This is a genomic window from Amycolatopsis thermalba (assembly GCF_003385215.1).
In the GTDB taxonomy this organism is placed as follows: domain Bacteria; phylum Actinomycetota; class Actinomycetes; order Mycobacteriales; family Pseudonocardiaceae; genus Amycolatopsis_E; species Amycolatopsis_E thermalba.
The window spans coordinates 1-57,671 of record NZ_PQHW01000031.1; the positions used below are offsets into that span (position 1 = coordinate 1).

Annotated in this window: 49 protein-coding genes and 1 pseudogene (1 of these 50 running past the window's edge); 25 read left to right on the plus strand and 25 right to left on the minus strand. The window is 71.7% G+C overall.

Annotation, left to right across the window (positions count from 1 at the left end; translation table 11 throughout):
* Positions 1-83: 83 nt before the first annotated feature.
* Positions 84-578: pseudogene (locus tag D0D15_RS14880) on the plus strand (zinc-binding dehydrogenase); the annotation flags it as partial.
* Positions 579-721: 143 nt separating this feature from the next.
* Here the strand turns inward: D0D15_RS14880 and D0D15_RS14885 are convergent.
* The 3 genes from D0D15_RS14885 to rdmE all read right to left on the minus strand — a co-directional run bounded on the left by D0D15_RS14885 (position 722) and on the right by rdmE (position 4,603).
* Positions 722-1,447: an MOSC domain-containing protein gene (locus D0D15_RS14885; protein ID WP_094008594.1), complete on the minus strand. Its 726-nt coding sequence runs from the start codon at positions 1,445-1,447 to the stop codon at positions 722-724.
* A 9-nt stretch (positions 1,448-1,456) separates the two neighbouring features.
* Positions 1,457-2,974, minus strand: coding sequence for a PucR family transcriptional regulator (locus D0D15_RS14890; protein ID WP_094008595.1), 1,518 nt, complete (start codon positions 2,972-2,974; stop codon positions 1,457-1,459).
* Between the two features lie 99 nt (positions 2,975-3,073).
* Entirely contained in the window at positions 3,074-4,603 is a 1,530-nt protein-coding gene (gene rdmE / locus D0D15_RS14895) for an aklavinone 12-hydroxylase RdmE (RefSeq protein ID WP_094008596.1), read from the minus strand.
* Positions 4,604-4,770: 167 nt separating this feature from the next.
* Between rdmE and D0D15_RS14900 the strand changes: the two genes are divergently transcribed.
* Both D0D15_RS14900 and metX read left to right on the plus strand, forming a co-directional pair.
* The gene (locus D0D15_RS14900) at positions 4,771-6,075 is read left to right on the plus strand and encodes a bifunctional o-acetylhomoserine/o-acetylserine sulfhydrylase (protein ID WP_094008597.1); all 1,305 of its coding nucleotides are present in this window, start codon (positions 4,771-4,773) and stop codon (positions 6,073-6,075) included.
* A gap of 14 nt (positions 6,076-6,089) precedes the next feature.
* Entirely contained in the window at positions 6,090-7,211 is a 1,122-nt protein-coding gene (gene metX / locus D0D15_RS14905) for a homoserine O-acetyltransferase MetX (protein ID WP_094008598.1), read from the plus strand.
* On the opposite strand, the gene D0D15_RS14910 is transcribed toward metX, so the two are convergent.
* The gene (locus D0D15_RS14910; protein ID WP_094008599.1) at positions 7,132-8,136 is read right to left on the minus strand and encodes an AraC family transcriptional regulator; all 1,005 of its coding nucleotides are present in this window, start codon (positions 8,134-8,136) and stop codon (positions 7,132-7,134) included. The genes metX and D0D15_RS14910 overlap by 80 nt on opposite strands.
* Positions 8,137-8,218: 82 nt before the next feature.
* Here D0D15_RS14910 and D0D15_RS14915 point away from each other — a divergent pair, with 82 nt between their 5' ends.
* Positions 8,219-8,641, plus strand: a complete 423-nt coding sequence (locus D0D15_RS14915) for a pyridoxamine 5'-phosphate oxidase family protein (RefSeq protein ID WP_115944508.1) — start codon at positions 8,219-8,221, stop codon at positions 8,639-8,641.
* Between the two features lie 4 nt (positions 8,642-8,645).
* Here D0D15_RS14915 and D0D15_RS14920 read toward each other — a convergent pair whose 3' ends face one another.
* Positions 8,646-9,056, minus strand: a complete 411-nt coding sequence (locus D0D15_RS14920) for a hypothetical protein (protein WP_369806848.1) — start codon at positions 9,054-9,056, stop codon at positions 8,646-8,648.
* A 116-nt stretch (positions 9,057-9,172) separates the two neighbouring features.
* Complete coding sequence (locus D0D15_RS14925; protein WP_094008602.1) at positions 9,173-9,763, minus strand: SACE_7040 family transcriptional regulator; 591 nt, start codon at positions 9,761-9,763, stop codon at positions 9,173-9,175.
* A 153-nt stretch (positions 9,764-9,916) separates the two neighbouring features.
* Between D0D15_RS14925 and D0D15_RS14930 the strand changes: the two genes are divergently transcribed.
* Complete coding sequence (locus D0D15_RS14930; RefSeq protein WP_094008603.1) at positions 9,917-10,696, plus strand: SGNH/GDSL hydrolase family protein; 780 nt, start codon at positions 9,917-9,919, stop codon at positions 10,694-10,696.
* Positions 10,697-10,733: 37 nt separating this feature from the next.
* On the opposite strand, the gene D0D15_RS14935 is transcribed toward D0D15_RS14930, so the two are convergent.
* The gene (locus tag D0D15_RS14935) at positions 10,734-11,312 is read right to left on the minus strand and encodes a dihydrofolate reductase family protein (RefSeq protein ID WP_094008604.1); all 579 of its coding nucleotides are present in this window, start codon (positions 11,310-11,312) and stop codon (positions 10,734-10,736) included.
* Between the two features lie 155 nt (positions 11,313-11,467).
* Here D0D15_RS14935 and D0D15_RS14940 point away from each other — a divergent pair, with 155 nt between their 5' ends.
* The 8 genes from D0D15_RS14940 to D0D15_RS14975 all read left to right on the plus strand — a co-directional run bounded on the left by D0D15_RS14940 (position 11,468) and on the right by D0D15_RS14975 (position 20,333).
* Positions 11,468-13,081 (plus strand): carboxyl transferase domain-containing protein, encoded by a 1,614-nt coding sequence (locus D0D15_RS14940; RefSeq protein ID WP_094008605.1) that lies wholly within the window; start codon positions 11,468-11,470, stop codon positions 13,079-13,081.
* Positions 13,082-13,086: 5 nt separating this feature from the next.
* Positions 13,087-15,048, plus strand: a complete 1,962-nt coding sequence (locus tag D0D15_RS14945; protein ID WP_094008606.1) for an acetyl-CoA carboxylase biotin carboxylase subunit — start codon at positions 13,087-13,089, stop codon at positions 15,046-15,048.
* Positions 15,045-16,199: an acyl-CoA dehydrogenase family protein gene (locus D0D15_RS14950; protein ID WP_094008607.1), complete on the plus strand. Its 1,155-nt coding sequence runs from the start codon at positions 15,045-15,047 to the stop codon at positions 16,197-16,199. The genes D0D15_RS14945 and D0D15_RS14950 overlap by 4 nt, the downstream gene beginning before the upstream one ends.
* An 85-nt stretch (positions 16,200-16,284) precedes the next feature.
* Positions 16,285-16,776: a SigE family RNA polymerase sigma factor gene (locus D0D15_RS14955; RefSeq protein WP_094008608.1), complete on the plus strand. Its 492-nt coding sequence runs from the start codon at positions 16,285-16,287 to the stop codon at positions 16,774-16,776.
* Positions 16,773-17,594 (plus strand): hypothetical protein, encoded by an 822-nt coding sequence (locus tag D0D15_RS14960; protein ID WP_233157515.1) that lies wholly within the window; start codon positions 16,773-16,775, stop codon positions 17,592-17,594. Before D0D15_RS14955 ends, D0D15_RS14960 begins: the two co-directional genes overlap by 4 nt.
* Positions 17,595-17,877: 283 nt before the next feature.
* Positions 17,878-18,372 (plus strand): GNAT family N-acetyltransferase, encoded by a 495-nt coding sequence (locus D0D15_RS14965; protein WP_094008625.1) that lies wholly within the window; start codon positions 17,878-17,880, stop codon positions 18,370-18,372.
* A gap of 33 nt (positions 18,373-18,405) precedes the next feature.
* Positions 18,406-19,239, plus strand: coding sequence for an SDR family oxidoreductase (locus D0D15_RS14970; RefSeq protein ID WP_094008610.1), 834 nt, complete (start codon positions 18,406-18,408; stop codon positions 19,237-19,239).
* A 53-nt stretch (positions 19,240-19,292) separates the two neighbouring features.
* Positions 19,293-20,333, plus strand: coding sequence for an alpha/beta fold hydrolase (locus D0D15_RS14975; protein ID WP_167481511.1), 1,041 nt, complete (start codon positions 19,293-19,295; stop codon positions 20,331-20,333).
* 630 nt (positions 20,334-20,963) lie between these two features.
* Here D0D15_RS14975 and D0D15_RS14980 read toward each other — a convergent pair.
* Both D0D15_RS14980 and D0D15_RS14985 read right to left on the minus strand, forming a co-directional pair.
* Positions 20,964-21,353 carry a VOC family protein gene (locus D0D15_RS14980; RefSeq protein ID WP_094008612.1) on the minus strand — a complete coding sequence of 130 codons (390 nt, stop codon included), beginning with the start codon at positions 21,351-21,353 and terminating at the stop codon, positions 20,964-20,966.
* On the minus strand, positions 21,350-21,631 hold the full coding sequence (locus D0D15_RS14985) for an ArsR/SmtB family transcription factor (protein ID WP_094008613.1): 282 nt from the start codon (positions 21,629-21,631) through the stop codon (positions 21,350-21,352). The genes D0D15_RS14980 and D0D15_RS14985 overlap by 4 nt, the downstream gene beginning before the upstream one ends.
* 88 nt (positions 21,632-21,719) lie before the next feature.
* Here D0D15_RS14985 and D0D15_RS14990 point away from each other — a divergent pair, with 88 nt between their 5' ends.
* The 3 genes from D0D15_RS14990 to D0D15_RS36590 are packed head-to-tail and all read left to right on the plus strand — an operon-like array spanning position 21,720 to position 23,166.
* Positions 21,720-22,292: a TetR/AcrR family transcriptional regulator gene (locus tag D0D15_RS14990; protein ID WP_094008614.1), complete on the plus strand. Its 573-nt coding sequence runs from the start codon at positions 21,720-21,722 to the stop codon at positions 22,290-22,292.
* A 17-nt stretch (positions 22,293-22,309) separates the two neighbouring features.
* Positions 22,310-22,609, plus strand: a complete 300-nt coding sequence (locus D0D15_RS36585) for an alpha/beta fold hydrolase (protein WP_208646177.1) — start codon at positions 22,310-22,312, stop codon at positions 22,607-22,609.
* Positions 22,610-22,656: 47 nt separating this feature from the next.
* A complete protein-coding gene (locus tag D0D15_RS36590; RefSeq protein WP_198958381.1) occupies positions 22,657-23,166 on the plus strand; it encodes a hypothetical protein in 510 nt (169 codons plus the stop codon).
* Here the strand turns inward: D0D15_RS36590 and D0D15_RS15000 are convergent.
* From D0D15_RS15000 to D0D15_RS15025, 6 genes are all read right to left on the minus strand, one after another.
* Positions 23,153-24,532, minus strand: a complete 1,380-nt coding sequence (locus D0D15_RS15000; RefSeq protein ID WP_094008615.1) for an FAD-binding oxidoreductase — start codon at positions 24,530-24,532, stop codon at positions 23,153-23,155. The genes D0D15_RS36590 and D0D15_RS15000 overlap by 14 nt on opposite strands.
* Before the next feature lie 63 nt (positions 24,533-24,595).
* Entirely contained in the window at positions 24,596-25,366 is a 771-nt protein-coding gene (locus D0D15_RS15005) for a sulfite exporter TauE/SafE family protein (protein ID WP_094008616.1), read from the minus strand.
* 98 nt (positions 25,367-25,464) lie between these two features.
* Entirely contained in the window at positions 25,465-26,673 is a 1,209-nt protein-coding gene (locus D0D15_RS15010; RefSeq protein ID WP_115944510.1) for an acyl-CoA dehydrogenase family protein, read from the minus strand.
* Positions 26,674-26,692: 19 nt separating this feature from the next.
* Positions 26,693-27,991 carry an acyl-CoA dehydrogenase family protein gene (locus D0D15_RS15015; protein ID WP_094008626.1) on the minus strand — a complete coding sequence of 433 codons (1,299 nt, stop codon included), beginning with the start codon at positions 27,989-27,991 and terminating at the stop codon, positions 26,693-26,695.
* A gap of 115 nt (positions 27,992-28,106) precedes the next feature.
* Positions 28,107-30,227 carry an MMPL family transporter gene (locus D0D15_RS15020; RefSeq protein ID WP_094008618.1) on the minus strand — a complete coding sequence of 707 codons (2,121 nt, stop codon included), beginning with the start codon at positions 30,225-30,227 and terminating at the stop codon, positions 28,107-28,109.
* The gene (locus D0D15_RS15025; protein ID WP_094008619.1) at positions 30,224-31,603 is read right to left on the minus strand and encodes an MFS transporter; all 1,380 of its coding nucleotides are present in this window, start codon (positions 31,601-31,603) and stop codon (positions 30,224-30,226) included. The genes D0D15_RS15020 and D0D15_RS15025 overlap by 4 nt, the downstream gene beginning before the upstream one ends.
* Positions 31,604-31,684: 81 nt before the next feature.
* Here D0D15_RS15025 and D0D15_RS15030 point away from each other — a divergent pair, with 81 nt between their 5' ends.
* Positions 31,685-32,323, plus strand: coding sequence for a TetR/AcrR family transcriptional regulator (locus D0D15_RS15030; protein ID WP_233157516.1), 639 nt, complete (start codon positions 31,685-31,687; stop codon positions 32,321-32,323).
* Between the two features lie 6 nt (positions 32,324-32,329).
* Here the strand turns inward: D0D15_RS15030 and D0D15_RS15035 are convergent, their stop codons facing one another.
* Complete coding sequence (locus D0D15_RS15035; protein WP_094008620.1) at positions 32,330-33,505, minus strand: TetR/AcrR family transcriptional regulator; 1,176 nt, start codon at positions 33,503-33,505, stop codon at positions 32,330-32,332.
* A 127-nt stretch (positions 33,506-33,632) separates the two neighbouring features.
* Here D0D15_RS15035 and D0D15_RS15040 point away from each other — a divergent pair, with 127 nt between their 5' ends.
* Complete coding sequence (locus D0D15_RS15040; RefSeq protein WP_115944511.1) at positions 33,633-34,844, plus strand: acetyl-CoA C-acetyltransferase; 1,212 nt, start codon at positions 33,633-33,635, stop codon at positions 34,842-34,844.
* On the plus strand, positions 34,841-37,009 hold the full coding sequence (locus D0D15_RS15045; protein ID WP_094008622.1) for a 3-hydroxyacyl-CoA dehydrogenase NAD-binding domain-containing protein: 2,169 nt from the start codon (positions 34,841-34,843) through the stop codon (positions 37,007-37,009). The genes D0D15_RS15040 and D0D15_RS15045 overlap by 4 nt, the downstream gene beginning before the upstream one ends.
* 627 nt (positions 37,010-37,636) lie before the next feature.
* Here D0D15_RS15045 and D0D15_RS15050 read toward each other — a convergent pair.
* The 4 genes from D0D15_RS15050 to D0D15_RS15065 form a co-directional block, all read right to left on the minus strand.
* Positions 37,637-39,190, minus strand: coding sequence for an acetolactate synthase large subunit (locus tag D0D15_RS15050; protein ID WP_115944512.1), 1,554 nt, complete (start codon positions 39,188-39,190; stop codon positions 37,637-37,639).
* Positions 39,191-39,198: 8 nt separating this feature from the next.
* Complete coding sequence (locus D0D15_RS15055) at positions 39,199-40,572, minus strand: FAD-binding oxidoreductase (protein WP_115944513.1); 1,374 nt, start codon at positions 40,570-40,572, stop codon at positions 39,199-39,201.
* A 717-nt stretch (positions 40,573-41,289) separates the two neighbouring features.
* The gene (locus D0D15_RS15060) at positions 41,290-41,790 is read right to left on the minus strand and encodes a DUF3830 family protein (RefSeq protein ID WP_094008630.1); all 501 of its coding nucleotides are present in this window, start codon (positions 41,788-41,790) and stop codon (positions 41,290-41,292) included.
* Positions 41,791-41,802: 12 nt separating this feature from the next.
* Positions 41,803-43,062, minus strand: coding sequence for an aspartate aminotransferase family protein (locus tag D0D15_RS15065; RefSeq protein ID WP_094008631.1), 1,260 nt, complete (start codon positions 43,060-43,062; stop codon positions 41,803-41,805).
* Between the two features lie 95 nt (positions 43,063-43,157).
* Here D0D15_RS15065 and D0D15_RS15070 point away from each other — a divergent pair, with 95 nt between their 5' ends.
* The 3 genes from D0D15_RS15070 (at position 43,158) to D0D15_RS15085 (ending at position 50,737) form a co-directional block, all read left to right on the plus strand.
* Positions 43,158-44,621 carry an NAD-dependent succinate-semialdehyde dehydrogenase gene (locus tag D0D15_RS15070; protein ID WP_094008632.1) on the plus strand — a complete coding sequence of 488 codons (1,464 nt, stop codon included), beginning with the start codon at positions 43,158-43,160 and terminating at the stop codon, positions 44,619-44,621.
* The gene (locus D0D15_RS15075) at positions 44,618-45,676 is read left to right on the plus strand and encodes a tartrate dehydrogenase (RefSeq protein WP_094008633.1); all 1,059 of its coding nucleotides are present in this window, start codon (positions 44,618-44,620) and stop codon (positions 45,674-45,676) included. The genes D0D15_RS15070 and D0D15_RS15075 overlap by 4 nt, the downstream gene beginning before the upstream one ends.
* Positions 45,677-46,435: 759 nt before the next feature.
* Positions 46,436-50,737, plus strand: coding sequence for a cation-translocating P-type ATPase (locus D0D15_RS15085; RefSeq protein ID WP_167481512.1), 4,302 nt, complete (start codon positions 46,436-46,438; stop codon positions 50,735-50,737).
* A gap of 28 nt (positions 50,738-50,765) precedes the next feature.
* On the opposite strand, the gene D0D15_RS15090 is transcribed toward D0D15_RS15085, so the two are convergent.
* From D0D15_RS15090 to D0D15_RS15105, 4 genes are all read right to left on the minus strand, one after another.
* A complete protein-coding gene (locus tag D0D15_RS15090) occupies positions 50,766-51,428 on the minus strand; it encodes a hypothetical protein (protein WP_094008635.1) in 663 nt (220 codons plus the stop codon).
* An 81-nt stretch (positions 51,429-51,509) separates the two neighbouring features.
* Complete coding sequence (locus D0D15_RS15095) at positions 51,510-52,175, minus strand: GntR family transcriptional regulator (protein ID WP_094008636.1); 666 nt, start codon at positions 52,173-52,175, stop codon at positions 51,510-51,512.
* Between the two features lie 3 nt (positions 52,176-52,178).
* Positions 52,179-52,895 (minus strand): maleate cis-trans isomerase family protein, encoded by a 717-nt coding sequence (locus D0D15_RS15100; protein WP_094008637.1) that lies wholly within the window; start codon positions 52,893-52,895, stop codon positions 52,179-52,181.
* Positions 52,896-52,937: 42 nt separating this feature from the next.
* Positions 52,938-53,678 (minus strand): maleate cis-trans isomerase family protein, encoded by a 741-nt coding sequence (locus D0D15_RS15105; protein WP_094008638.1) that lies wholly within the window; start codon positions 53,676-53,678, stop codon positions 52,938-52,940.
* A 99-nt stretch (positions 53,679-53,777) separates the two neighbouring features.
* Here D0D15_RS15105 and D0D15_RS15110 point away from each other — a divergent pair, with 99 nt between their 5' ends.
* From D0D15_RS15110 to D0D15_RS15120, 3 genes are all read left to right on the plus strand, one after another.
* Positions 53,778-54,764, plus strand: a complete 987-nt coding sequence (locus tag D0D15_RS15110; protein ID WP_094008644.1) for a D-2-hydroxyacid dehydrogenase — start codon at positions 53,778-53,780, stop codon at positions 54,762-54,764.
* Between the two features lie 9 nt (positions 54,765-54,773).
* Positions 54,774-56,165 (plus strand): amidase, encoded by a 1,392-nt coding sequence (locus D0D15_RS15115; protein WP_094008639.1) that lies wholly within the window; start codon positions 54,774-54,776, stop codon positions 56,163-56,165.
* A 481-nt stretch (positions 56,166-56,646) separates the two neighbouring features.
* Complete coding sequence (locus D0D15_RS15120) at positions 56,647-57,621, plus strand: aldo/keto reductase (protein WP_094008640.1); 975 nt, start codon at positions 56,647-56,649, stop codon at positions 57,619-57,621.
* A gap of 38 nt (positions 57,622-57,659) precedes the next feature.
* Here the strand turns inward: D0D15_RS15120 and D0D15_RS15125 are convergent, their stop codons facing one another.
* A protein-coding gene (locus tag D0D15_RS15125; RefSeq protein ID WP_094008641.1) for a WS/DGAT/MGAT family O-acyltransferase crosses the window boundary here: on the minus strand, positions 57,660-57,671 show its 3' portion. The gene runs 1,353 nt beyond the window's last position; 12 of the gene's 1,365 nt are visible here — the last part of the coding sequence; the start codon falls outside the window, past its right edge; its stop codon occupies positions 57,660-57,662.

Sequence of the window (57,671 nt, forward strand, 5' to 3'; positions counted from 1 at the left end):
ATGAAGGGTCTGTTACTGTATAATGATGCTGCGACCACGGAGGTATCGACCTCTCTGTTCGTCGGCAGGGTCAGATGTGTATAGGCGACAGGGGCAGCCTGCTGGTGCAGCTGGCGCGCAACGCGGGCGCGACGGTGATCGCGGCGGCCGGGGGCTCGCGCAAAACGGCGGTGGCGCGCGATCTGGGGGCGGACCAGGTGGTCGACTACACGCGGCCGGAGTGGGCCACGCAGGTCGGCCCCGTGGACGTGGTGTTCGACGGCGTCGGCGGTGCTCTGGGCGCGGCCGCGTTCGGGTTGGTGCGTCGCGGTGGGCGGCACTTCAGCTACGGCCTCGCGAGCGGTGCGTGGACGGCGGTGTCCGAGGAGGAGGCTTCGTCCCGGGGCGTCGTGCTGCACCGCGGCCCACTGGGCAGCCCGGCCGACCTGCGGGCCGCGACGGAGTGGGTCTTGGCGGAGGCCGCCGCGGGCCGGGTGAAACCGCTTGTGGGACAACGCTTCCCGCTGCACCGAGCCGCCGACGCGCACCGAGCGATCGAATCCCGCGCGACGATCGGCAAGACGCTGCTGGAGGTCTGACGCGAGTCCCACGCTCCGCCGCGCGAGTCCCACGTTCGGGCGCGCGAGTCCCACGTTCGGGCGCGCGAGTTCCGCGTTTGGGGGCGCGAGTCCTGCGTTCGGGCGCGCGAGTTCCGCGTTCCGGGGCGTGGGTTCCGCAGTCGTCAGGTGGGGCGGGCCCAGGCGGTGTCCCCCACAGTGACCACCCCGGCGCGGGTCACGCGCATGATCACGCCGAACTTGTTCGCGTGCCGGTCGATCAGGTGGGTCTGCAGCTCCGGCCACCGCCGTTGCCCCGACGGGTCCCAGCTCGGCACCGCGCAGCGGATGCACGGGCCCGCGTGCTCGCCGGTCACCTCCAGCGACACGCCGCCGACGTCGAGCGTGCTGCCGGCGGCCCAGTCCTCCTCGGCGAAGGCCGGGGCGTCCGCGATGAGGTGGATGTTCGGGCGGAAGCGGTGGAGTTCGACCGGCCGGCCGAGCTCCGCCGCGAGCGCCGTCAGCGACGCCTCGAACGTGACCAGCACCGTGGGGCCGCGGTCCTGCTGCCCGTCGGCCGCGCGCAGGTCCACCGGCATGCCGAACGACGCGGCGAGCGCCTCCACCAGCCCCGGCTCCTCCCAGGACCACGACCGGCCCTCCGGCGCGCGCAGCACCGGCGGCTTCGGCGGGTCGATCACGTCGGCGCCGTACTCCGCACCCCAGGTGAGCATCGCCGGGTTCTGGCGCACCGTCAGCACCTTCCCCCGGCGCTTCTCCCGCCCGTCGACCAGCGCGTGCGCCCGGTCGCCCGCCATGCCCCGCTCGTCGAAGCGCGCGGCGCGAACCTCCTCGCCCCGCAACGACTTCACCGGCCAGCGGTGCAGCGCGGCAACCGATCCCTCGAACACGAACCCCTCCTACGACCAGCGCACGGCGACCAGCTGGACCAGCAATGCCAACCGGACATCCGGGTCGTCCAGGTCCAGCGGGACGAGTTCGAGCACGCGCCGCATCCGGTACCGGAACGTGTTGGGGTGGATCCGCAACGCCTGGGCGGCCGACCGCGGGTCGCCGGGATGCCGCAGCCACTCGTAGAGCGTCTCGACGTAGTCCGTGCGGTTGATCCGGTCGTACTCGCGCAGCTGCTCCAGCGGTCCGAGCCCGGCGACGCCGGCCGCCGACGCCGCGGTGGCCGTGCGGTGCAACGCGAGCGCCGTCCACAGGCCGTCGAAGCTGCCGGACGGCCCCTCGATCACACCGGCGCGCAGCAGGCTCAGCGTCTCCTCCGCCTCGGCGCGCGACCGCGGCAGCTCGCCGATCTTCACCGCGCTCCCGGCCGCCACGCGTGGTGCGCCGCGGGACGCATCGGCCAGCGACGGCCAGTCCGCGCCGTCGGGCACGACGGTGTACAGCAGCCCGCCGAGCTCTGTCGCGATTGGACGGCGGCCGATGCCCAGCGACATCCGCTCCATCAGCGCCAGCCGCAGGCCTTCGTCGTCGCCCGGGGTGTCGACGACGACCACGCGGTGCGGTTCGTCGGTCAGCTCCAGCTCGGCGATCGCGGCGCGCGGCCCGGCTTTTCCTTCCAGCACGGCACGCAGCAGTTCGGCCGACGCGCGCCGCTGGGCGTCCGCGTGGGCCCGGCGGCGCAGGAGGTGGAGCGCGACGACCGGTGCGGTGTCGGCGAACGCGGCGGCGCGCTCGTCGGACACCGGGCCACGCACGACCGCCCACATCGAGCCGAGCAGTTCGCCGCCCATCCGGATCGGCACGATGAGCCGGGGCAGCGTGCCATCCCGTTGCGCGGGAACGAAAATCGTCTGGCGACCGCGGGACAGTTCGCGGAAGACACCGCGGGAGCGGAACTTCGCGAGCACGTCGTCGGGGATCCGGCGGCCCATGATGGTGGACACGCGGGCCGGGTCGGTGATGTCCTGGCGCGCCGAGTAGGCGAGCACGCGCGAGTTGGTGTCCTCGATGGTCACCGGGGCGTCGACGACCGCGGCGACGGCGTCCGCGAGCCGGAACAGGTCACCGGAGCCGGGATCGCCTTCGAGGGACTCGGGTTCCTCGGCCGCCGCGTCCAGCACGGTGCGCAGCAGCCACACCAGCTGCGCCCAGGCGGTGGCCGCGCGAACTTCGATGAGGGCGATGCCGGCCGCCTTCGCCGCCCGCCGCACCTGCGGTTTGCGGGCGACCGGAGGTTTCAGCAGCACCGCGGCGGCCCCGGCGGCGGCACTGTGGTCGATCAGCTCGACCGCCGCGTCCGGATCGCCGGTGGCGACGCCGAGGACCAGATCGCCCGCCGCGAGCTGGGCGGATGCTCCCGGCTCGGCGATGACCACGTCCGCGACGGCCGGGCAGGGGTCGGGTAGCTGGACCGCGTGCAGCAACGTCGGCCCCACCCGGTCGACCACGCTGCGGACGGACACCACCTCCGCAGGATACGGCTCGGTGGTGGGCCGAGCCATCGCCAAGCCGCGGCGGCCACGGCTGGTCCCGGCGGGGGACGAGCCGTGGCCGCACGCGAACCCCTACCGGCTCAGCACCCGGGCCAGGACGTCCCACAGGGTGCCGGCCGGGTCGGCGGCGCCGTCGGGGCACCGCCACGCCACGATCCCGTCCGGGCGGACCAGGGTGGCGCCACCGTCGCCCAAGCCGAACCGGCCGCGGAACAGCGGGTCGTCGATTTCCTGGTACTCCAGGGCGATCCCGGTCTCCGCCCGCACCTGCGAGACCGCGTCGCGCCAGCCGCCAGGGCTGAACAGGACCCAGCTGTGCCCGAGGAAGTCCCACGTGGACCCCGTTCCGACGGGCACGTGCGGGGCGCGGAACCCGGGTCGCCCGGACGGCTCCACCGGGTTCTCCACGACGTCGTCGTCCTCGGCCAGCACCGCGCCGGAGCGGTAGCGGAAACCGAGCGTCAGCGCGACCTGGTCGACCGGCTCGGCCAGTCCGGTCAGATCGAGGTCCGGCACCAACCGCTCCTTGGCGTTGTGCAGTGACGTGTTCACCACCATCTCCGCGATCGGCTTGCGTTCGGCCTCGTAGCTGTCCAGCAGGCCGGGCCCGGCGTCGCCGCGGAGCACGGCTGCCAGCTTCCACGCGATGTCGTGCCCGTCGCCCACGGCGGTGTTCCCGCCCATCCCGCCGGTCGGCGGGGTGACCTTCGCGGCGTCACCCACCAGGAACACGCGTCCGGCGGCGAACCGGTCGGCGATCCGCGCCGCCATCTCCCACATGCCCGTCCACTGGATCTTCGGCTCCAGATCCGGCAGATCGGTCGCCGCCCGGATCAACTGGACCAGCCGCTCCTCCGGGAGGGCGTCCACGCCCTCCGGCACGTCCACCGAGCACACGTACCGCCCCGGGATGTCGGTGTTGACCAGCGCCCCGGTGAACTCCGGCCCCTGCAGGTAGAACAGGTCCGTCACCCCGGGCAGCAGCCGGTCACCCAGATCGGCGTCGAACACGATCCCGATCGACCGCGAGATCGTGCCGACGCCGGAAGCCCCGATCCCGAGCACCTCCCGGATCCGCCCCCGCCCGCCGTCCGCGGCCACCAGGTACGACGCCCGCACGCTGGTCTCCTCGCCGCTGTCCCGCGAGCGCAGCACCGCGGTCACCCCGTCGTCGTCCTGCGAGAACGACACCAGCTCGGTGGAGAACCGCACCTGCGCGCCCGCCTCGCGCGCCCGCTCCAGCAGGATCGGCTCGACCACGTCCTGTCCCGCCATGCCCCACGGCGCCGCGGTCGCCGCGCTCAGGTCGAACTCGTCGAGATCATCGACGATCCGGTGGAACACCGTCCCGTTCAGGCTGGACGCCACCGTGATCCGCAACCCCCGCGAAGCCCGCTCGCTGACGCCGAGCACCTTCTGGTCGATCCCGGCGAACCGGTACAGCTCCATCGTCCGCGGCGTCTGCCCGGACGCCCGCGGGTGCAGCGACGTGCCCGGGTGCCGCTCCACCGTCAGCACGTTCGCGCCTTCGAGCGCCAGGAACATGCTCGCGGACAGGCCACCCAGCCCGGCCCCCACGACCAGGACGTCGACTCGTTCCATGGTTCCTCCTTCACTGTGGATATCCCCGTGCAAAAAGCATCTCAGTAACTAAGAGGCTTGTCAAACGAGAGGAATCCACACCGTGGAACCCGTTGGGCGCCCTGGCCGGGTCTGGCTAGCTTCGATCGCGGCGCCCCTGATCAGCCCACGCACCAAGGAGAACGACGATGACCGAGTCGCAGGCCTGGTCCTTCGAGACCAAGCAGATCCACGCCGGCGCGAGCCCCGATCCGGCCACCGGCGCGCGAGCGACCCCGATCTACCAGACCACGTCGTACGTCTTCCGCGACAGCCAGCACGGCGCCGACCTGTTCAGCCTCGCCGAGCCCGGCAACATCTACACGCGCATCATGAACCCGACCCAGGACGTGCTGGAGCAGCGCGTCGCGGCGCTCGAGGGCGGCGTGGCGGCGCTGGCGTTCGCGTCGGGTTCCGCGGCCACCACGGCGGCGATCCTGAACGTCGCCAACGCGGGCGACCACATCGTGTCCGGAGCGAAGCTCTACGGCGGCACCTACAACCTCTTCCGCTACACGCTGCCGAAGCTGGGCGTCGAGGTTTCGTTCGTCGAGCAGCAGGACGACCCGGAGCAGTGGCGGGCCGCCGTCCGCCCGAACACCAAGGCCTTCTTCGGCGAGACGCTCGCCAACCCGGGCAGCGACGTCCTGGACATCCGGACGATCGCGGACCTGGCGCACGAGGTGGGCGTGCCGCTGATCGTCGACAACACCATCCCGACGCCGTACCTGCTGCGCCCCATCGAGCACGGCGCCGACGTCGTCGTGCACTCCGCGACCAAGTACCTCGGCGGCCACGGCACCACCGTCGCCGGCGTGCTCGTCGACGGCGGCACCTTCGACTTCGGCGCGCACCCCGAGCGCTTCCCCGGCTTCACCGAGCCGGACCCCAGCTACCACGGCCTCAAGTACTGGGAGGCCCTCGGGCCCGGCGCGTACGCGGCGAAGGCCCGCGTCCAGCTCCTGCGCGACACCGGCGCGGCCATCGCGCCGCTCAACAGCTTCCTGATCCTGCAGGGCATCGAAACGCTGTCGCTGCGCGTGGAGCGGCACGTCGGCAACGCCAAGGCCCTGGCCGAGTGGCTGGAGCAGCGCGACGAGGTCGAGCGCGTCTACTACGCGAGCCTGCCGTCCAGCCCGCACTACCGCCTGGCGCAGAAGTACCTGCCGCGGGGCGCCGGTGCGGTGCTGTCGTTCGAGCTGCGCGGCGGTGTCGAGGCGGGCCGGAAGTTCGTCGACGGCACCGAGCTGCACAGCCAGCTGGTTAACATCGGTGACGTGCGCAGCCTCATCGTCCACCCCGCCAGCACCACCCACAGCCAGCTCACCCCCGAGGAGCAGCTCGCCAGCGGCGTCACGCCGGGCCTGGTGCGGCTGGCCGTCGGGCTGGAGGGCGTGGAGGACCTCAAGGCCGACCTGGAGGCCGGGTTCCGGGCGGCCAAGGCGGCCCTGTGACGGATCCGTCCACTGTGGATCTCCCGCCGGCGACCGGTGCGTGGCGGGAGGGGGATCCACCGGGACGGCGGCAGTGGGCCGCCGGTCGACAGCTGCGGCTGGACGCCGGCGGCACGCTGCCGGAGTACCGGATCGCGTACGAGACGTGGGGACGGTTGAACTCCGACGGCTCCAACGCGGTCCTGATCGCGCACGCCCTCACCGGGGACAGTCACGCCGCCGGTGCGGCGGAGCCGGGCCACCCCACGCCCGGCTGGTGGGACGGCCTGATCGGGCCGGGCCGCGCGCTGGACACCGACGAGCTGTTCGTCGTCGTGCCCAACGTGCTCGGCGGCTGCCAGGGCTCGACCGGACCGTCGTCGCCCGATCCGGACGGGCGGACGTGGGGCAGCCGGTTCCCGCGGATCACGATCCGCGACCAGGTCCGGGCCGAGGCCGTGGTGGCCGATCAGCTCGGCGTGGAGCGGTGGGCCGCGGTGCTCGGCGGGTCGATGGGCGGGATGCGGGCGCTGGAGTGGGCGGCGACGTTCCCGGCGCGGGTCGCGGCGCTGCTGGTGCTGGCGGCGCCGGCCGCGTCCTCGGCCGAGCAGATCGCCTGGGCCTCGCCGCAGCTGCACGCGATCACGGCGGACCCGGGCTGGCGCGGCGGCGACTACCACGACGCGCCACCGGGCGAGGGGCCGCACCGCGGGCTGGGCGTGGCGCGGCGGATCGCGCACGTGACCTACCGCAGCTCGCTCGAACTGGACCAGCGGTTCGGCCGGCTGCCGCAGGGCGCCGAGGACCCGCTGGGCGACGGCCGGTACGCGGTCGAGTCCTACCTGGACCACCACGCCGACAAGCTGGTGCGCCGCTTCGACGCCGCGTCCTACGTGCTGCTCACCCGGTCGATGAACACGCACGACGTGGGCCGCGACCGCGGTGGGATCGGCGCCGCGCTGTCCCGGGTGACCGCGCGCAGCGTGATCGCGGGCGTCGATTCCGACCGCCTCTACCCGATGCGGCAGGCGCACGAGCTGGCGGCGGGCATCCCGGGCGCGGGGGAAGCGGCCGAGATCACCTCGCCGTACGGGCACGACTCGTTCCTGATCGAGACGGCCCAGGTGGCGGCGCTGGTGAAGGCGCTGCTGCACTGACTGCGGTCCGGCTGCGCCGGAACTCGCTCGGATTGACGCCCCGGACCCGTTTGAACGCCGCGCTGAACCCGAAGGGGTCGGCGTAGCCGACGGAGCGGGCGATCTCGCCGATGGTCGCCGCCTCCCGCGCCACCAGCCGGTCCGCCGCGAGTGTCATGCGCCAGCGGGTCAGGTAGGTCAGCGGCGGTTCGCCCACCAGGCCGGCGAACCGCTTGGCCAGGGTCGACCGCGACACGCCGGTGCGCTCCGCCAGCGCGGCGACCGTCCACGGCGCCGCGGGCTGGGCGTGCAGCAGGCGCAGCGCGCGGCCGACCACCGGATCGCGCTGGGCGGCCCACCACGCCGGGGGCTCGCCGCCGGGCCGGTCGAACCACTCGCGCAGCGTGCAGACCAGCAGCCAGTCCAGCAGCCGGTCGAGCACGGCCTGCTGGCCCGGCGCGTCGACGGCGACCTCGGCGGCGAGGTGGTCCAGCACGGGGTCGGCGGTGTCCCCGGCATCGCCCACGCGCAGCACGACGGGCAGCGCGTCCAGCAACCGGCGGCTGATCTCGCCGCGGACCGGGTAGGCGCCGACGATCAGCGTCGTCGCGCCGTCGCCGTGGTCGTGCCAGCCGCGCCGGTACCGGGTCCCGCCCTGCTCGGGCGTCGCGCAGAACTCGCCGCACGCGACCGGTTCGGCCCGGGTGCCCGGCTCGTCGACGAAGGTGAAGGTCCCGGGCCCGCGCACGATGATCGTCTCGCGGGCGCGCAGGCGCTCGGGCCGGTGGTGTTCCGGCACGATCCAGCCCTCCCCGGTGAGCACGGTGCACAGGGTGAGCGGCGCGCCGTCCACGAAGTGCAGGTTCCAGGGCGGGGACAGGGTCGTGCTGCCGAACAGCGAGCCGTGGGCGCGCACCCCGCGGATCAGATCGCTGAACACGTCCACGCCGACGAGGTTAGACGATCACACAGGTGATCCGGCCTCTCAGCCATGTGCTCGTCCGGTCCCGCGGTGTTCACTCGAGATCATGAGCGACGCTTCGCTGACCCCCGACGACCTCGAGTTCCTCCGCCGTCCCCTGCACGGGTTCCTGACCGTGGCCGCGGGCCCGGTCCCGCCGCAGCCGCGGCCCGTGTGGTTCGAGGCCACCGAGGACGGCACGATCCAGCTGTTCACCACCCCGGACTCACCCAAGATGCGGCAGCTGCGCCGCGATCCGCGCGCCTCGATCGTGGTCGCCGCGCCGGTCGGTGAACGCGAGCGCTGGGTGTCGGTCGCCGGCCGGGTCACGGTGGAACCGGACGGCGCGGGGGAGCTGAGCGCCCGCCTGGCCGCCCGCTACTGGGACCTCGGCGACCCGGCCCGCGGCGCGGACCTCGCCGGGATCACGGCCGAGGACATGGTCCGCCTCGTCATCCACCCGGAGACCGTGCGCCGCTACCACTACTGACGGATCAGGTCAGCGCCTCGGAGATCCACTCGGTGACCGGGAGGTCCCGGTCCAGGCATTCCGCCGACAGCCGCACCGTCCAGCGCAGCGCCTGCAGCGTCAGGCTGTCCACCTCCGCGCGGTTGGCGCTGGCCAGCGCGATCTCCACCTGTTCCGCGGCCGCTTCGGCGTTGCCGTGCACCTCCGCCAGCAGCGTGCGGACCGCGGTGCGCACCGGCGGGTCGGCCTGGTCGATCGAGACCTCTTCGCCGGACTCGTCGAACACCTGGACCTTCACCGGGGCGCTGCCGCCGTCACCGAGCGTGCTCACCATCGTGCTGCACTCCTCGAACAGGAGCAGCATCAGCTCGCGCGTCTCGTCCCGGCTCGACGGGGCCACCTCGTCGAGCGCGTCGTCGTCGCGGCCGAGCTGCATCGCGACGAGGGCGCGCTGCGCCCGCGAGATCAGCTGCTGCCGGTCGGAGGTCACGGGATCTATCAAAGCCGGGGAAAGGCGTTCAACGGTAGTGGGAAAAACGAGTGACGTGGTGATCACGCCGCGGCCTGCAGCGCGCCGAGGGCGAGGCGCCGCAGCAGGACGGCCAGTTCGTCGTCGTCCAGATGGCGGTTGTACGGCGTCGAGTTGATCAACCCGAACACGGCGTGTGCCGCCGAGCGCGCCTGGCGTTCCCCCACTCCGGGGACGGCGTCGCGAATGACCTTCACCCATATCTCTACGTAACGACGCTGCAGGGCCCGCACCTGTTTGCGGTCGGCGTCGGTGAGGTTGGCGAGGTTGCGTTCCTGGACCGTGATCAGCGACGGGTGCGTGAGCGCGAAGTCGACGTGGAACTCGACCAGCTCCGCCAGCGCCTGCTCCGGATCGGCGGTCGCGTCCACGCGCGCGGTGCCGCCGTCCAGCAGGTAGTGGCTGATCGAGTTCAGCATCTCCCCGAGCATCGCGTCCTTGCTGCGGAAGTGCCGGTACAGGGCGGGGCCGGAGATGCCGACGGCCGCGCCGATGTCGTCGATGCCGACGCCGTGGAAACCGTGCCGGGCGAACAGCTCCGCGGCCGCGCTCAGGATCTCCTCGCGGCGGGTGGCCTTCTCGCCGGTGACCAGCGGCGTGGGACTCGTCGACACGTGAACATCTTATCGAGTCAGGTTAGCGAGCGCTAACGTCCGCCCGTCGTCACCTGTTGGTAGCCGAAATGCCTACTAAAAGGGGCTCCCTTGTGAGCAATGCACCTGGTAATCGTTCATTGAGTTGATTGCTCACGGAAGGTGGTCCCCGCTGTGCTGAGATCGCTTGCAACCACCGTCGTCGCGGCCCTCGCCGCGATCGGCCTGACCTCAGGGGTGGCCGGCGCGGCCACTCTCGACTACGTCGCGCTCGGCGACTCCTACTCCTCCGGGGTGGGCGCCGGGAACTACCTGGACTCGTCCAGCTGCAAGCGCAGCTCGAACGCCTACCCCGCGCTGTACGCCGGGCAGACCTCGGCGTCGCTGGACTTCCGGGCCTGTTCCGGCGCGAAGACCTCGGACGTGCTGAACAACCAGGTCAGCGCGCTGTCGGAGTCGACCGACCTGGTGACGATCAGCGTCGGCGGCAACGACGCCGGCTTCGCGGGTGTCATGCAGGACTGCATCCTCGGCGGGGACTCGGGCTGCAAGACGGCGATCGACAACGCGAAGGCGTTCGTCAACGGGACCCTGCCCGGGCTGCTGGAGAAGACCTACGGGGAGATCCGGTCGCGCGCCCCCGAGGCGACGGTGGTCGTGCTCGGGTACCCGCACTTCTACCAGATCGGCGGGTCCTGCTCGGTCGGGCTGTCCGACACTTCCCGCGGGTACATCAACAGTGGGGCCGACGCGCTGGATTCGGTGATCCAGAAGGAGGCGTCGGAGGCCGGTTTCACCTTCGCGGACGTGCGCCCGGCGTTCACCGGGCACGAGATCTGCTCCGGAGCCGCCTGGCTGCACAGCCTGACCTACCCGATCGACGAGTCCTACCACCCGACGGCGACCGGGCAGGCGCAGGGCTACTACCCCTCGCTGGTGGCGGCGCTGGGCTGAGCTGGGCAGGGGTGGCGCGGCCGCCCCTGCCGCGCGCTCAGGCGTGCAGCGCGGGCCGGTAGATCAGCTCCTGGATGTGGCCGTCGAGCGTCCGGCTCTCGAGCAGCTCCAGGTCGAAGTCGGCCCCGCCCGCGAAGATCGGGTCCAGCCCGGTCTTCGCGGTGATCACCGGGAAGAGCGTCACGTGGACGCGGTCGACCAGGCCGGCGGCCATCAGCGCGCGGTTCAGCGAGAGGCTGCCGTGCGAGCGCAACGGCACCTCCGACTCCTCCTTGAGCCGCCTGATGACGTCGACGGCGTCGCCGCTCACCACGCTCGCGTCCGGCCAATCGAGCGGTTCCCGCAGCGTGGACGACACGATGGTCGCCGGCAGGTTCCGCATCCGGGTCACCCACGGGTCGCGGACGTCGGAATCCTCGGTGCTCTCGGCCAGCATCTGCGTGAACACCCGGTACGTGTTCGCGCCGAAGACGATCCGCGGTTCCTCCTCGTACAGGGCGAGACGGCGTTCCAGCAGCTCGGGACCCTGTTTGCCCCAGTAGCCGGTCCAGTCGCCACCGGCCGCGCCGAAGCCGTCGAGGCTGGTGAAGACGTCGAATGTGTAGGTCGCGGTCATGGTGTCCTCCTCGTCTCTCACTGCCACGTCGGACGAGCTCACCACGATTCGACACCCTCGTGTTCCCGAACCTGGACATCGCACGTTAGTAGTGGTTAACATCGACCCGAACGTTAACGACTACTAACCAGGTTCGGCGTCGGATGAGGAGGGTCATGGACTTCCCGGTGCTCGGCACCTCGGCGGACCCGCGAAGTGAGCAGTACGCCCGTAACGCGACCGCCCACGCGGAGCTCGTCGAGGATCTGCGCAAGCGCTTGGCGACCGCTCGGACGGGTGGCCCCGAGAAGGCGCGTGCCCGGCATGTGGAACGCGGCAAGCTCCTGCCGCGGGACCGCGTGGACGCCCTCCTCGACCCGGGCTCGCCGTTCCTCGAGCTGTCGCCGCTGGCCGCGAACGGGCTCTACGACGACGAGGCCCCCGCCGCCGGCATCATCACCGGCATCGGGCGGGTCTCCGGCCGCGAGTGCGTCATCGTCGCCAACGACGCGACCGTCAAGGGCGGCACGTACTACCCGATGACGGTCAAGAAGCACCTCCGCGCGCAGGAGGTCGCCCTGCACAACAACCTGCCGTGCATCTACCTGGTCGACTCCGGCGGCGCCTTCCTGCCCAAGCAGGACGACGTGTTCCCGGACCGCGAGCACTTCGGCCGCATCTTCTACAACCAGGCGACCATGTCCGCGCGCGGCATCCCGCAGATCGCGGCCGTCCTCGGTTCCTGCACCGCCGGTGGCGCGTACGTCCCGGCGATGAGCGACGAGGCCGTCATCGTCCGCAACCAGGGCACGATCTTCCTCGGCGGCCCGCCGCTGGTGAAGGCCGCGACCGGCGAGGTCGTCACGGCCGAGGAACTGGGCGGCGGCGACGTGCACGCCCGCCAGTCCGGCGTCACCGACCACCTCGCCAACGACGACGCGCACGCCCTGTCGATCGTCCGGAACATCGTGGCCACGCTCGGCCCGCGCAGCCCGCGCCCGTGGGAGACCCGCCAGGTCGAGGCCCCCGCGGTCGACCCGCTGCAGCTCTACGGCGTGGTGCCCACCGACTCGCGCACCCCCTACGACGTGCGTGAGGTCATCGGGCGCGTCGTCGACGGCAGCCGCTTCGCCGAGTTCAAGAAGGAGTACGGCGCCACCCTGGTCACCGGCTTCGCGCACATCCACGGCCACCCGGTCGGCATCATCGCCAACAACGGCGTGCTGTTCGCCGAGTCGGCCATGAAGGGCGCGCACTTCATCGAGCTGTGCGACAAGCGCTCGATCCCGCTGGTCTTCCTGCAGAACATCAGCGGTTTCATGGTCGGCCGCGACTACGAGGCGGGCGGCATCGCCAAGCACGGCGCCAAGATGGTCACCGCCGTGGCGTGCGCCCGCGTGCCCAAGTTCACCGTGATCATCGGCGGCTCGTTCGGGGCGGGCAACTACTCGATGTGCGGGCGGGCGTACTCGCCCCGCTTCCTGTGGATGTGGCCGAACGCGCGGATCTCCGTGATGGGCGGCGAGCAGGCCGCGTCGGTGCTGGCGACCGTCCGCCGCGACTCGATCGAGGGCCGCGGCGGCGAGTGGCCCGCCGAGGAGGAAGAGGCGTTCAAGGAACCCATCCGCCGCCAGTACGAGGAGCAGGGCAGCCCCTACTACTCGACCGCGCGGCTGTGGGACGACGGCGTGATCGACCCGGCGGACACCCGCATGGTGCTCGGGCTCGCGTTGTCGGTCGCGGCGAACGCGCCGCTGGAACCGGTCAGCTACGGCGTCTTCCGGATGTGAGGGGCATGTTCGACACAGTCCTCATCGCCAACCGCGGCGAGATCGCGGTTCGCGTCATCAGCACCCTGCGGCGCCTGGGCATCCGCTCGGTCGCGGTCTACAGCGACGCCGACGCGGACGCGCGGCACGTGCACGAGGCCGACACCGCGATCCGCATCGGCCCGGCCGAGGCGGCCCGCAGCTACCTGTCCATTCCGGACATCGTCCGGGCCGCGGTGGATTCCGGCGCGCAGGCCGTCCACCCGGGTTACGGCTTCCTGTCGGAGAACGCCGAGTTCGCCGCCGCGTGCGAGAAGGCCGGGCTGGTCTTCATCGGACCGCCGGCGGGCGCGATCGACGCGATGGGCGACAAGATCCGGGCCAAGGCCACGGTGTCCGCCGCCGGCGTCCCGGTCGTCCCCGGCCTGTCCGATGTGGACGACTTCGCGAAGGCCGCCGACGAGGTCGGCTACCCGTTGCTGCTCAAGCCGTCCGCGGGCGGTGGCGGCAAGGGCATGCGGCTGGTCACCGAGCCCGGTGAGCTGGAAGCGGCGGTCGAGTCCGCTCAGCGCGAGGCCCGCGCCGCGTTCGGGGACGACCGGCTGCTGCTGGAACGGTTCGTCACCACGCCGCGGCACATCGAGATCCAGGTGCTGGCCGACACCCACGGCACGGTCCTGCACCTCGGCGAGCGCGAGTGCAGCCTGCAGCGGCGGCACCAGAAGATCGTCGAGGAGGCACCGTCGGTGCTGCTCGACGAGGAGACCCGGGCCCGCATGGGCGCCGCGGCCGTCGAAGCTGCCCGCTCGGTCGGCTACGTGGGCGCGGGCACCGTCGAGTTCATCGTCTCCGCCCGCAAGCCGGACGAGTTCTTCTTCATGGAGATGAACACCCGCCTGCAGGTCGAGCACCCGGTGACGGAGATGGTGACCGGCCTCGACCTGGTCGAATGGCAGGTGCGCGTCGCCGCGGGCGAGCCGCTGTCCCTGACCCAGGACGACATCCGGCTGAACGGGCACGCCGTCGAGGCCCGCGTCTACGCCGAGGACCCGGCACGCGGGTTCGTGCCGACCGGCGGGACGGTGCTGGCGCTGGACGAGCCGCGTGGGCAGGGTGTCCGCGTCGACTCCTCGCTCACCGAGGGCTCCGTGGTCGGCTCGAACTACGACCCGATGCTCGCCAAGGTGATCGCGTGGGGCCCGGACCGGGCGTCGGCGCTGCACCGGCTGGACCGGGCGCTGGCCGGGACGTCCGTGCTGGGGGTGCCGACCAACGTGACGTTCCTGCGGGCCCTGCTCGCCGACCCCGACGTGCAGGCGGGGCGGCTGGACACCGGTCTCGTCGAGCGGCGGCTGGACGAGCTGGTCGAGTCCGTGGTGCCGGAGGAGTTCTTCGTCGCCGCGGCGATGGACCGGCTGCTCGGGCTGGTGCCCGCGGACAGCTCCGACCCGTGGTCGGTGCCCAGCGGCTGGCGGCTGGGCGGCCCGGGCGGCGTCACGTTCCGGCTGCGCGCCGGGGACGCCGAAGCGCTCGTCACGATCGAGGGCGCACCGGACGCCGCACGGGTCACTGTGGACGGCGGCGAGCCGGTCGCGGTTTCCGCGCGGCGCACCGGAAACCGGCTCGAAGTGCACTACGACGGCGAGTTCCGCCGGTACCTGCGTGCCGACGCGCCGCGGGACCGCGTGTGGCTCGGCCGCGACGGGCACGGTGTGGTCGTCGGTGAGCGGCCCAACCTGCTCGCCACGCACGGCGACGCGAGCGAGGCCGGCCCGGTGGTCAGCCCGATGCCCGGCACGGTGCTGGTGGTCAAGGTCGCGCAGGGCGACGTGGTGAGCGCGGGCGCGCCGCTGCTGGTCGTCGAGGCGATGAAGATGGAACACACGCTGGTCGCCCCGGTCGACGGCGTGGTCGAGGAACTCCGCGTCCAGGTGGGCCAGCAAGTGGCCCTCGACGAGACGCTCGCGGTCGTCAAGGAGCAGAAATGATCGACTTCCGGCTCGGTGAAGAGTACGAGGCGCTGCGCAAGAGCGTGCACGACTTCGCGCAGAAGGAGGTCGCGCCCGTCATCGGCGGCTTCTACGAGCGCGAGGAGTTCCCGTACGAGATCGTGCGGGGCATGGCGCGGATGGGCCTGTTCGGGCTGCCGTTCCCGGAGGAGTACGGCGGCATGGGCGGCGACTACTTCGCGCTGTGCCTGGCGCTGGAGGAACTGGCGCGGGTGGACTCGTCGGTGGCGATCACGCTCGAAGCGGGCGTGTCGCTGGGCGCGATGCCGCTGTTCCGGTTCGGCTCGGCGGAGCAGAAGGAGAAGTGGCTGCCGTCGCTGTGTTCCGGCGAGGCGCTGGGCGCGTTCGGCCTGACCGAGCCCGGTGGTGGTTCGGACGCCGGCGCGACCCGCACCACCGCGAAGCTGGACGGCGACGAGTGGGTGATCAACGGCAGCAAGTCGTTCATCACCAACTCCGGCACCGACATCACCCGGCTCGTCACCGTCACCGCGGTGACCGGCGAAAAGCCGGGTGGTGGCAAGGAGATCTCGACGATCATCGTCCCGTCCGGCACGCCCGGGTTCACGGTGGCGCCGAAGTACTCGAAGGTCGGCTGGAACGCCTCGGACACCCACGAGCTGTCCTTCGCCGACTGCCGGGTGCCCGCCGAGAACCTGCTCGGCGAGCGCGGCCGCGGGTACGCCCAGTTCCTGTCCATCCTGGACGAGGGCCGGGTGGCGATCGCCGCGCTGAGCGTCGGGCTCGCGCAGGGCTGCGTCGACGAGTGCCTGCGTTACGCCGGGGAGCGGGAGGCGTTCGGCCACCGCATCGGCGAGTACCAGGCGATCCAGTTCAAGATCGCCGACATGGAGGTCCGCGCGCACACCGCCCGGCTGGCCTACTACGCGGCCGCCTCGAAGATGCTGCGTGGCGAGCCGTTCAAGAAGGAGGCCTCGATCGCGAAGCTGGTCGCTTCGAACGCGGCGATGGACAACGCCCGCGACGCGACGCAGATCTTCGGCGGCTACGGGTTCATGAACGAGTTCCCGGTCGGCCGGTTCTACCGGGACGCGAAGATCCTCGAGGTGGGGGAGGGCACCAGCGAGGTGCAGCGCATGCTCATCGCCCGTGAGCTGGGACTTCGCTGAATCCGGTGAACTGAGGCAACCTGCCGCGCCCCCCGCGCGTGTACCCCCCGGACGAGCCGGGACGGCTGGGGTTCAGGGGGGCGCGGTGGACGAGGATTTCGCGGAGTTCGTGCGGGTGGCGTTGCCCGGGCTGCTCCGCTACGGGCACCTGCTCACCGGCAACCCCCACGACGCCGCCGACCTGGTGCAGATCGTCCTGGAGAAGATCGGCGTCCGCTGGGGGACGTTGCGCGGTGCGGAGAGCCCGCTGCCCTACGTGAAGCGCGCCATGGCGAACACGCACGTCAGCCGGTGGCGCAGCAGGCGGCGGGAGAGCCTGGTGGCCGACATCCCGGAACCGCCCCCCTGCACCCCGCCCGACCGGCTCGAGAACGAGCCGTTGTGGCAGGCGCTCGCGGCCTTGCCGCCGCGGCAGCGGACCGTCGTCGTGCTCCGGTACTACGAGGGGTTGTCCGAAGCCGAGATCGCGGCCGCGATGCGGATCAGCCCCGGGACGGTGAAGAGCCAGGCCAGCAAGGCGCTGGCCAGCCTGCGGGGAAAGTTGGGGACCCTGGTGGGGGCGGGTGACGAGTGGTGAACCTCGAGGACGAACTGAGCCGGCTGTTCTCCGACGAGCGCCTCGACGTGCCCGTCCGGCCCGGCGCGGAGCTGCTGGTGGTGGCCGGCGCCCGGCGGCGGCGGTACCGGCGCAACGCGGCGGTGGCGACCGGCGGCGCGCTGACGATGGTCGCGGTCATCGCGGTGGGCATCACGCTGTCCGGCATCGGCGGGGGCCGGACGGACACGCTGCCCGCGACGAACCTGCCGGTGACCACGATCGCGTCGACGCCCGGTCCGGAGTCCGGCGCGCCGCTGCCGCCGACCAGTTCCAGCGCGCCGCCGCAATCGTCGTCGGCGGGGGTGACGAGCGTGCCGAGCGTGCCGGGTTCGCACAGCGCCTCTCGCAGCACGCCCCGGAGTTCGAGCGTGCCGGCGGGCTCGGCGCAACGCCCGGGCTCCACCGACCCGACGATCGGCCCCAGTGGCTGGGGCCGCCTGGCGCTGGGGATGAGCGAGGCGGACGCGGTGGCGTCGGACGAGTTCGACATGACGGAGGGCTACTCGGGCAGTCCGTGCCACCGGTACTGGCTGAAGGGCGGCGGCTCCCCGGTCGACATATCGCCCACCTACGGGGTGGCCCGCATCTCGGCGAAGCCCGGGGTGACCACCCCGGAGGGAATCGGAGTCGGCTCGACGGACGCCGAGGTGATGGCGGCGTACCCCAACGCCACGACGGCCAACTACCTCATCACGGCACCGGTGCCGGGCAACCCGGACGCGGTGTACCTGTTCAACACGGACCCGTCGCAGAAGGTCTTCAGCCTGCGGCTGGAACTGGCGAGCCACCACTGCTGAACCGCAACCCGGCCACGGAAGCGGGCCGACTACGCCCCAGACCTCCCCCGCCCCCGATCCACAGCCGATCTTTGGTCGCCGACCAGGCGTGTCAAGGTACTCTTTCCCGCCTTGACACGCCTGCTCGGCGACCGAAACACAATCCGGAATCGGGGGCGGGGGAGGTCGGCACCCAAGGCGACCACCTGGCGCTGGCCGCGTGACCGTTATAACTATACCGAGGTGGGAAGTGGTCGAACTGAACAGCCGTAGCGAGCCGACCGTGCGTCCGGACGGTGCCGTGATGGAGATCCGCGAGTCCGGTCCGGACGATCTGGCCGCCGTCCTGGGGCTGTTCGACGCGGCCGTCGCCTGGCTCGTCGCCCGGGGCAGTGCCGGCCAGTGGGGCACCGAACCCTGGTCGGCGGACCCGGCGAAGGTCGAGCGCGTCCGCACCATGCTGCGCGAGGGCCGCCCGTTCCTGGCCACTTCGGACGGTGCCCCGGTCGGCGCCCTGATCCTCGACCACCCGCTGCCGTACACGCCGCCGGTCGACGAGCCCGAGGTGTACGTGACGCTGCTGCTGGCCTCCCGCGAGCACCGCGGCGTGGGCGCCCGGCTGCTGGAGTTCGCCCGCCAGGACGCCCGTGCCCGCGGCATCGGCCTGCTGCGCGTGGACTGCTGGGCCGGCGGTGACGGCAAGCTCGTCCGCTACTACGAGAGCCAGGGGTTCACCCCGACGGAGCGGGCGCGCGTGCGTGACGACGTGTGGGTGCAGATCTTCGAACAGCGAGTGTGACACCTCTGGCGCGAATGTCAGTTACCGGGCAGTATGTCCGCCATGGCAACGTTGCACGGCAAGGTCATCGTGATCACCGGGGGCGCGCAGGGGATCGGCGCCACCACGGCCGCCGCCCTGGTGCGGCTGGGCGCGAAGGTCGCGATCGGCGACCTCGACCCGGTCCTCGCCGAGAAGACCGCCGGTGAGCTGGGCGGCGACACGATCGCCCTGCCACTGGACGTCACCGACCACCGCGGCTTCACCGAGTTCCTGGACGAGGTCGAGCGCCGTCTCGGGCCGATCGACGTGCTGATCAACAACGCCGGCGTCATGCTGCTGTCGCCCCTGGCCGACGAGGACGACGCGGCGACCGCGAAGCAGCTCGACGTCAACCTGCACGCGGTCATCCACGGCACCCGCGAGGCGATCCGCCGCATGCGGCCGCGCGGTCGCGGCCACATCGTCAACGTCGCCTCCATGGCGGGCAAGGCCGGCTTCCCGGGCGCGGCGACCTACTGCGCCACCAAGCACGCCGTCGTCGGGCTGTCCGAGGCGGTGCGGCAGGAGCTGCGTGGGTCCGGGGTGGACATTTCGTGCGTCATGCCCGCGGTCGTACGCACCCACCTCGCCGACGGGTTGCCGGAGACGAAGCTCTTCCCGTCGCTGCGGCCGGAGGACGTCGCCAAGGCGATCGTCGCGACCCTGCACAAGCCGCGGTTCGACGTGTTCGTGCCGAAGTCGCTGGACGTCACCGGCCGGGTGAGCCGGCTGCTGCCGCGCGCGGTCGCGGAGTGGTTCATGCGCGCGATCGGCGCCGACAAGGTCTTCACGCAGGCGCACGCGGGCGCGCGGGCGGAGTACGAGGCGAGGGTGCGGCGACCGTGAAGTACCGTCGGTCCGGGAGAAGGATCCGCGGCGTGAACGGAGTTTCGAGGTAGATGGTGGTACCCGCAGTGACCGCGATGGCGGCCAACGCGCTCGGCGTCCTGCGCGGCGGTCTCGCCGATCTGCGGCCGGTGCCGCGCGTGCTGGTCGACCAGGGCCCGAACCGGTCGCTGTACCGGATGACGCCGTCGCCGGAGGGTGATCCGGTGCTGGACGCGCTGGCGCTGGCCGCCCCGGCGCTGTGCTTCGACCTGCGGCGCGGCTGCAGCGTCGCCGAGCACCTCGTCGAGCGGGGCCGCCGCACCTACCTCGTGGACTACGGCACGGTCGCGTTCTCCGACCGGCGGCTGGGCATCGAGCACTGGATCGACGAGGTGCTGCCGCGTGCCATCCGCAAGGTCAGCGAGGACTCCGGCGGGCGCGGCGTGCACCTGGTCGCGTGGTGCCTGGGCGGGCTGTTCTCCCTGCTGACCACGGCGGACCGGCCCGACCTGCCGGTGCGGTCGATCACCACGGTGGCTTCGCCGGTCGACTTCACCGCCATCCCGCTGGTCGCGCCGTTCCGGCCGCTGGTGGACCTCACCGGCGGCTACCTGCTCACCCCGCTGTACCGGATGCTCGGCGGCGCACCGTCCTATGTGGTCGAGCGGGTGTTCTGGGCGACGGGCATCAACAAGCAGCTGACGAAGCCGCTGGCGATCCTGCAGAACCTCGGCGACCGGGACTACCTGGCCCAGATCGAGGCGGTCGACCACTTCATGGACAACATGATCGCCTATCCCGGGCGCACGTTCGGGCAGATGTACCACCGGTTCTTCCGCGCCAACGACCTCGTCGAGGGCGGGCTGGACCTGAACGGGCGGATCATCTCGCTGGCCGGCGTGAAGGTGCCGACGCTGGTGATCGCCGGGCAGGCCGACACGATCGCCCCGAGGCGCGCCGTGGAGCGGCTGGTGCCGTTGCTGGAGAACGCGCCGGAGGTGCGGTTCGAGACGGCGCCGGGCGGGCACCTCGGCGTGCTGACCGGCCGCCGCGCCCGGGCCACGACGTGGCGCCACATCGACGACTTCCTGGACGCGCAACTGTCCGGTTAGGACTTCGTCGAGAGGTGGCTCACGTGGTGGTGCGGACAGCGGCGCGACGCTGCCCCTGACCGAGGCGCTCCGCTCGGCAGGGCCACGTCGGCGCCGCCCTCGCGAGGAACCGCCCCCTCGCCGGCCCAGGCGGGCCGCACTCCGGTGGCTCCTCGCCGTGCGATCGCCTCCTCCGGAACTCCCGCCCGCCGGCCCGACCGCCACCTCTGACGGACGCGCTCCGCGGCAGCGCGCCCGGCCGCGCGGGCGCCGTCCTCGCGAGGAACCGCCCACTCGCCGGCCGACCGCCATGCCTCGCGGCCGCGCTCCGCGCGGCTGCGCTCCCTACCCGTTGGCGCTGTCGTGGAACCGCCGGCTTGCCAGCCCTGCCGTCGCCCTCTGTGGGCGCGCTTTGCCTGGCGGGCCGTACTCCGGTGGCTCCTCGCCGTGGGATCGCCTCCTCCGGAACTCCCGCCCGCCGGCCCGACCGCCACCTCTGACGGACGTGCTCCGCAGCAGCGCCCCCGGCCGCGCGGGCGCCGTCCTCGCGAGAAACTGCCCACTCGCCGGTCGACCGTCAAGCCTCACGGCCGCGTATCCGGCCGGCGGTGCGAGCCGCGTAGGTTTCACACGCGGCTGCGCGGCGGCCCGCTAGGACTTCATCTGCCCGATCTGGATCAGGTTGCCGCACGTGTCGTCGAACACCGCGGTGATCACCGTGCCCATGTCGGTCGGCTCCTGCGTGAACCGCACGCCCAGGCCGCGCATGCGCTCGTACTCGGCCTGCACGTCCTCGACCGCGAACATCGTCCACGGGATGCCGTCGGCGACGAGCGCGTCCTTGAACGGCTTCACCGCCGGGTGGCCGCTCGGTTCCAGCAGCAGCTCGGTGCCCTCCGGGTCCTCCGGCGACACCACGGTCAGCCACCGGTCCGCGCCCATCGGGATGTCGTGCTTCGTCACGAAACCCAGCACGTCGGTGTAGAACCGCAGCGCCTTCTCCTGGTCGTCGACGAGCACGCTCGCCAGGTTGATCCTCACGTCTGTCCCCGCTTCCTGAGCCACCGCTCGACGATCGGTTCGAGCGGTTCGGTGTTGATGTGGTGGAACTTGTACCGGCCCTCGCGCCGGGTCTCGACCAGACCGGCGGACTCGAGCACGTCGAGGTGCTGCGACACCGCCTGCCGGGACGAACTCAACCCGTGGATCGACACCAGCCGCGCGCACAGCTCGAACAGCGTCTGCCCGTCGCGGCTGGTCAGTTCGTCGAGGATCGTCCGGCGCGTGGGATCGGCCAGGGCTTTGAAGACGTCACCCACAGCCGAAACGATAGGCAAGTGGATACTTGCCTGTCAAGCTGACCGTCTCCTGTGTATATTAGGATTCATCCTAGGAAGGTTAGGAAAAATGCCACGTGGGAGGATCACCCCGGACGCCCTGGTGTCCGCCGCCGCCGACCTGGCCGACGAGATCGGCTTCGAGAACGTCACGCTGGCGGCGCTCGCGAAGCGCTTCGGCGTTCGCGACGCCAGCCTCTACACCCACATCCGGAGCCTGGCCGACCTGCGGGAACGCGTGGCGCTGCGGGCGCTCACCGAATGGGCGGACGCACTCGGCGCGGCCGTGGCGGGACGCTCCCGCCGGGAAGCGCTGACCGCCTTCGCCGATACCTACCGGGCTCTGGCGACGGGGCACCCCGGCCGCTACGCGGCGACCCGGTACCCCGTGTCGCCCGAGCGGGCCGCTGCGACGCCGGGCGTGGCCCGCATCATCGAGGTCTGCTACGCGCTGCTGCGCGGCTACGACCTGTCCGAACCGGACGCCACCGACGCGGTCCGGTTCCTGCGCAGCACCCTGCACGGCTTCAGCGACCTGGAGGCCACCGGCGGCTTCACCGCCGACCACGGCGTCGACGTCTCGTGGCGGCGCGCGGTCGACATGCTCCACCACACCCTCGACAACTGGACGAAGATCCAGTGATCCGACAGGAGAAACCCATGCGCATCACGCTCGACGGCACCCCCATCGACTACTACGAGCGCGGCGACGGCCCACCGCTGCTGCGCCTGCCCGGCGGCTCCGGCCACGCCGGCGTCCTCGACGCGCTCACCGCGCACCTGGCCGCCCACTACCGCGTCGTCGCGATGTCCAGCCGCCTGGTCTCCGCGCGCCCGGACGGCGACCAGCACCCGAAGGACTACGCCGAGGACGTCCTCGGTCTCATCGAGGCGCTCTTCGACGAGCCGCCGGTCGTGTTCGCCTTCAGCGCCGCGCGATCACCACCCTCGAACTGCTGACCCGCCATCCCGACCGCCTCCGCCTCGCGATCGTCCACGAGCCCCCGGTGCTCCGCCTGCTGCCCGACGCCGCACGCCACCGCGACGCGCTCGAAGCGGTCCGGACGGCCGCGCGTGCCGGGGAGATGGACGAAGCGGGCCGGCTCATGACCGAAGCGATGACCACGCCGGTGCCCGGCGGAGACTCGCCGGAGCTGCGCCACCCCGGTGACTGGCTCGACGGCTACGCCGGGACCAGCCCGGAACCGCCCACGCCGGAGCTGCTGGAGTTGTTCGCCCATCTCCGCGAACTCCAGCCGCTGTTCCTGGAGCACGTCCTGGTTCCGTTCACCAGCACGGAGGTCGACCTGGCCGCGCTCGGCGCGGTGGGCCGGCGGCTGGTGCCCGCGGCCGGAATCGACTCGCGGGGGCAGCTGCCCTACCGGGCCGCCGCGGCGCTCGCCACCGGGCTCGGACTGCCGCTGACCGAGTTCCCCGGCGGCCACCTCGGGTCCGTGGAGCGGCCCGCGCAGTTCGCCGGGGCGCTCACCGCGCTCGTCGAAGCTAGGCGGGTTTGATGTTGTGCCAGCGGTTGAAGACGTTGTCCGGGTCGTACTCGGCCTTGATCCGTTGCAGGCGCTGGTAGTTCTCCGGCCCGTAGCCGGCGACGACGCGGTCGGCGCCCTCGTCGCCGATGAAGTTGAGGTAGACGTCGCCGCACGCCCACGGCCGCATGTCGGCGCGCAGGTTGCGGGCCCAGGCGATGGCGCGGTCGTCGTCGGCCGGTTCGGCCCACAGGCCCAGCGGGTGCACGGCCCACTTGGTGTCGCGGTCGAACCCCGGCCACTCCTGGCCGGAGGCGACCGCGCCGCCCCAGGGCAGCAGCGCGTGCTGCGACGGTGACGGCACCACCATGTCCTCGGCGCGTTCGCAGAACCGGTCCAGGGCTTCGTCGGGGAGTTCGCGCAGGTTCTCGTCGGACCAGTAGTTCCGGAAGCCGGGCGGGTCGTCGAGCATGCACTGCAGGTCGGCGTAGGGGATGTCGGTGATGACGCGGCCCTGCGGTGCGGTGGCCAGGAGCGGTCCGATGAGCTCGCGTAGCCGGGTTTCCGGGCCGATGCAGGTCACCAGCACGCCGCAGCAGAGCTTGCCGACGAGGTGGCCGGGCACGAACTCCTCGGGCGGGCCGGTGAGGAAGAGCAGGCCGCCGCCGATCTCGTCCGGCGCGGCGTGCATCAGGTCGCGGTAGACGCCGGCGACCGCGCGTCCCTGGTCGGCGGGCCACAGCATCAGGGCGATCGAGAACTCGGGGAGCTCGTGCAGGCGGAAGGTGAGCCGGGTGGCGATGCCGAAGTTGCCGCCGCCGCCGTGCAGGGCCCAGAAGAGGTCCGCGTTTTCGTGCTCGCTGGCGGTGACCTCGCGTCCGGCGGCGGTGACGAGGTCGACGGAGAGCAGGTTGTCGCAGGCGAGGCCGAACTTGCGCTCGAGCCAGCCGGACCCGCCGCCGAGCGTCAGGCCGGCGACGCCGGTGGTCGAGACGCGGCCGCCGGTGGTCGCCAGGCCGTGCGGCTGGCAGGCCCGGTCGAAGTCGCCCCAGGTGGCGCCACCGTCGGCCGTCGCGGTTTTCGCGCCGGGGTCGACGGTGACGGCGTTGAGGCGCCGCAAGTCGATGACGAGGCCGCCGTCGACCAGACACGCCCCGGCGACGCTGTGCCCGCCACCCCGCACGGCGACCGGGAGGTGGCGGTCCCGGGCGAATTCCAAGGCCGACTTGATGTCCCGCACGGTCGCGCACTGCGCGATGACCTGCGGGCGGGCGGTGATCATGGCGTTGAAGACGCCGCGGACGTTGTCGAAGTCGTGGTCTGCGGGGGTGACGACCCGCCCGTCGAAGCGGGCGCGCAAACCCTCCACCGAGGCCGGCTCGACCAGGTAACTAGTCATCTCAGTGCCTCCCTCCGGGATAGTAGGGAGAGTCGTATCCGGGAGGGCCGCGTTACAGCGGAGTCAGTGCCGCCACACCTTGGCCGCCGACAGGAGCAACAGCGCGGCCAGCAGCGGGATCAGCACGCCGTCCGGCACCGCGCCGAGCAGCAGTCCGCCGAGCACCGTGCCCGCGATCGAACCGGCGGCCATCACCGCGACGAAACGGCCGTTCTCGCGCAGTACGGCGAAACTCCGGTCCCTGCTGTAGCGCACGAAGGCGACCAGCATCGTCGGCAGGGAGACCGCCAGCGAGAGGCTGCCCGCGAGCTTGATGTCCGCTCCGAACAGCAACACGATCGTCGGGATCAGCAGCTCCCCGCCGGCCACGCCCATGAGCGCGGCGACCACCCCGATGGCCACCCCCGCCGCGACCCCGGCGACGGTCCGGGCCGCCGGCAGCAGCGCGAACGGTTCGAGCGAGCCGAAGTGGGTGGCGAGGAGCACGCCGGCGATCACCACCAGCAGGATCGCCAGCACGCGGTACAGCAGCGCCGCCCGCATCCGGGTGGCCCACGTCGCGCCGAGCCACGCGCCGGCCACGCTGCCCGGCAACAGGGTGACGAGGACGTCCCAGCGCGCGCCGGCCTCCGCGAACGGCACGGCGAACAGCCGGACGGGCAGTGCGGTGACGACGACCACCAGGCTCATCGCCTTGTTGAGGATCACCGCGTGCAGCGCGGCGAACCCGAAGACCGCGATCAGCAGCGGCAGGCGGAACTCCGCGCCCCCGAGGCCGACCATCCCGCCGAGAACCCCAATGCCCCCACCAGCGGCGAACACCCGAGCCGTCATCACCCGGGCACGGTAACCCACGTGCTCCTGCCGTCACGAGCGATCTTGAAAACCGCCCGTCCGGCTTTCCGGACGGGCGGTTTCCCTTGTCTCACAACCTACTTCAGCTCCGCGCTCGTCTTCCCCAGCAGCCGGCGCGCCACGATCAGCTGCTGGATCTGCTGCGTGCCCTCGAAGATGTCCAGGATCTTCGAATCCCGGGCCCACTTCTCGAGCAGCATGTCCTCCGTGTAGCCGAGCGTGCCGATCAGCTCGACGCACTTCAGCGTGATCTCCACGACCGAACGGCCGGCCTTCGCCTTCGCCATGGAGGCCTGCAGCGAGTTCGGCTTGCGGTTGTCGGCCATCCACGCCGACTCCAGCGTCAGCAGGTACGCCGCCTCGTAGTCGGCTTCCAGTTCCAGGTACGTGGCCGCCGCGGCGTGCTGGTGGTGCGCGGGGCGGTCGTAGTCCACCACGACACCCGCCTCGGCGAGGATCTTCGCCGTCTCCTCCAGCGCCGCCCGCGCCAGGCCGACCGCCATCGCCGCGACCAGGGGGCGCGTGTTGTCGAAGGTCTGCATGACCCCCGCGAACCCCTTGGACGTGTTGATCTCCGGCGAGCCGAGCAGGTTCTCCTTCGGCACGCGGCAGTTGTCGAACCGCAGCACCGCCGTGTCCGACGCGCGGATCCCGAGCTTGTGCTCCAGCCGCACGACCTCGAAGCCCGGCGTGCCCTTCTCCACCACGAACGACTTGATCGCCGCGCGCCCGAGCGACTTGTCCAAAGTGGCCCAGACGACCACGGCGTCCGCGCGGTCACCCGCGGTCACGAAGATCTTCTCGCCGTTCAGCACGTAGCTGTCGCCGTCTTCGGTGGCGGTCGTGGTGATGTTCGCCGAGTCCGAACCCGTGCCCGGCTCGGTGATCGCCATCGCGGCCCACGTCTTCGCGAACCGCTTCAGCTGCTCGTCGTTCGCCACCGACGCGATCGCCGCGTTGCCCAGCCCCTGCCGCGGCATCGACAGCAGCAGACCGACGTCGCCCCAGCACATTTCGATCGCGCCGAGCACCGTCGCCAGGTTGCCGCCGTTGCGGTTCCCGGTCGCCTTCTCCTTTTCGTCGCGCCGCACGCCCTGCGCGCCCGCGCCGCCCTCGCCGGAGGAGTTCAGCCCGTCCAGCACCGCGGCGAACATGTCCAGCTCGACCGGGTACTCGTGCTCGGCGCGGTCGTACTTCCGCGAGATCGGCCGCAGCACTTCCGACGCCGCCTGGTACGCCTGATTGATCAGCGCCCGGGCCTTCTTCGGGGTTTCCAGATTGATCATGATGACCTTCCCAGGCTTGTCAGAGGAGGACGACGCCCTCGAGCACACCGATCGCACGCAGGTCGCGGTACCACCGCTCGACCGGGTGCTCCTTCACGAACCCGTGCCCGCCCAGCAGCTGCACACCGGCGCTGCCGATGCGCATGCCCTTGTCCACGGCCAGCTTGCGGGCCAGCGCGACCTCGCGGGCGAACGGCTTGCCCTGCTCGGCCCGCGCCGCGGCGCGCAGCATGACCAGGCGCATGCCCTCCAGCTCGATCGCGATGTCCGCGACCGAGAACGCGACCGCCTGGCGGTGGCTGATCGGTTCGCCGAACGCCGTGCGCTCGTTCACGTACGGGATCACGTAGTCCAGGACGGCCTTCGCGGTGCCGGTGGCCAGCGCGGCCCAGCCCAGGCGGGACAGCCGCACCGCCTCGGTGAACACCTCCGGCGAGCCGCCGCCGAGCAGCGCGCCCGCGGGCAGCGACACCTTCTCCAGGTGCAGCTTCCCGGTCGCCGCGCCGCGCAGGCCCATCGCCGGCTCGGCCTCGATCGACACGCCCGCCGTCGACGACTCGACGAGGAACAGTGCCGGCCCGCGCCCCTCGAGGTCGGCGGACACGACGAACAGTTCGGCCTGCGCCGCGCGCGGGACCAGGGACTTCACGCCGTCCAGCTGGTAGCCGCCGGGCGTGCGACGGGCCTTGGTGGCCGGCTTGACCGGGTCGAACAATGGCTTGGACTCCAGCAGGGCCAGCGCCGCGGCCGGCACGTTCTCGCCGACGAACTCCGGCAGGTAGTCGGCCTGCTGCTGCGCGTCGCCCCACAGGACGAGCGCGTTGCTGACCGCCGACGGCGCGAGCACCGCGACGGCCAGGCCGAGGTCGCCGTGGGCGAGTGCCTCGGCGACCAGCGCGTTGGTGACGACCGAGCGTTCGGCACCCGCGCCGCCCAGCTCCTCCGGGATGCCGATGAGCGTCACGCCCAGTTCGGCGGCCCTGGTGAGCAGACCGTCCGGCGGGCTGAGCTTCTCGTCCGCCTCGGCGGCCGCCGGGCGCAGCTGCTCGGCCGCGAACTCACCGACCGTCTCGACGATCATCTGCTGGTCTTCGGACGGCGTGAGGTCGAACAGACCCTTGTCCTCGGCCGGGGCCGGGCGGGTCGCGTCACCGCCCCGCTTGCGCGAGGAGGAGAACGTCCGGCTGGCCGCGCCGGCGACCTTGAAACCGTTCCTCGTCGCCGCCGAAACCAGGTTCTGCACCGGCTCGCGCAACCCGCTGCGTTCCAGCGTCCTGCTGCCCGCGAGCCGGGAGAGGGCGGCCAGGCCGAAGCCCATCACGTCCCGCTTCCGGCCGCCGTTCTCCCTGAGCGCCGCCACGTCGCACTCCCATCGCCGTTACCTACTCACGAGTAGGTTAGCGCATGGAGGCCGGTGAACGCCACCGCCCCGGTCAATCGTGCAGGCCGAAGCGGTCGTGCCACCGGCGCAGCCGCGCGGGCGCCCACCAGTTCACCGCTCCCAGCAGCCGCATCGCCGACGGCACCAGCAGCCCGCGCACGAGGGTCGCGTCCACCAGCACGGCCAGTGCGAGCCCGACTCCCAGCAGCTTGAGCACGCTCAACCCGGAGGTGGCCACCGCGGCGAGGACGACGGCCACCACGAGCGCGGCGGCCGAGACCAGCCGTCCCGTGCGCTCCAGGCCCGCCGCCACCGCGCGCGTGTTGTCGCCGTGTGCCAGGTACTCCTCCCGGATGCGGGACAGCAGGAACACGCTGTAGTCCATGGACAGGCCGAAGGCGATGCAGAACATCAGGATCGGCACCGTCACCTCGAGCCGTCCGGTGTGGACGAAGTCGCCGACCAGCCACTTGAGGTGGCCGTCCTGGAAGACGTACACCATGGCGCCGAACGACGCCGTCAGGCTGAGCACGGTGAGCACGAGCTGCTTCAACGGGATCACCACGCTGCCGGAGAACAGGAACAGCAGCACGAGCATGCTCACCACGATGATCAACGCCGCCCACGGGATGCGTTCGGCCAGCATGTCCTTGGTGTCGGTCAGGACCGCCGCGTCCCCGCCGACCAGGGCGGGACCGGGGGCGGGCAGGGCGCGCACGGCACGGACGTGTTCCTCCGCCGCCGCGGAGTTGGGTTCGGCGGCCGAGGCGACCGACAGCCACCCGCCCTGCCCCGAAGACGCCCCGATGTCGACTCGTGCCGTTCCGGGCAGGCCGGCCACGCTCTGGGCGTACGCGGCCACGGCCGGCGGGTCCGCGTCCGGCAGCACCACGACGACCGGAGCGGCCCCGCCGCCGGGGAACTCCGTCCGCACCGCGTCGCCGGCGATCTGCGCCGGGCTGTCCCGGGGCAGCACCCGGTCGTCGAGCAGGCCGAACTGGGCCTGGCCGAACGGCAGGGCCAGCGCGACGAGCACCGTGGCCGCGGACGCCCCCACCAGCACCGGCCGCCGCATCACCCGCACCGCGAGCCGTCGCCACAGGCCGAACCGGTGGCGGCGCAGCCGGGCGAACGGGTCGAACCGGTCCAGCCGGTGCCCGAGCAGGGCGAGCACCGGTGGCAGCACCAGGATGGACGCGAGCGCGGCGAGCGCGACCACCGCGATCCCGGCGAAGGCCAGCGACCGCAGGAAGTAGATCGGGAACACCAGCAGCGCGGACAGGGACAGGCCGACCGTGACCGCGGAGAACAGGACCGTCCGCCCGGCGGTTCGCAGCATCGTGACGATCGCCTCCGCGGTGTCGCGCCCGGCTGCCAGTTCCTCCCGGTAGCGCGTGACGAGGAACAGGCTGTAGTCGACGGCGAGCCCGAAGCCGAGCGCGGTGGCGATGTTCAGCCCGAAGATCGAGACCGGGGTGACGGTGGTGAGCAGCCGCAGGATGGCGAGGGTGCCGGCGACGGTGACGGCCCCGATCAGCACCGGCAGCGCGGCCGCGGCGAGCGAGCCGAACGCCACCAGCAGGATCAGCAGTGTCAGCGGCGCGGCGATCAGCTCGGCTCGGGTCAGGTCGGCGGCGCTCTGCCGGTCCGCCTCCTCGTTGACGGTGGCCGAGCCCGTGGCGAGTACGTCCAGGCCGTCGTGACGTCCGCCCAGGTCCTTGGCGAGTGCGCGGGCGGTGTGGCTGATCTCGGTGTCGTCCCCGCTCAGCTTCGCCACGACGAGCGCGCTCCGGCCGTCCGCCGACCGCAGGGCGGGATCGCCGGTCGTCCAGTAGGAGTGGGCGAACCGCACGCCGGGGGTGGTGGCCAGCCGCTCGGTGAGGCGGGTGCCCGCGGCCGCGTGCGCGGACACGTCGTCGCCGGCGCGGACCACGAGCACGAAGTCCGGCGCCCCGGCGTGGAACCGGTCGGCGAGCATCCGGTCCGCCCGCACCGACTCGAACGAGGGGGCCGTGTAGCCGCCGCTGGACAGCTCGCCGGCGGCGCCGCTGCCGAACACGCCGGCCAGTACCGCGAAGAACGCGGCGAGGACCAGTGCGCGAACCCGGTGCCGCAGGAGCCGCCGGGCCAAAGTGGACAGTGCGCCGCCGGGGGCGGTGGTGGACGTGGTCATGGTGCCTCTCCGGCGGGCTGCGGGGTGCGGGTGGGGCGGAGCAGGGCGAGGGCGAGTGCCGATCCGGCCGCGGCGAAGGCGGCGGTGGTCAGGAAACCGGCGTGCAGACCGGCCAGGTACCCGCGGCTCGTGGTGACGGCTTCGGCGAGCACCAGGACGACGGCGACGCCCAGCCCGGAGCCGGCCCGCTGGGCGGTGCCGACGATCCCGCCCGCGATCCCGGCGTCGGACTGGCCGACGGCGGTGACGGCGGGCACCGTCGCGCCCGCGAACGCGGTGGGCAGGCCGGCGCCGAAGATCAGCGACGGGAGCAGGATGTCGGTCAGGTAGTCCGCCGCGGGCGGGAGCAGCGCGTACCAGGCCAGTGCGACGGCCTGGAGCGCGAGCCCGAGCGCCAGGGCGCCCGGGCCGCCGATCCGGGCGAGCACGCCAGGCAGCGCCGTTCGCGCCGCGACGATGCCCACCACCGCGACCGGCAGGACGGCCAGCCCGGACTGCACGGGCGTGTACTGCTGCGTGTTCTGCAAGTAGAGGGCCAGCAACGCGAACGCGGGCACGTGGGCCGCACCCACCAGCGCGTTGATCACCGCGGTGACGCTGACCTCGCGGATCCGGTAGAGCCGCAGTGGCATCACCGGTTCGGCCGCGCGGGCTTCGACGACCAGGAACACGACCAGCAGCACGGCCCCGGCGACCAGGGTGACGACTGCCGTGGCCGGGTCGCCGTGCAGCGCGGGCAGGCCGTAGCCGAGCAGCACCAGCGCCGCCGTGCCGGTCACCGCTCCGCGGATGTCCAGCCGGCGGGGCGCGGTGACCACCGGATCCGCCGGCAGCAACCGCGCGACGAGCCCCAGCGCCACGACGCCGACCGGCACGTTGATCAGGAAGATCGACGGCCAGCCCAGGGCCTGGGTGAGCACGCCGCCGAGGGCGGTGCCGATCGCCGCGCCCGAGGCGCCCATCGCGCTCCACACCCCGAACGCCCGCCGTCGCGCGTCCGGCGCGGTGAACGTCGCCGTGAGCAGGGCCAGCTGCGCCGGCACGACGACGGCCGCCGCGACGCCCTGCGCGACGCGGGCCGCGATCAGCACCGTGGCCGTCGGCGCGAGACCGGCCGCGGCCGACGCCACGGTGAACAGCGCCAGACCGGCGCGGAACACGCGCCGGGGTCCCAGCAGGTCGGCCGCCCGTCCGCCGAGCAGCATGCAGCCGCCGAAGGCCAGCAGGTACGCGTTGGTCACCCAGCTCAGCGCGGCCTCGCCCAGCCCGAGGCTCGCCCCGATGGCGGGCAGCGCGATGTTGACGACCGTCGCGTCGAGCAGGACCACCAGCTCGACCACGGTGATGAGCAGCAGGGCCCCGCGTCTTCCGTCCACGAGTGCCTCCTCCAATTTCACTAGAGCATTGCTCTAGTGAGTGTTCCGCTAGAGTGTTGCTCTAGTCAAGGAGGAGGCGTGGTGGCGGAGCGGGTACCGGGGAAGACCGGGGTGCGGGCGGCGAAGGCCGCGCGGACGCGGGCGCGGATGCTCGACGCGGCGAAGGCGCTGTTCGTGCGGCAGGGCTACGCGGCGACGAGCATGCAGGCCATCGCGAAGGAGGCCGGCGTCGCGGTGCAGACCCTGTACTTCACGTTCGCCACGAAGCGGGCGATCCTCGGCGAGCTGCTGGACGTCCACGTGGCGGGCGACACCGAGCCGGTGCCGACGCTGGACCGGCCGTGGGTGGCCGAGGCGATGGCCGCGCCGCCCGCCGAGCAGCTGCGGCTCATGGTGGCCGGCGCGGGCACGATCTTCGCGCGCGTCGCGGACATCCTCGAGGTCGTCCGGTCCGCCGCCGCGGTGGACCCGGAGATCGCCGAGATGTGGCAGGTCAACCTGGATCAGCGGCGGACCGTGATGACCGCGTTCGCCGAGCGGCTGGTGGCGAAGACCGAGCTCCGGGGCGGGATCGACGCGGAGCGGGCGGCCGACATCGCGCTGGCGACCCTCTCGCCCGAGGTCTACCACCTGCTCGTGCACCAGCGGGGCTGGAGCGCGCGGGAGTGGACGGACTGGGCCGCCGACGCCCTGGTGCGTCAGTTCCTGCCCGATCCGTGAGGCCGGCTAGCCCAGGTCCAGTACCGCCGCCATCAGGACCCGCAGCTCGGCGGCCAGTCCCGGTCTCGAATTGACTCTCCGGGTGCGCGACAGGTCGTTCGCAATCGTCAGGGCCGCGTGCACCGTGATCTTCGCTTCGCGGGGGTTCAGCGACGGCTGCGCGGCGCCCAGCAGGCTGACCCACTGCGCCACGTAGTCCCGCTGGATGCGCAGCAGCTCGGCGCCCTCTTCCTCGGCGTAGTTGACCGCGTCGGCCGAGAACGACACCGCCAGCTCCGCCGAACCGGTCAGCACCCGCACGTACGAATCGATCAGCCCGCGCAGCGCCTCCGTCTCGTCCGCGCTGCTCAGCCGCACCCGTTCCGCGTCCAGCAGCAACCGGTCCGCCGCCCGGCGCGCGATCGCCCCCAGCAGCGCCGCCTTGCTCGAAAAGTGCCGGTACACGCTGGGGCCCGCGATACCGGCCGCCGCGCCGATGTCCTCCATGCTCACCGCGTGGAAGCCGCGCCGCTGGAACAACTCCGCCGCCGCCGACAGGATCTGCTCCCGCCGCGAAACCACCCCGACCCCAGCCGGTGCGGGCGCCGGCTCGGCGACATCGTCCGGCAGCCGCACGTGCAGCACCCGGCGGGCCAGCGAAGCCAGCAGCTCGGCGAACCGCTTCCGCGCCACCGACGTCCGGTGGACCGAAACACTGCCGAACACGCTCATCGCCGCCCAGCACAGCAGTTCCGCGTCCGCAGGCCCCAGGTCGGGGCGCAGGTTCATGAGCTCCTTGGCCCACGACGTGAGCAACGCCGCCGACCGGCGGCCGATCTCGCGCTGGTCCTCCGGCGACAGGTGCCGCCCCTCCCACCGCCACAGCGCCGCCACGTCCCGCCGCTCCACCGACGACTCCGCGATGCCCCGCAGCAGCCGCTCCACCTGCGCGCCGTCCGGCCGGCGCAGGGTCGACAACGCGGCCGCGGTCGCGTCCTCCATCTCCCGCACGCCGTCGAGCAGCACGTACGCCAGGATCGCCTGCTTGTCCGCGAAGTGCCGGTACACGGCGGGACCGGTGATGCCGGCCGCCGCGGCGATGTCGTTGATGCCCACCCCGTGGTAGCCGCGGGCGCGGAACAGCTCGGCGGCCAGGCCGGCCAGCTGGGCCTTGCGGTCGGGGCGACGGGACGTACTCGACATGGTGATCCCACTCTAGCCGGAGTGAGACCCCCTGCAAACGGTTGACACCAGGGGAATCAGCCGGAGTATGTTAGTGGCAATTAGCGTCAGACCCAGACGGATGCAGTAAGCAGGAAGGACCGTCGGTGTGAGCAACGAGGCATACATCTACGAGGCGATCCGGACGCCTCGTGGCAAGAACAAGGGCGGGTCCCTGCACGGGGTCAAGCCGATCGACCTCGTGACCGGACTGATTCACGAACTCCAGGCCCGGCACCCGGGCCTGGACCCGGCCGCGATCAACGACATCATCCTCGGCGTCGTCTCGCCGGTCGGTGACCAGGGCGCCGACATCGCGCGCGCCGCGGCGATGGCCGCCGGCGTGCCCGACACCGTCGCCGGTGTCCAGCTCAACCGCTTCTGCTCCTCGGGTCTGGAGGCCGTCAACCAGGCCGCCGCCCGGGTGCGCTCCGGCTGGGAGAACCTGATCATCGCCGGTGGCGTCGAGTCGATGTCGCGCGTGCCGATGGGCTCCGACGGCGGCCCGATGTTCACCGACCCGGCCACGAACTACGACACGTACTTCGTGCCGCAGGGCATCGGCGCGGACCTGATCGCCACCATCGAGGGCTTCAGCCGCGAGGACGTCGACGCCTTCGCGGTGCGCTCGCAGGAGAAGGCCGAGGCCGCCTGGTCCGGCGGCTACTTCGCGAAGTCGGTCGTGCCGGTCAAGGACATCAACGGTGTCACGATCCTCGACCACGACGAGCACCGCCGCCCCGGCACCACGCTGGAGAGCCTGGCCAAGCTCAAGCCGGCGTTCGAGACGATCGGCGAGTTCGGTGGCTTCGACGCGGTGGCGCTGCAGAAGTACCACTCGGTCGAGAAGATCAACCACGTCCACACCGGCGGCAACTCCTCCGGCATCGTCGACGGGGCCGCGCTGGTGCTGATCGGCAACGAGCAGGTCGGCAAGGACCTGGGCCTGACCCCGCGGGCCCGCATCGTGGCGGCCACCATCACCGGGTCCGACCCGACGATCATGCTGACCGGGCCGACGCCGGCCACCAGGAAGGTCCTCGACCTCGCCGGCATGACCACCGACGACATCGACCTGTTCGAGCTGAACGAGGCGTTCGCGTCGGTCGTGCTCAAGTGGATGAAGGACCTGAAGCTGCCGGACGAGAAGGTCAACGTCAACGGCGGGGCGATCGCGATGGGCCACCCGCTCGGCGCGACCGGTGCCATGATCCTGGGCACGATGGTCGACGAGCTGGAGCGGCGCCAGGCGCGGCGCGCGCTGCTGTCGCTGTGCATCGGCGGCGGAATGGGTATCGCGACGATCATCGAGCGGGTGTGACCATGACCAACACTATTCGCTGGGACCAGGATTCCGACGGCGTCGTCGTGCTCACCCTGGACGACCCCAACCAGTCGGCCAACACGATGAACGCCGACTTCCGCGAGTCCTTCAAGAACACGGTCGAGCGGCTGGAGTCCGAAAAGGACTCGATCACCGGGGTCGTGATCACGTCGGCGAAGAAGACGTTCTTCGCGGGTGGTGACCTGCGTGACCTGATCCAGGCCACGCCGGAGCACGCGGCCGAGATCACCGCGAGCACCAACGCCATGAAGGCCCAGCTGCGCAAGCTGGAGACCCTCGGCAAGCCGGTCGTGGCCGCCATCAACGGCGCCGCGCTCGGCGGTGGCCTGGAGATCGCGCTCGCCACGCACCACCGGATCGTCGCGGACGTGCCGGGCACGGTCGTCGGCCTGCCCGAGGTGACCCTGGGCCTGCTGCCCGGCGGTGGCGGCATCGTGCGCACCGTGCGGCTGCTCGGCATCCAGAGCGCCGTGCTGAACGTGCTGGTGCAGGGCCAGCGGCACAAGCCGGCCAAGGCGCTGGAGCTCGGCCTCGTGCACGAGGTCGTGTCCAGTGTGGACGAGCTGCTGCCCAAGGCCAAGGAGTGGATCAAGGCCAATCCCGAGGCGCAGCAGCCGTGGGACGTCAAGGGCTACAAGATTCCCGGCGGCTCCCCGTCGAACCCGAAGTTCGCGGCGAACCTGCCCGCGTTCCCGGCCAACCTGCGCAAGCAGCTCAAGGGCGCGCCGATGCCCGCCCCGCGTGCCATCCTGGCCGCGGCGGTCGAGGGTGCGCAGGTCGACGTCGAGACCGCGACGCAGATCGAGACCCGCTACTTCGTCAGCCTGGTCACCGGCCAGGTCGCGAAGAACATGACCAAGGCGTTCTTCTTCGACCTGCAGCACATCAACTCCGGCGGCTCCCGCCCGGACGGGTACGAGAAGTACCAGGCGCGGAAGGTCGGTGTGCTCGGCGCGGGCATGATGGGCGCCGCGATCGCGTACGTGTCGGCGAAGGCCGGGATCGAGGTCGTGCTCAAGGATGTCTCGCTGGAGGCGGCCGAGAAGGGCAAGGGCTACGCGGTCAAGCTCGAAGAGAAGGCGCTGTCGCGGGGCAAGACCACGAAGGAGAAGTCGGACGCGCTGCTGGCGCGCATCAAGCCGACGGCCGACCCGGCGGACTTCGCCGGGGTGGACTTCGTGATCGAGGCCGTGTTCGAGAGCCAGGAGCTCAAGCACAAGGTCTTCGGCGAGATCGAGAACATCGTCAACCCGGACGCCGTGCTCGGCTCGAACACCTCCACGCTGCCCATCACCGGCCTCGCGCAGGGCGTGCAGCGGCAGGAGGACTTCATCGGCATCCACTTCTTCTCGCCGGTGGACAAGATGCCGCTGGTGGAGATCATCCGCGGGGAGAAGACGTCGGACGCCACCTTGGCGAAGGTCTTCGACTACACCCTGCAGATCAAGAAGACACCGATCGTGGTCAACGACAGCCGCGGCTTCTTCACCAGCCGGGTGATCGGCACGTTCATCAACGAGGCGGTCGCCGCATTGGGCGAGGGTGTGGAGCCCGCGTCGATCGAGCAGGCCGGTTCGCAGGCCGGCTACCCGGCGCCGCCGCTGCAGCTGATGGACGAGCTGACGCTGACCCTGCCGCGGAAGATCCGCGAGGAAACGAAGGCGGCGATCGAGGCGTCGGGCGGCACCTGGCAGGGACACGCCTCCGAGGCGGTCATCGACCGGATGATCGACGAGTTCGACCGCAAGGGCCGCTCCAGCGGTGCGGGCTTCTACTCCTACGACGAGAACGGCAAGCGCATCGGCTTGTGGCCGGGCCTGCGGGAGGCGTTCAAGTCGGGCAGCGCCAACGTGCCGTTCAAGGACCTGCAGGAGCGCATGCTGTTCGCCGAGGCACTGGAAACGGTCCGCTGCTTCGACGAGGGCGTGCTGCTGTCGGTGCAGGACGCCAACATCGGCTCGATCTTCGGCATCGGGTTCCCGGCGTGGACCGGTGGTGTCATCCAGTACATCAACCAGTACGAGGGTGGCCTGCCCGGTTTCGTGGCGCGGGCGAAGGAGCTGGCGGAGAAGTACGGTGAGCACTTCCAGCCGCCGGAGTCGCTGGTGAAGAAGGCCGAGGCAGGCGAAAAGTTCGAGTAGGACTGAGAAGGAAAGGCGCCCTTCCCAACAGGGGAAGGCGCTTTTTTCTTTGAACCCAACCGGCGCCCGGCAACGCAGCAGCACCGACCACCCCCAGGGCCGCGCGGCAGCCCTGCACAACCGGCGCCCGGCAACGCAGCAGCACCGACTACCCCAACCAGACCTCCCCCGCCCCCGATCCACAGCCTGCTTTGGTCGCCGATCAGGCGTGTCAAGGTACTCTTTCCCGCCTTGACACGCCTGCTCGGCGACTGAAACACAATCAGGCATCGGGGGCGGGGGTGGTCGGAAGGTGACCGTTCGGCGCCGTGAGGCGCTTTAACCGCCCGAAGGGCGGACTCTTCGCCTGCCCAACGTCACCTCTAAAGATCAAAAGATGTCCTCGCCGGACGGGCAGGCTCCGGGATGACGGGGGACCGTTGTCGTCTCACCTCGGGCAGGTGGTCGCCGGGTGGTCATCCCGTCGCCTTCCGGTTTGTGCGTATCACCTTGAGCCAGGGCCGCAAGGTTGGCACCGTCGGCCGCCGGAGAGAGCCCGGGTTGCGGCCCTGGCTCAAGGTGATCGTTGCGTGTCAGGCGACGGGATGACCACCCAGCTTCACTGTGTTCAAAGCTCCGGCTTTGCCGTCAGAGGAGTGGCGGGACCGCTGCGTCGATGAGGTGCGGGCCGGGCTCGTTGAGTGCGTTGCGGAACTGGTCGGCCAGTTCCTCCGCCGTCGTCGCCCTTGTTGCTGGGACGCCCATGCCTTCGGCGATCTTCACGAAGTCGATGTCGGGGCGGGCCAGGTCCAGCAGGTCCTTCGCCTTCGGGCCGGATGCCTCGGCTCCCACCCGCTGTAGTTCCATACGCAGGATGGCATAGGCGTGGTTGTTCAGGATCACCGTCGTCACGTTCAGGTTTTCCCGCGCCATCGTCCACAGCGCCGAAATGGTGTACAGCGCGCTGCCGTCCGCCTGCAGTGCGATCACCGGGCGGTCCGGGGCGGCGACCGCGGCACCCACCGCCACCGGGAGTCCCTGGCCGATCGCGCCGCCGGTCAGGGTGAGCACGTCGTGGCGGGGGGCGCCCGCGGTGGCGCCGGGGAGCAGCAGGCCCGACGTGTTGGCCTCATCCGAAATGATCGCGCCTTCGGGGAGCAGGGCGCCGATCACCTCGACCCAGTTCTGCACCGTGAGCGGGCCGCTCGGCAGCGCGGGGCGAGCCGGCTCCTGCAGCACCGGGTCCACCTCGGGCGCGACCTCGTCGGCCAGGGCTTCCAGTGCGGCGACCACGTCCTGGTCCAGCTCCGCCAACGTGTGCACCTGGGCGCCGTCCGGCACCAGATCACTGGGCTTGCCGGGGTAGGCGAAGAACGACACCGGCGCCTTGGTCCCCGCCACGATGACGTGCTTGATGCCCTCCAGCTGCCACTGCACCTGCTCGGCCAGGTACGCCAGCCGCTCGATCGTGGGCAGTCCGGCGCCGCGCTCCAACCGGGCCGGGAAGGTTTCCACGAACGGCTTCGCGCCGGTGGCGGTCGCGATCCGGCTGACCGCCCGCAGGCCGGCTTCGCGGCAGGCGGGGCCGCCCACCAGCAACGCGACCGGCTCGCCGGTGCGCAACACCTCCGCCACGGCCTTCACCGTGGTTTCGGCGACGGTCTGCGGTGTGCGCGGCGGCACCGGCTGCGCCGCGACACCACCGTCACCCCAGGACACGTCCGCGGGCAGGATCAGCGTCGCCACCTTGCCCGGCGCCTCCTGCGCCGCCGCCCCGGCGAACGCGGCGTCCGCGCCGACCTCCGCGCTGTTCGCCGACCGGCGCACCCAGCCGTTGAGCGAACCGGCGATCGCCTCGATGTCCGACTCCAGCGGCGCGTCGTACTTCTTGTGGTACGTCGCGTGGTCACCGATCACGTTCACCACCGGCACGTGCCCGCGGCGGGCGTTGTGCAGGTTCGCCAGGCCGTTGCCCAGCCCCGGCCCCAGGTGCAGGAGCGTCGCGGCCGGCTTGTCCGCGATCCGCGCGTAACCGTCGGCCGCGCCGGTCACCACACCCTCGAACAGGGCCAGCACACCGCGCATCTCGGGCACCGAATCGAGCGCCGCGACGAAGTGCATCTCCGACGTGCCCGGGTTGGCGAAGCACACGTCGACACCCGCGTCGACGAGCGTGCGGATCAGGGACTGCGCGCCGTTCATCTCACTCCTCAGTCGAACAGGACATCCGGGTTCAGGATGCCCTTCGGGTCGAAGGCCTGCTTGATCCGGCGCAGCAACGCGACCTTGGCCGGGTCCTCGAGCGCGAGGAAGTGGTCCTTCTTCGCCTGCCCGATGCCGTGCTCGCCGGAGATGGCGCCGCCCGCCGCGATCCCCGCGGCGAAGATGTCGTGCAGCAGCCGGTGCCGCTTCTCCGGGTCCTTGCAGAAGATTCCCAAGTGGACGTTGCCGTCCCCGGCGTGCCCGCAGCCGATCGCGCCGGCCTCGGCCGCCGCGGCCAGTTCCCGGACCTTCGCCAGGAAGCCGGGCATCTCCGACCGCGGCACCACGACGTCGATCACGTCGTCCGCGCCGGCGGCCTTCGCCGTCCAGAACGCCTTTTCCCGCGCCTCGATGAGCTTGCGGGCCGAACCGCCGTCGAGCACGTACACCTCGGACGCGCCCAGCTCGCCGAGCAGCTCGCCGGCACGCTCGACGTCGCCGTCCAGCCGGTCGCCGTCGCGGTTCTCCAGCCCCACCACCAGATACGCCTGCGTGGCGTTGCGGACCTCCTCCGGGACGCCCAGCTCCAGCTTCTCGTTGTAGGTGATCGCCGCCATCGTGAGGTTGTCGATGTATTCCAGGATGTTCGGCGTCAGGCCGCTGGCGATGATCTCCGGGACCGCCCGCATCACCTGGTCGAGGTCGCCGAACGGGGCGAGCAGGGTCGCGGCGTGCGCCAGGCGCGGGTGGAGCTTGACGATCACCTCGGTGACCAGCGCGAGCGTGCCCTCCGAGCCGATGATCAGCTGGGTCAGGTCGTAACCGCTGGAGATCTTGGACGTCTTGCCGCCGGTGCGGATGATCTCGCCGGTCGGCAGGACCGCCTGCAGGCCCACGATGTTGTGCCGCGCGACGCCGTACTTGACCGCGCGCATGCCGCCGGCGTTGGTGCCCACGTTGCCGCCGACGCTTGCGCTCAGTTCGCCCGGGTAGACCGTGTAGGCGAGGCCGGCGTCCTGGGTCGCCTCGTCCAGCTCGCTGAGCGTGACGCCCGGCTGGACGACGGCGACCTGGTTCGCGGTGTCGATCTCCAGGACCGCGTTCATCCGCTCGAACGACACGAGCAGGCCGTCCTCCCGCGGCCGGGCCGCGCCCGGCCGGCCGCTGCCCGAGCCGCGCGCGGTGACCGGGAGGTCGTTCTCGGCGGCGAGGGCCAGCAGCGCGGCGACCTCCTCGGCGGTGCCGGGTTTGACGACGTAGGCCGGTTTCGCGGCGGCGACCGTCAGAGACTCGTCCTTCGCGTAGTCGTCCGGGATGGAGTCCCCGGTGAGGAGGTTGCGCTCGCCGACGATCTCGGCGATCCGCGCGGTGACGTCGCCCATGACGTACCCCGTCCTTTCCTGCGCCTGCCGTTGACGGAAGCCTAGTACGGGAGGGCGGAGGGCAGGAAGTGAAGGCGATTCATGTTTGGCGGAGGATCGAGGTCACGCGAGCCGCCTACCGGTGAGGTCCTCGCCGGTAGGTGGGTTTCGCCGAACAACGAGCAGACGTGCATTGCTGAGGAGAACCGCTTACCGGTGCCGGAAAGGGTGCGGGGCCGGTCCGCGCCAACGTACCGGCCCCGCGTTCTCAGCCGAGCGGTCAGACCAGCCAGCCGAGGACGTGCGCGAGACCGGCCAGGATGTTGGAAACGATGTCGTGGCCGTGGTGGAAGTGCGCAGCGAACATTGGAGAGGGGCTCCTTTGCGGAATCAAATCTTCGTTTTCCCTGGTTGCTTTCGAAAGCAGGGGAAGATTTTCAGTTCCGCCGGGAGGTGTCAAACCGCTCCGGAAAGCGTGGTGCCTCGCGAATAGCGGGGTGGAAAATCTGCCCAGCCTAAACACGTAACACTTTCGGGTTCGCGACCGGGGGTGTCAGGACGCCGCTCGTAGCCCCGCCGGGCGGGCCCACCTGGGGTGATGACGACCTTGCTCCGCCACACCCGGGTGATGCCCGCCCGAACGGGTGAAGACATTGCCACGTAAGGTGATCCCCCTATGATCACGCTAACGAGTGACGGGGGACCAGGGTTCTGCCCCTAACGACCGCAGGTCGAGGGTCACTCCGCGCGGGCGAAGGAGAGGGTTTCGCCCTCGACGCCGCGCAGCCAGAGGTCCTGGGCGGCCGCCGCCATTTCCGGCAGCCCCTCCACGATCGTGGCGAACACGTTGCCCGGAACCCAGCCGGCGTCCCCGTTGATGAGCAGGTTGTTCCGGCCGTAGAAGATGGCCAGATCGGTCGCGCCCCGATCGCTGTGCGCCTCGCTGCTGTCCTCGTACCCGTAGGCGGGATTTCCGATTTCCCACGCCTCGAATCCGAAATAGACGACATCGCCGGGAATGGGCGTCACCGTCGGGTTCTCCCGGCCCGGCTTCGGGTCGGCGAACGGCGGCACCAGCGTGTAGACCTCGTTGCGGGCGTACTTCGCGTGGTAGGCCGAACCGCTTTGCGGCAACGCGTCCCACACCGCCTGGCAGGTCCGCGGCGCCTCCGCGTCCAGCAGCACGGCACGGCAGGACACACCGCGCTTGTCGAGCGAAATGGTGATGTAGCGGGCCAACGTGCCTTCTCCCTACTTGGAACCGGTGACGGCCGCGACGGTCTCGGCCCAGATCGCGAGCGCGTCGTCGATCTGCTCGGCGGTGACCACGAGCGGCGGGATCATCCGCACGACGTTGGAGTACGCGCCGCAGGTGAGCAGCAGCAGCCCGCGCCGCGCCGCCTCCTGCTGCGCCGCCGCCGCGGTCGCGGTGTCCGGGGTGCCGTCGGCCTTGGTGAACTCCGACCCGACGAGCAGGCCGAGCCCGCGCACCTCGCCGATCTCCGGCGTCTTGTCGCCGATCAGCCGCGCGCCCTCCAGCAGCTGCTTGCCGCGCGCCGCCGCGTTCTCGACCAGGTTCTCCTCCTCGATCACGTCGAGGGTGGCCAGCGCGGCCGCGCAGGACACCGCGTTGCCGCCGTAGGTGCCGCCCTGCGAACCGGGGAACGCCTTGGACATCAGCTCCTGCGAAGCCGCGATGCCGGACAGCGGGAAACCGCTCGCCAGGCCCTTCGCGATCAGCACCACGTCCGGCCGCACGCCGAAGTGGTCGTGGCCCCAGAACCGGCCGGTGCGCCCGAAACCGGTCTGGATCTCGTCGATCACCAGCAGGATCCCGTGCTGGTCCGCGCGCTCGCGCAGCCCGGCCATGAACTCCGGGTTCGCCGGCACGTACCCGCCTTCGCCGAGCATCGGCTCGACGAAGAACGCGGCGGTCTCGTTCGGGGCGCTGATCGTCTGGAAGAGGTAGTCCAGTTCGCGCAGCGCGAACTTCGTCGCGGTCTGCTCGTCCCAGCCGTAGTGGTAGGCGTAGGGGAAGGGGGCGACGTGCACGCCGCCCATCAGCGGGGAGATGCCCGCGCTGAACCGGGTGCCGGAGGTGGTCATGGAGGCGGCGGCGACCGTGCGGCCGTGGAACCCGCCCTGGAAGACGATGACGTTCGGCCGCTTCGTGGCCTGCCGGGACAGGCGCAGCGCCGCCTCGACGGCCTCGCTGCCCGAGTTGGCGAAGAACAGCGAGTCCAGGCCGGTGGGCAGCACGTCGCCGAGCCGCTCGACCAGCTTGAGCAGCGGCTGGTGCATCACGGTCGTGTACTGGCCGTGGATCAGCTTGCCGACCTGCTCCTGCGCCGCCTTGACCACCTTGGGGTGGCAGTGGCCGGTGCTGGTCACGCCGATCCCGGCGGTGAAGTCGAGGTGGCGGTTGCCGTCGGTGTCGTAGAGGTAAGCGCCTTCGCCGTGCTCGACGACGACCGGAGTGGCCTGCTTGAGCAGGGGGGAGAGCTGGGCCATGACGGCGGAACTCCTAACGCGGAGTGAGCTTGTAGATTGTTGACAATCTGTCTAGCATGGCCCGTGGACAGGCGCAAGGTTGATCAGGAGGACTGATGGGCGAGCTGACCGAATCGGGTGTCGTGGACGCCGTCGGCAAGGAGCTGTTCATCGGCGGGAAGTGGGTCCCGTCGAGCGGTGGACGGACCTTCGCCGTCGAGGATCCCGCGACCGGCCGGGTCCTCTGCGAGGTCGCCGACGCCTCGCCCGAGGACGGGAAGGCCGCCCTCGACGCCGCGGTCGCCGCCCAGGCCGACTGGGCGAAGACGGCGCCGCGCGAGCGCAGCGAAATCCTGCGCCGCGCCTACGAACTGCTCAACTCGCGGGTCGACGAGCTGGCGCTGCTGATGACCCTGGAGATGGGCAAGCCGCTGGCCGAGGCGAAGGGCGAGGTCGCCTACGCCGCCGAGTTCTTCCGCTGGTTCGCCGAGGAGGCCGTGCGCATCGACGGCGGCTACCAGGTCGCGCCGAACGGGTCCGGCCGGTTCCTGGTCACCAAGCAGCCGGTCGGGCCGTGCCTGCTGATCACGCCGTGGAACTTCCCGATGGCGATGGGCGGCCGCAAGATCGGTCCGGCGATCGCCGCCGGCTGCACGATGGTGATCAAGCCGGCCGAGCAGACGCCGCTGTCGATGCTCGCGCTGGCCGCGATCCTGACCGAGGCCGGCCTGCCCGCGGGCGTGCTCAACGTCGTCACCACCAGCGACCCGGGCGGCGTGATGGAGCCGATGATCAAGGACGGCCGGGCGCGCAAGCTGTCGTTCACCGGGTCCACCGCGGTCGGCCGCAAGCTGCTCGAACAGTGCGCGGACAAGGTGCTGCGCACGTCGATGGAGCTGGGCGGCAACGCGCCGTTCCTGGTCTTCGACGACGCCGACCTGGACGCGGCGGTCGAGGGTGCGATGCAGGCCAAGATGCGCAACATCGGCGAGGCGTGCACCGCGGCCAACCGGTTCTACGTGCAGCGCGGGGTCGCCGACGAGTTCGCCCGGCGCCTGACCGAGCGGATGTCCGCGCTGCCGCTGGGCCGCGGCACCGAGCCGGGCGTGGTGGTCGGCCCGCTCATCGACTCCGACGCGGTGGCGAAGGTGACCGAGCTGGTCGCCGACGCCACTTCGCGCGGCGCGAAGGTGCTCACCGGCGGGACCACTGTGGACGGTCCGGGGAACTTCTACCAGGCCACGGTGCTGACCGAGGTGCCGCGGGATGCGCGGATGGCGAGCGAGGAGATCTTCGGCCCGGTCGCGCCGATCAGCGTGTTCGACGACGAGGACGAGGCCGTCGCGGCCGCGAACGACACCGAGTACGGCCTGGTCAGCTACGTCTACACCAATGACCTGAAGCGGGCGCTGCGCGTGTCGGAGGCGCTGGAGGCCGGCATGATCGGCTTGAACCAGGGCATCGTGTCCAACCCGGCGGCGCCGTTCGGCGGGGTCAAGCAGTCCGGCCTCGGCCGCGAGGGCGGCACCGTCGGCATCGACGAGTTCCTGGAGACCAAGTACATCGCGGTGAGCCTGTGAGCACCTACCGGATCGCGAGCATCCCCGGTGACGGCATCGGGGTCGACGTCACCGCCGAGGCGCGCCAGGTCCTCGACCGCGCGGGTGAGCTGCACGGGTTCCGTCTGGAGTGGACGGAGTTCGACTGGAGCTGCGAGCGGTTCACCAAGACCGGCCGGATGATGCCGGAGGACGGCATCGACCAGTTGCGGCCGTTCGACGGGATCCTGCTCGGCGCGGTCGGGTTCCCCGGGGTGCCGGACCACGTGTCGCTGTGGGGGCTGCTGATCCCCATCCGGCGGGCGTTCGCGCAGTACGTGAACCTGCGGCCGGTGCGGCTGCTGCCCGGGACGACGTCGGTGCTGGCCGGCCGGGAGGCCGACGAGTTGGAGATGGTGATCGTCCGGGAGAACACCGAGGGCGAGTACTCGCAGATCGGCGGGCGGCACAACCCGGGGCAGCCGGGCGAGTTCGTCGTGCAGGAGTCGATCTTCACGCGGGCCGGGGTGTCGCGGATCATCCGGTTCGCGTTCGAGCTGGCCCGGACCCGCAGTGGGCGGGTGTGTTCGGCGACCAAGTCGAACGGGATCATCCACACGATGCCGTTCTGGGACGAGATCTTCGCCGAGATCGCGGCGGAGTACCCGGACGTCCACAGTGAACAGACGCACATCGATGCGCTGGCGGCGCGCATGGTGCAGCACCCGGATCGGCTGGACGTGGTCGTCGGGTCGAACCTGTTCGGCGACATCCTGAGCGACCTGGCGGCGGCGGTGACGGGCGGGCTGGGCATGGCGCCGTCCGGCAACGTCAACCCGGAGGGCGAGTTCCCGTCGATGTTCGAGGCGGTGCACGGCAGTGCCCCGGACATCGCCGGGCAGGGCATCGCGAACCCGGTGGCGCAGATCCTGGCGGGCGCGATGATGCTGGAGCACCTCGGCGAGAAGACAGCCGCGGCGGCGGTGCACAGGGCGGTCGAGGAGGTTCTGTCGGCCGGCGAGGTGGCCACCCCGGACCTGGGCGGCAAGTCGACGACGACCGAACTGGGAACCGCCATCACGGCGGCGCTCGCCTGATCGCGGGTGCCGCCTGTCGCCCCCGATGGCAGGCGGCACCCGCCGCACGGCGGGGGCAGGTGGCCGACGCCGCGCGGCGGTAGGCGCTGCCCGGCCTGCGACCCGCGCTGCCCGGCCTGCGACCCGCGCTGCCCGGCCTGTGACCCGCGCTGCTCGGTCTGTGACCTGCGCTGCCCGGCCTGTGACTCGCGCTGCCCGGCCTGTGACTCGCGCTGCCCGGCCTGTGACTCGCGCTGCCCGGCCTGCCACCGCCGCTGCGCGGCGGTAGGCGCTCTCCGGCCTGGGACCCGCGCGGCGCGGCTCGCCGCCGCTGTGCGGCGGTAGTGCTGGCTGGTCTGCACGTGGCGCTGCGCGGCGGTAGGTGCTGTTGGCCACCGAACGTTGCGCGGCGGCCGGCGCTGCCTGCTCTGCCACCCGCCGCCGCGCGGCGGCAGGCGCGGTCCGGCCTGCCGTCCGGCGCTGCTCGGTCTGCCGGGCCCGCCCGCCACCGGCCGGGCCGGGCGGTGCCGCGTCGGCGGACTCGCCGCCCCGAGTGAGCAACTCGCCGTCCCGAACGTGGAACTCGCGCTCCCGAGTGAGCAACTCGCCGTCCCGAACGTGGAACTCGCGCTCCCGAGCGGGCAACTCGCCGCCTGGGCGCGAGTCGGCAGCGCCTCCCGGCCTGGCCGGGGAACCCGGGGCCGACCTGCGGCGGCAGGCATATCTTCACCCGGAATGGGCAACCCAGGCACCTGAGAAGTCGAGGTGCGGGAGTGGTTCATGGAGTTGCTGGGTGTCCGGGTGCCCGGTCCGGTGTCGGCGGTGAAGGGCCTCGCCGGGGTGGTGTTGTCCCCGCTGAGCAGGCCCCGCCGCCGGGTGTGGTCCTGCCCAGGCCGGCTGCACATCGAGGCGCACGGGGTGCACGGGCCGGGCGGTGAAGCCGTGGCGCAGCGCATCGAGCAGGCCGTGCAGCGTCAGCCGGGCGTCGCGTGGGCCCGGGTCAACGCGCCCTCCTCCCGGGTGATCATCGGCGTGACCGACCCCGCCCCGGACAGCGACGAGCTGATCCGCGTCGTCGCCGAGGCCGAGAGCGCCCCCAACGGCGTCGGCGAGGAGATCAAAGAAGACGAGCTGCACCACCCGGCCGACGGCCTGCGCGGCACGCGCCTCCTGCCGACCCTGGCGGCGGACGCCCTCGGCCTGGGGCTGTCCCTCATCACCCGCCTCGCGCCGTGGGCGCCGATCCCGACCGAGATCGCCGCGCTGCCCACCGTCGTCGACCTGCACCCGCGGCTGGACGAGATCGCCGCCGAGCGCGTGGGCAGTCGCGAGAAGGCCGACACCGCGACCTCGGCCTTCGGCGCGTTCGCGCAGGGCCTGGCCTCCGGTGGCGAGGGCACGATCGTCGACATCATCCAGCGCGCCGAGCAGTGGCGCGAGGCCCGCGCGCACGAACGGCTGTGGTGCCAGGCCGAGAGCCGCCTGATCCACGGGCCGGAGGACGCCGCCGCCGGCCCGGTCGTCGTCGAGCGCCCGCGCGAGATCCCGGACGGCCCGGTCGAACAGTACGAGCAGCGCATCCTCAACCTCGGCGCCGCCGCGGCCGCCGTGTCCCTGCCGTTCACGCGCCCGCGCCGCGCGATCGGCATCGGCCTGGCCGCGCTGCCCAAGGCCGCCGAGGCCGGGCGCACCGCGTTCGGCGCGCGCCTGGGCCGCGTGCTGGCGACCGAGGGCGTGCTGGTCATGGACCGCGGCGTGCTCCGCCACCTGGACACCATCGACACCCTGGTCCTCGACGAGCAGGCCTTCGACACCGGCCGGATGGTTCTCAACGACCTCATCCCGCTCGGCGACGGCGACTCCCGCGAGCTGGTCGAACGCGCGTGGCAGCTGTTCGACGCGCACACCCCGGGCAAGGTCCACGAAGACAACGGCTGGCGCCTCGGCCCGCTCGACGAGCTGGGCGTCGACCAGGGCGCCCACGAGCGCGAGCAGCTGGAGAAGCGCGGCGCGGCCGCGGTCCTCGGCCTGGTGCACGACCAGCAGCTCGCCGCGGTCATCGTGCTCGGCAGGCAGGTGCCGCCGGGCGTGGCGGCGGTGATCGCCGCCGCGCGCCGCTCGAACATCGAGGTGATCAGCGCCAACGGCGGCCACGCCGCGTTCGAAGCCGATCGGCTGATGCCCGGCGGCGACCGTCTCGTCTCGACCGTGCGCGAGCTGCAGGGCGACGAGCACGTGGTGATGCTGGTGTCCGACGACCGCCGCGCGCTCGGCGCCGCCGACTGCGGCATCGGCACGCAGCGCCCCGGCGACCCGCCGCCGTGGGGCGCGCACCTGCTGATCGGCGAGGAGATCGGCGTGGCGGCCCTGGTCGTCGACGCGATCGCCGCCGCCCGCGAGGTCAACCGCGACAGCATCTGGCTCTCGCAGGGCGCGACCGGCGTCGGCGCGGTCGCCGCGCTGCAGCCCGGGCGCCGCAGCCCGGCCAACCGCGCGATGCGGGCGGTGAACCTGGGCGCGGCCGTCGCCCTGACCAACGCGCACCGCCGCGCGAAGCGGCTCGCCGACCGCGACACCAGCCTCGCCGGGGACGCCGCGCCCTGGCACCTGATGCCGGTCGACGTCGTGCTGGACCGCCTCGGCACCGATCCGGACGGCCTCAGCGACGACGCCGCCCAGAAGCGCGCCAGGGCCCGCGGCACCGGCAGCGGCGGCCGGACCAGCCTGATGCAGGCGTTCATCAACGAGCTGTCCAACCCGCTCACCCCGGTCCTGATCGGCGGCGCCGCCCACGCCGCGTCGGTCGGGTCGCCGGTGGACGCCGCGCTCGTCGCCGGGATCACCGGCGTGTCCGCGCTGGTCGGCAGCGTCCAGCAGGTGCACACCGAGAAGCAGCTGGCCGAGCTGCTGAGCCGGTCGGCGATCAGCACGACCGTGATCCGGGACGGCCGGGAGCGTGTGGTCAGCGCCGACGACCTGGTGCCCGGCGACGTCATCAAGCTGACCTCCGGCGACGTCGTGCCCGCCGACTGCCGCCTGCTCGAAGCCGACGGCGTCGAGGCGGACGAGTCGTCGCTGACCGGTGAGTCCCTGCCGGTGTCCAAGGACCCGGCGCCGGTGATCGCCGGGGACGTCGCCGAGCGCGCGTCGATGCTCTACGAGGGCACGACGATCGCGGTCGGGGAGGCTATCGGCGTCGTCGTCGCGACCGGCGCGGACACCGAGGCCGGCCGCAGCATGGCGATGGCGCGCGAGAACGCGCCGGTCACCGGTGTCGAGACCCGGCTGGCCGAGCTGACGTCGAAGGCGATGCCGCTGGCGATCGGGTCGGCGGTCGCGGTCGCCGGGGCCGGTCTGCTGCGCCGGGTGCCGCTCCGGCAGAGCCTGTCCGCGGCGGTGAACCTGGCCGTCGCATCGGTGCCGGAGGGGCTGCCGTTCCTGGTCAGCGCCGCGCAGCTGGCCGCCGCGCGCCGGCTCGCCGAGCACAACGCGCTGGTCCGCAACCCACGCAGCATCGAGGCGCTGGGCCGGGTCGACGTGCTGTGCTTCGACAAGACCGGGACGCTGACCGAGGGCACGCTGACCGTCCACGAGGTCGACGACGGCCACCAGCGTCGCAAGATCGAGGACCTGGACGAGGCGACCGAGTCGGTGCTGCTCGCCGCGTTGCGGGCGACCCCGCACGCCGACGACCCGTCCGACCTGCCGCACGCGACGGACCGGGCGATCGTCGAAGGCGCGCAACGGGTTTCCGTGCAGACGAACGGCTGGGAGCTGGTCGACGCGGTGCCGTTCGAGCCCTCGCGCGGCTACCACGCCTCGCTGATGCGGGGCGACGGCGGGCTGGTGCTGAGCGTCAAGGGCGCGCCGGAGTCGGTGCTGCCGCGGTGCGATCTGGGCGAGGCGCAGCGGAAGAAGCTCGCCGGGCGGATGAAGAAGCTGGCCAAGGCGGGGCAGCGGGTGCTCGCGGTCGCGGAGTCCACACCGGACAGTGCGAACCTCGACGAGGACGCGGTGCGGGGCCTGCGGTTCAAGGGTTTCGTGGCGATCGCCGACCCGGTGCGGGGGAGCGCCGCGGCCGCGGCGGCGGACCTGCGCGCGGCCGGCGTGCAGATCGTGATGATCACCGGGGACCACCCGGACACCGGCGAGGCGATCGCGGGCAAGGTCAGCGAGGACGGCGCCGACCTGCACGTGGTGACCGGCGCCGAGCTGGACGCGATGGACGACGAGCAGCTGGCGTCCACTTTGGAGACCGTGGACGTGGTGGCGCGGTGCAGCCCGGCGCAGAAGGTGCGGATCATCAAGGCGTACCAGAAACACGGCCACACGGTCGCGATGACCGGCGACGGCGCGAACGACGCGCCCGCGATCCGGCTCGCGGACGTCGGCATCGCGCTCGGCGGGCACGGCGCCCCGGCCGCGCTGACCGCGGCCGACCTGGTGGTGACCGACGACCGGCTGGAAACCATCATCTCGGCGCTCGTCGAGGGCCGGGCGATGTGGGCATCGGTGCGGGAGGCGCTGGCGATCCTGCTCGGCGGGAACCTCGGCGAGATCGGGTTCAGCGTGCTGGGCGCGACCCTGACCGGCCGTTCCCCGCTCGGGGCGCGGCAGTTCCTGCTGGTCAACCTGCTGACCGACCTGGCGCCGGCGCTGGCGATCGCGCTGCGGCGGCCCGAGGACGGCGCCGACCTGCTGCGGGAAGGGCCGGAGAGCTCGCTCGGGAAGCGCTTGCAGAAGGACATCGGCGTGCGGGCCGGGGTGACGACCCTCGGCGCGACGACCGCGTGGATGCTGGCGCGCGCGACGGGCCGCGGCCGCCGGGCGAGCACGGTCGCGCTGGCCGGGCTGGTCGGCACGCAGCTCGGGCAGACCCTGCTGACGGGCGGCTGGAACCGGTCGGTGCTGGCGACGTCGCTCGGTTCGGTGGCGCTGCTCGCGGCGGTCATCCAGACGCCGGGCGTGAGCCAGTTCTTCGGCTGCACCCCGCTCGGCCCGATCGGCTGGGGGATGGCGCTGGGCAGCGCGGGCGCGGCGACGGCGCTGGGCGCGGTGGTCGGCCGGACGATCGAGGAGTGAGGTCAGGCGCGGGTGAGCGCGGGCCGGTTCACGTGGCCCGTTCCAGGCGCTGGCCCAGCTCGATGGCCAGCCGTTGCACGAAGACCTGGGCGGAGCCCAGGCGAGCGCGGTTGGTGTTGCCCAGCTGCTTGACCTCGGCGGCGACGGCCAGATCACCCACGGCCTCGACCACGACGCACTGGGACAGGTCGTCCTCGCCGATGGTGCAGAACGCGACCCCGGCGTCGATGTCCGAGAAGGGCGGGACCTGCACGGTGACGATCCGGCCGGGCCCGACGTCGCCCCGGCACCCGGAAGTCATCCGCACCTCCCACACCGCCGCCGACGCCTCGATCACTTCGTAACGGACAGCCAGCTCGGTGACGGCGTAGTCCTCGTTCTGCCACTGTGCGCGCTCGGCCGCGACGATGTTCGCGTCGGAGGTCAGGGTGTCAGCGCACTTCTCGACGAGCGCGTAGCCCTTGTCATCCGGCTCGGCGAACGGCACCGCCCCGGAGGCGCGATCGAGATCCAGCAGTGCCCCGTCGTCGTCGGTGAGCATCACCGACACCAACCGCTGCTGGTCCTCGGGTGTGGGCAGCGGCCGCGCGGACCCCGGCGCTGTAGGAGCGGCGTCCTCCGGCTGCTCCGGCGGCGGTGTCACCGTGCACGCCGACAAGGCCAACAGCGCAACCAACAGCCACCCGCGCACGCGGACCTCCTCGTGACGCCGCGTCGCGCGCGGACGGAACGAAGATCGCCGACCGGTGGCTTTCCGTTACGGCGGCACGAATCAGGCGTGCAGGCTGGTGCCCGGGGCGAGGCGTCGCACCGCGTCCTCCATGTGCGCCTCCAGCAGCGACACCGCCAGCTCCTCGTCGCCGGCGCCGATCGCCTCCGCGATGCGCTTGTGCTCGGTCACCCGCTCCTCGTTCGTCGCGTAGGTGCGGTGCAGCGCGGACAGGCACATCCGCGTCTCGATCAGCAGCGTGCGCGCCATCCGGCCGAGCCGCTTGGACCCCGACGCCGCCACCAGCTCTTCGTGGAACCGGACGTCCGCCGCCGAGACCTCGTCCCCGTCGGTGGCCGATGCCATGTCCTCGACCGCGTCCATCAGCCGGACGGCCAGGCCCTCGCGGTCACCGTGCCGCAGCACCCGGATCAGCGCCGCCCGCTCGATCGCGAACCGCGCCGAGTAGATGTCGTGCACGTCCTCCGGTTCGAGGTCGATCACGAACAGCCCGCGGTGCCGCTCGCTGCGCAGCAGGCCCTCCGACACCAGCCGCTGCATGGCCTCGCGCAGCGGGCCGCGGGACACCTGGAACCGGCCGGCCAGCTCGGTCTCCCCGAGCTGCGTCCCCGGCGCGAACGTGCCGTTCATGATCGCCTCGCGGAGCTGCCGCGCGATGATCGCCGCGGTCGACTCCCGGCTCACCGGTTCGATGTCGGTCAGGGCCATCGTTCACCTGCCTTCTGCGAACAGTCTGCCCAGCTGCTCGCACCGGGGCACCTGGCCGGTCAGCCGGAGCCCTTCCCAGATCGTCACCTGGTTCGCGGTGAGCACCGGCTTGCCCAGCCGCTCCTCGATCGCGCCCAGCACACCCAGCGTGCGCATCGCCGTGTCCGGGACCAGGACGGCGTCGGCCGCCGGGTGATCATGCGCCACCGCCAGTTCGACGACGGCCTCGGGGCTCAGCCGGCCCACCTCGGCGGCCGTGTCGATGTCCTCGCTCGACATCGCGACGACCTCGATCCCGCCCGCGCCGAGGAACTCGACGAACAGCTTCGCCACGTCGTCCGGGTAGCTCGCGGCCACCGACACCCGCGTCAGCCCGAGCGCCTGCGCGGCCCGCACGAACGCGAAGGACGTGCTCGACGCCGGCTTGCCCGCGGCCGCCGACAGCTTCTCCACCTGCTCGTGCGCGCCCTGCCAGCGGTAGACGAAGCTGCCGCTGGTGCAGGCCCACACCACCGCGTCCGGCTCGTGCTTGGCGAGCAGCGCGGCGCCCTCGGCCAACCGCGTCTCGCTGCCCAGGTCGAGCAGCTCGGGCACGGCGTGCAGGTCGGTGCCGTAGATGTGCTCGACCGGCAGCGAGATCCGGTAGCCCAGCAGCCGCTCGGCGAACGGGTAGTCGTCCTCCGCGGCGTGGTCCGGGTAGATGAAGCCGACGGTCGCCATGCACAAACCTCCAGTATTGTCGACAATCCTACGGTAGCGGGTTCAGGACACTTCGCGCAGCCACTTGCCGGGTCCGACGATCGGCAGCTCCATGCGTCTCAGGCAGGCCCACATCGTCAGCTGGTTCGCGGTCAGCACGGGCTTGCCCAGGGCCACCTCCAGCGGTTCGATCACGTCGTACGTCGGGAGGTTCGTGCAGCTCACGAAGATCGCCTCGGCGTCCGGGTGGTCGGCGCCCAGGATCCGCTCGGCGATCGTGCGGTAGCTGACCTTCCAGATCCCGCCGCCGAGCCCGAGGTGGTCGCTGGAGACGGTGTCCACGTTCAGCTCGGCGAGGAAGTCGTGCAGGCTCTGCGTCAGGTCCGCGTCGTACGGGGTGATGACCGCGACGCGGTGGACGTCCAGCAGGTGCAGCACCTCGGCCAGCGCGCCCGACGTGGTGACCGCGTCCGGGGCGCCGGCGTCGCAGATCGCCTTGCACAACGACCGCTCGTAGTCGAGGCCGTTGACGAAGCTGCCCGACGTGCACAGGTAGGCGACCACCTCCGGCTCGACGTGCAGGACGTCGCGGGTCGCGGCGGCCAGGTGCTGGTGGTTGCTGACCAGCTGCGCCATCTCCATGCTGACCGGCACCGGCTCGTACGGGGTGCGGGCGAGGTGCAGCGACACCTCCATCGGGATCCAGCGCCAGAGCTCGCGCTCGAGGGCCAGGTCGAAGGGTGCGATGACTCCGATGCCTCGCTGCGCCAGTGGCCCGTCGAAGACAGGGAAGTCGAAATCCAAGGCTCAGCCTCCGGGACGTTCTGAAGGAAGCCTCCGGGGTGGCTCCTCGGATTGTTGACAATCATACGACCGGCTCTTACCGTGTCAACGGTGATCGGCATGGAGAAACCGGTGCTGGCGGTGCTGTGCGGTGACGACCAGGCCCGGAACCTCACCGAATCGCCAGCCATGCAGCCCATCGAATCCGCGGCCGTGGTGCGTTACACCGGCGAGGCCGGCCTGGCCGACGCGCTGCGGGACGCCGACGCCCTGTTCGTCTACGACTTCCTCTCCCGTGCGGTGCCCGACGCGTGGCACGCCGCGAACCGGCTGCGGTGGCTGCACATCGCCAGCGCGGGGGTCGACCCGGTGATGTTCCCCGGGATGCGGGACAGCGACGTCGTGCTCACCAACTCGCGGGGCGTCTTCGACGATTCGATCGCCGAGTACGTGCTGGGAGTGATCCTCACCTTCGCCAAGGACCTGCACACCTCGCTCGACCTGCAGCGCGCGAGCCGCTGGCAGCACCGCGAGACCGAGCGGATCGCCGGGCGGTCGGTGCTGGTCGTGGGCACCGGGCCGATCGGCAGGGCGATCGCGCGGATGCTGCGCGCGGTCGGGATGCGCGTCGCGGGTGCCGGGCGGCGGGCGCGCTCGGGAGACCCCGACTTCGGCGACGTGCACGCCTCCGGCCGGCTGGTGGACCACCTGCCCGGGTACGACTACGTCGTCGCCGTGGCGCCGCTGACCGAGCAGACGAAGGGCCTGTTCGACGCGGCCGCGTTCGCCGCGATGAAGCCGTCCGCGCGGTTCGTCAACGTCGGCCGGGGTGAGCTGGTCGTCACCGCTGACCTGGTGGAGGCGCTGCGGACCGGCGGGATCGCCGGTGCCGCGCTGGACGTGTTCGACACCGAGCCGCTGCCGGTGGACAGTCCGCTGTGGACGATGCGGAACGTGCTGGTCTCGCCGCACATGTCCGGTGACTTCATCGGGTGGCGGGACACGCTGGTCGAGGTGTTCGCGGACAACTTCCACCGCTGGCAGACTGGCGCCCCTCTTCGTAATGTCGTGGACAAGCAGCTGGGGTACGTGCCGTCCGATCGGTGAGGAGTTCCGATGACCCTGTTGACGGCGAGTGAGCTGGTCGCCGCGTATTCGACCGGCGAGATCAGCCCGGTCGAAGCGACCGAGGCCGCGCTGCGCTCGATCGAGGAGCGGGACAGGGAGTGCAACGCGTTCTGCCTGGTCGACCCGGAGGTGGCCCGCGAGGGCGCCAAGGCGTCGGAGGCGCGGTGGCGCGAGGGCAACCCGATCGGCTCGCTGGACGGGGTGCCGACCTCGATCAAGGACATGTTCCTGACCCAGGGCTGGCCGACCCTGCGCGGTTCGACGTGCATCGATCCGGACCAGCCGTGGGACGTGGACAGCCCGGTCACCGCGCGGCTGCGGGAGAACGGGCTGGTCCTGCTCGGCAAGACGACCACGCCGGAGCTGGCGTGGAAGGGCGTGACCGACAACCCGCTGACCGGCGTGACCCGCAACCCGTGGAACCCGGCGAAGACCCCCGGCGGGTCGAGTGGCGGCAGCGGCGCGGCGGTGGCGGCCGGGATGGGTGAGCTGTCGGTGGGCACCGACGGTGGCGGGTCGGTGCGGATCCCGGCGTCGTTCTGCGGGATCGTCGGGCTGAAGCCGACATACGGTCGTATCCCGTTGTGGCCGGCGAGCCCGTTCGGGGCGTTGTCGCACGCCGGGCCGATGGCGCGGTCGGTGTCGGACGTGGCGTTGTTGCTGGACGTGCTCGCGTTGCCGGACCACCGGGACCCGAACGCGCTGGAGCCGCCGGCGGGCGCGTACCGGGAGGCGGTGCGGCGGGACGTGCGGGGGTTGTTCGCGGCTTTCTCGCCGACACTGGGGTGGGCTTCGGTGGATCCGGAGGTGCGGCGGATCGTCACGTCGGCGGTCGCGACGCTGGACGAGGCCGGGTTGCGGGTCGAGGAGACGGACCCGGGCTTCGCCGACCCGCGGGAGGCGTTCGACGTGCTCTGGTCGACCGGCGCGGCGCAGTGGCTGGACACGTTCCCGCCCGGTTCCGAGGCGAAGGTGGACCCGGGCCTGCGGCGGGTGTGGGAGCAGGGGAAGACGTACTCGGCGGCGGACTACCTGGCGGCCAACGCGGAGCGCGCGTCGCTGGGAATCCTGATGGGCGAGTTCCACAGCCGGTTCGACGTGCTGATCACCCCGACGGTCGCGATCCCGCCCTTCGAGGCGGGTTTCGAGGTGCCGCCGGGGAGCGGGATGAGCGGCTGGCCGGACTGGACGCCGTTCACGTACCCGTTCAACATGACCCAACAACCGGCGATCAGCGTACCGGCGGGTTTCACGGCGGACGGGCTGCCGGTGGGGTTGCAGATCGTGGGGCCGCGGCACTCGGATGATCTGGTACTTGCGGTCGCGCGGCTGGTCGAGGAGGTTCGCCCGTGGCCGACGGATCGGCCGGCGGGGCGTTGAGGTTTGCCGCGTGGGCTGGCTTGGTGCTCCGGGGTGGGGCGTCTGTTGCTGCTTCGCGGTGAGGTGGGCGTTGCTGCTTCGGGATGAGGGGGGCCGATCCTTCGCGGTGTGTTGGCGGGTGTTCCAGGCGGTGTCGAGTGAACGGACCACCGACGAGAAGCCCACCCAGACAGGCACCACTCACAACCCAATGACTGGTACCTCTCGCACACCGATGAACGGTCCATTCACGGTTCGACGAGAAGCCCACTCTGGCACGCCACTAACAACCCGATGAGACGTGCACCTCGCGCGGCGATGAATGGTCCGTTCACCGCCGCGTGAGGTGGGTGCTTCGGCCGGCTTGGGGAGGGCCTGCGTGAGTGGGAACCTCGCTGGGTGATGAACGGTCCAGTCATCCACCCACCGCCGCCACCCGCTCCACAAAGGACCTCCCCCGCTCCGCGATGCGGCTTCGTTCGCCGTGTGTTGTGCTGGACCCATGCGGAGAACGACTTTGGGCAAGAGCGGACTCGACGTCTCCCGGATCGCCTTCGGGACCTGGCAGCTCGGCGGCGACTGGGGCTCCTTCGACGAGGACGCGGCCGTCCAGGCCATCCAGCACGCCCGCGAGCTGGGCGTCAACTTCTTCGACACCGCCCAGGCGTACGGCTTCGGCAAGTCGGAAGCCCTCCTCGGCCGTGCCCTGCGCGACGAGCTGAAGCGCGACCGCGACAACCTGGTCATCGCCACCAAGGGCGGCATCAACCCGGGCAGCGACCGGCCCCGCGACGCCCGCCGCGACTGGCTGCGCAAGGGCGTCGAGGAAAGCCTGCGCCACCTCGCCCTCGACCACATCGACCTGTACCAGGTCCACTGGCCCGACCCGGACACCCCGGCCGACGAAACCGCCTCGGCCCTGCAGGAACTCGTCGACCAGGGCAAGATCCGCCACGTCGGCGTGTCCAACTACGACACCGAACAACTGGCCGCGTTCGACCGCACCCGCCCGGTCGAGACCCTGCAGCCGCCCTACCACCTGTTCCGCCGAGCCATCGAGGACGACCCGCTCCCGTACTGCCGCGAACACAACATCGGCGTCCTCGTCTACAGCCCGCTCGGCAGCGGCCTCCTCACCGGCGCCCTCACGCCGCACACCACGTTCGAGCCCGGCGACTGGCGCGCCAAGTCCAGCGCGTTCCAGGGCGCGAACCTCCAGAAGAACCTCGAGGTCGTCGAGCAGCTGAAGAACCTCGCTGCCGAGAAGGGCGCCACCGTCAGCCAGCTCGCCATCGCGTGGACCCTGCACCAGCCGGGCGTCCACGTGGCGATCGTCGGCGCGCGGCGGGCCCGCAACATCGAGGACAGCGTCGCCGCGGCGGACCTCGACCTCACCCGTGACGACCTCGCCCGCATCGAGGAGATCACCTCGCGCGGCGTCCAGGTCGAGGGCGCCAGCCCGGAGGGCGTCGCCTGACGCGAGAGGCGGGGGCCGGCCCACGGCCCCCGCCACCGTCAGCGCGCGGC

Bases quoted from the DNA above. Each gene is read 5' to 3' on its own strand.
- rdmE (WP_094008596.1), bottom strand. From the start codon at position 4,603: ATGGAACGAGTCGACGTCCTGGTCGTGGGGGCCGGGCTGGGTGGCCTG.
- D0D15_RS14900 (WP_094008597.1), top strand. From the start codon at position 4,771: ATGACCGAGTCGCAGGCCTGGTCCTTCGAGACCAAGCAGATCCACGCC.
- D0D15_RS14915 (WP_115944508.1), top strand. From the start codon at position 8,219: ATGAGCGACGCTTCGCTGACCCCCGACGACCTCGAGTTCCTCCGCCGT.
- D0D15_RS14920 (WP_369806848.1), bottom strand. From the start codon at position 9,056: ATGCAGCTCGGCCGCGACGACGACGCGCTCGACGAGGTGGCCCCGTCG.
- D0D15_RS14935 (WP_094008604.1), bottom strand. From the start codon at position 11,312: ATGACCGCGACCTACACATTCGACGTCTTCACCAGCCTCGACGGCTTC.
- D0D15_RS14940 (WP_094008605.1), top strand. From the start codon at position 11,468: ATGGACTTCCCGGTGCTCGGCACCTCGGCGGACCCGCGAAGTGAGCAG.
- D0D15_RS14945 (WP_094008606.1), top strand. From the start codon at position 13,087: ATGTTCGACACAGTCCTCATCGCCAACCGCGGCGAGATCGCGGTTCGC.
- D0D15_RS14950 (WP_094008607.1), top strand. From the start codon at position 15,045: ATGATCGACTTCCGGCTCGGTGAAGAGTACGAGGCGCTGCGCAAGAGC.
- D0D15_RS14965 (WP_094008625.1), top strand. From the start codon at position 17,878: ATGGAGATCCGCGAGTCCGGTCCGGACGATCTGGCCGCCGTCCTGGGG.
- D0D15_RS14970 (WP_094008610.1), top strand. From the start codon at position 18,406: ATGTCCGCCATGGCAACGTTGCACGGCAAGGTCATCGTGATCACCGGG.
- D0D15_RS14975 (WP_167481511.1), top strand. From the start codon at position 19,293: ATGGTGGTACCCGCAGTGACCGCGATGGCGGCCAACGCGCTCGGCGTC.
- D0D15_RS14990 (WP_094008614.1), top strand. From the start codon at position 21,720: ATGCCACGTGGGAGGATCACCCCGGACGCCCTGGTGTCCGCCGCCGCC.
- D0D15_RS36585 (WP_208646177.1), top strand. From the start codon at position 22,310: ATGCGCATCACGCTCGACGGCACCCCCATCGACTACTACGAGCGCGGC.
- D0D15_RS15000 (WP_094008615.1), bottom strand. From the start codon at position 24,532: ATGACTAGTTACCTGGTCGAGCCGGCCTCGGTGGAGGGTTTGCGCGCC.
- D0D15_RS15005 (WP_094008616.1), bottom strand. From the start codon at position 25,366: ATGACGGCTCGGGTGTTCGCCGCTGGTGGGGGCATTGGGGTTCTCGGC.
- D0D15_RS15010 (WP_115944510.1), bottom strand. From the start codon at position 26,673: ATGATCAATCTGGAAACCCCGAAGAAGGCCCGGGCGCTGATCAATCAG.
- D0D15_RS15015 (WP_094008626.1), bottom strand. From the start codon at position 27,991: ATGGGCTTCGGCCTGGCCGCCCTCTCCCGGCTCGCGGGCAGCAGGACG.
- D0D15_RS15020 (WP_094008618.1), bottom strand. From the start codon at position 30,227: ATGACCACGTCCACCACCGCCCCCGGCGGCGCACTGTCCACTTTGGCC.
- D0D15_RS15035 (WP_094008620.1), bottom strand. From the start codon at position 33,505: ATGTCGAGTACGTCCCGTCGCCCCGACCGCAAGGCCCAGCTGGCCGGC.
- D0D15_RS15050 (WP_115944512.1), bottom strand. From the start codon at position 39,190: ATGAACGGCGCGCAGTCCCTGATCCGCACGCTCGTCGACGCGGGTGTC.
- D0D15_RS15055 (WP_115944513.1), bottom strand. From the start codon at position 40,572: ATGGGCGACGTCACCGCGCGGATCGCCGAGATCGTCGGCGAGCGCAAC.
- D0D15_RS15065 (WP_094008631.1), bottom strand. From the start codon at position 43,062: ATGGCCCAGCTCTCCCCCCTGCTCAAGCAGGCCACTCCGGTCGTCGTC.
- D0D15_RS15070 (WP_094008632.1), top strand. From the start codon at position 43,158: ATGGGCGAGCTGACCGAATCGGGTGTCGTGGACGCCGTCGGCAAGGAG.
- D0D15_RS15085 (WP_167481512.1), top strand. From the start codon at position 46,436: ATGGAGTTGCTGGGTGTCCGGGTGCCCGGTCCGGTGTCGGCGGTGAAG.
- D0D15_RS15095 (WP_094008636.1), bottom strand. From the start codon at position 52,175: ATGGCCCTGACCGACATCGAACCGGTGAGCCGGGAGTCGACCGCGGCG.
- D0D15_RS15100 (WP_094008637.1), bottom strand. From the start codon at position 52,895: ATGGCGACCGTCGGCTTCATCTACCCGGACCACGCCGCGGAGGACGAC.
- D0D15_RS15110 (WP_094008644.1), top strand. From the start codon at position 53,778: ATGGAGAAACCGGTGCTGGCGGTGCTGTGCGGTGACGACCAGGCCCGG.
- D0D15_RS15115 (WP_094008639.1), top strand. From the start codon at position 54,774: ATGACCCTGTTGACGGCGAGTGAGCTGGTCGCCGCGTATTCGACCGGC.
- D0D15_RS15120 (WP_094008640.1), top strand. From the start codon at position 56,647: ATGCGGAGAACGACTTTGGGCAAGAGCGGACTCGACGTCTCCCGGATC.